Annotated in this window: 59 protein-coding genes and 1 riboswitch (2 of these 60 only partly in view); of the genes, 30 read left to right on the top strand and 29 right to left on the bottom strand. The window is 66.1% G+C overall.

What is annotated here, in order from left to right:
* The 5 genes from ruvB to pdxT form a co-directional block, all read right to left on the bottom strand.
* Positions 1–212 carry the start of a Holliday junction branch migration DNA helicase RuvB gene (gene ruvB / locus AC6JAC_RS10450; protein WP_028269086.1) on the bottom strand. Its footprint begins 877 nt before the window's first position, so only the first 212 of its 1,089 coding nucleotides appear in the window; its start codon is at positions 210–212; its stop codon lies beyond the left edge, outside the window.
* Positions 205–849, bottom strand: coding sequence for a Holliday junction branch migration protein RuvA (gene ruvA, locus AC6JAC_RS10445; RefSeq protein ID WP_028269085.1), 645 nt, complete (start codon positions 847–849; stop codon positions 205–207). The genes ruvB and ruvA overlap by 8 nt, the downstream gene beginning before the upstream one ends.
* Positions 850–944: 95 nt before the next feature.
* Positions 945–1,523: a crossover junction endodeoxyribonuclease RuvC gene (gene ruvC / locus AC6JAC_RS10440; RefSeq protein ID WP_028269084.1), complete on the bottom strand. Its 579-nt coding sequence runs from the start codon at positions 1,521–1,523 to the stop codon at positions 945–947.
* Between the two features lie 34 nt (positions 1,524–1,557).
* Positions 1,558–2,313, bottom strand: a complete 756-nt coding sequence (locus AC6JAC_RS10435; protein ID WP_028269083.1) for a YebC/PmpR family DNA-binding transcriptional regulator — start codon at positions 2,311–2,313, stop codon at positions 1,558–1,560.
* A 3-nt stretch (positions 2,314–2,316) separates the two neighbouring features.
* Positions 2,317–3,027, bottom strand: a complete 711-nt coding sequence (gene pdxT, locus AC6JAC_RS10430; RefSeq protein ID WP_028269082.1) for a pyridoxal 5'-phosphate synthase glutaminase subunit PdxT — start codon at positions 3,025–3,027, stop codon at positions 2,317–2,319.
* Between the two features lie 90 nt (positions 3,028–3,117).
* Here pdxT and AC6JAC_RS10425 point away from each other — a divergent pair, with 90 nt between their 5' ends.
* The 6 genes from AC6JAC_RS10425 (at position 3,118) to AC6JAC_RS10400 (ending at position 8,247) form a co-directional block, all read left to right on the top strand.
* Entirely contained in the window at positions 3,118–4,407 is a 1,290-nt protein-coding gene (locus AC6JAC_RS10425) for a Mur ligase family protein (RefSeq protein ID WP_028269081.1), read from the top strand.
* A complete protein-coding gene (locus AC6JAC_RS10420; RefSeq protein ID WP_028269080.1) occupies positions 4,404–5,144 on the top strand; it encodes a type 1 glutamine amidotransferase in 741 nt (246 codons plus the stop codon). The genes AC6JAC_RS10425 and AC6JAC_RS10420 overlap by 4 nt, the downstream gene beginning before the upstream one ends.
* Positions 5,145–5,231: 87 nt before the next feature.
* Positions 5,232–5,741, top strand: coding sequence for an NUDIX domain-containing protein (locus AC6JAC_RS10415; protein ID WP_497964592.1), 510 nt, complete (start codon positions 5,232–5,234; stop codon positions 5,739–5,741).
* Positions 5,742–5,863: 122 nt separating this feature from the next.
* Positions 5,864–6,847: a S1C family serine protease gene (locus AC6JAC_RS10410; RefSeq protein WP_028269078.1), complete on the top strand. Its 984-nt coding sequence runs from the start codon at positions 5,864–5,866 to the stop codon at positions 6,845–6,847.
* Between the two features lie 501 nt (positions 6,848–7,348).
* Positions 7,349–7,657 (top strand): hypothetical protein, encoded by a 309-nt coding sequence (locus AC6JAC_RS10405; protein ID WP_156037033.1) that lies wholly within the window; start codon positions 7,349–7,351, stop codon positions 7,655–7,657.
* Positions 7,658–7,812: 155 nt separating this feature from the next.
* Positions 7,813–8,247, top strand: coding sequence for a protein-tyrosine phosphatase family protein (locus AC6JAC_RS10400; protein ID WP_028269076.1), 435 nt, complete (start codon positions 7,813–7,815; stop codon positions 8,245–8,247).
* Positions 8,248–8,275: 28 nt separating this feature from the next.
* Here the strand turns inward: AC6JAC_RS10400 and AC6JAC_RS10395 are convergent, their stop codons facing one another.
* Positions 8,276–9,562 carry a CapA family protein gene (locus AC6JAC_RS10395; RefSeq protein WP_497964589.1) on the bottom strand — a complete coding sequence of 429 codons (1,287 nt, stop codon included), beginning with the start codon at positions 9,560–9,562 and terminating at the stop codon, positions 8,276–8,278.
* An 82-nt stretch (positions 9,563–9,644) separates the two neighbouring features.
* Between AC6JAC_RS10395 and AC6JAC_RS10390 the strand changes: the two genes are divergently transcribed.
* Complete coding sequence (locus AC6JAC_RS10390; RefSeq protein WP_497964587.1) at positions 9,645–11,657, top strand: M3 family metallopeptidase; 2,013 nt, start codon at positions 9,645–9,647, stop codon at positions 11,655–11,657.
* 134 nt (positions 11,658–11,791) lie between these two features.
* On the opposite strand, the gene pdxS is transcribed toward AC6JAC_RS10390, so the two are convergent.
* From pdxS to AC6JAC_RS10355, 7 genes are all read right to left on the bottom strand, one after another.
* A complete protein-coding gene (pdxS, locus tag AC6JAC_RS10385) occupies positions 11,792–12,718 on the bottom strand; it encodes a pyridoxal 5'-phosphate synthase lyase subunit PdxS (RefSeq protein ID WP_011692158.1) in 927 nt (308 codons plus the stop codon).
* A gap of 165 nt (positions 12,719–12,883) precedes the next feature.
* On the bottom strand, positions 12,884–13,507 hold the full coding sequence (gene pgsA, locus AC6JAC_RS10380; RefSeq protein WP_028269073.1) for a phosphatidylinositol phosphate synthase: 624 nt from the start codon (positions 13,505–13,507) through the stop codon (positions 12,884–12,886).
* Positions 13,500–14,090, bottom strand: a complete 591-nt coding sequence (locus AC6JAC_RS10375) for an HIT family protein (RefSeq protein WP_028269072.1) — start codon at positions 14,088–14,090, stop codon at positions 13,500–13,502. Before AC6JAC_RS10375 ends, pgsA begins: the two co-directional genes overlap by 8 nt.
* A 16-nt stretch (positions 14,091–14,106) precedes the next feature.
* Positions 14,107–16,116 (bottom strand): threonine--tRNA ligase, encoded by a 2,010-nt coding sequence (gene thrS, locus AC6JAC_RS10370; RefSeq protein ID WP_028269071.1) that lies wholly within the window; start codon positions 16,114–16,116, stop codon positions 14,107–14,109.
* 143 nt (positions 16,117–16,259) lie between these two features.
* The gene (locus tag AC6JAC_RS10365; RefSeq protein WP_497964584.1) at positions 16,260–19,760 is read right to left on the bottom strand and encodes a DNA polymerase III subunit alpha; all 3,501 of its coding nucleotides are present in this window, start codon (positions 19,758–19,760) and stop codon (positions 16,260–16,262) included.
* Positions 19,757–20,083, bottom strand: a complete 327-nt coding sequence (locus AC6JAC_RS10360; RefSeq protein WP_028269069.1) for a DUF6504 family protein — start codon at positions 20,081–20,083, stop codon at positions 19,757–19,759. The genes AC6JAC_RS10365 and AC6JAC_RS10360 overlap by 4 nt, the downstream gene beginning before the upstream one ends.
* 194 nt (positions 20,084–20,277) lie before the next feature.
* Positions 20,278–21,066 (bottom strand): GNAT family N-acetyltransferase, encoded by a 789-nt coding sequence (locus AC6JAC_RS10355; RefSeq protein WP_497964582.1) that lies wholly within the window; start codon positions 21,064–21,066, stop codon positions 20,278–20,280.
* 173 nt (positions 21,067–21,239) lie between these two features.
* On the opposite strand from AC6JAC_RS10355, the gene AC6JAC_RS10350 reads away from it, so the two are divergent.
* Positions 21,240–21,626 carry a hypothetical protein gene (locus AC6JAC_RS10350; RefSeq protein WP_347899185.1) on the top strand — a complete coding sequence of 129 codons (387 nt, stop codon included), beginning with the start codon at positions 21,240–21,242 and terminating at the stop codon, positions 21,624–21,626.
* Between the two features lie 40 nt (positions 21,627–21,666).
* Here AC6JAC_RS10350 and AC6JAC_RS10345 read toward each other — a convergent pair whose 3' ends face one another.
* The gene (locus AC6JAC_RS10345) at positions 21,667–21,993 is read right to left on the bottom strand and encodes a chorismate mutase (protein WP_028269067.1); all 327 of its coding nucleotides are present in this window, start codon (positions 21,991–21,993) and stop codon (positions 21,667–21,669) included.
* A 14-nt stretch (positions 21,994–22,007) separates the two neighbouring features.
* Between AC6JAC_RS10345 and AC6JAC_RS10340 the strand changes: the two genes are divergently transcribed.
* Positions 22,008–22,430 carry a VOC family protein gene (locus tag AC6JAC_RS10340; protein WP_028269066.1) on the top strand — a complete coding sequence of 141 codons (423 nt, stop codon included), beginning with the start codon at positions 22,008–22,010 and terminating at the stop codon, positions 22,428–22,430.
* Positions 22,431–22,439: 9 nt separating this feature from the next.
* Here the strand turns inward: AC6JAC_RS10340 and AC6JAC_RS10335 are convergent, their stop codons facing one another.
* A complete protein-coding gene (locus tag AC6JAC_RS10335; RefSeq protein ID WP_497964579.1) occupies positions 22,440–23,186 on the bottom strand; it encodes an SOS response-associated peptidase in 747 nt (248 codons plus the stop codon).
* A gap of 192 nt (positions 23,187–23,378) precedes the next feature.
* On the opposite strand from AC6JAC_RS10335, the gene AC6JAC_RS10330 reads away from it, so the two are divergent.
* Complete coding sequence (locus AC6JAC_RS10330) at positions 23,379–23,636, top strand: mycoredoxin (protein WP_011692168.1); 258 nt, start codon at positions 23,379–23,381, stop codon at positions 23,634–23,636.
* Here AC6JAC_RS10330 and AC6JAC_RS10325 read toward each other — a convergent pair.
* A complete protein-coding gene (locus AC6JAC_RS10325) occupies positions 23,633–24,385 on the bottom strand; it encodes a lipoate--protein ligase family protein (protein ID WP_028269064.1) in 753 nt (250 codons plus the stop codon). The genes AC6JAC_RS10330 and AC6JAC_RS10325 overlap by 4 nt on opposite strands.
* A 16-nt stretch (positions 24,386–24,401) precedes the next feature.
* Here AC6JAC_RS10325 and AC6JAC_RS10320 point away from each other — a divergent pair, with 16 nt between their 5' ends.
* Entirely contained in the window at positions 24,402–24,791 is a 390-nt protein-coding gene (locus AC6JAC_RS10320) for a DUF2177 family protein (RefSeq protein ID WP_028269063.1), read from the top strand.
* Positions 24,792–24,820: 29 nt separating this feature from the next.
* Here the strand turns inward: AC6JAC_RS10320 and AC6JAC_RS10315 are convergent, their stop codons facing one another.
* Positions 24,821–25,624 (bottom strand): thioesterase family protein, encoded by an 804-nt coding sequence (locus AC6JAC_RS10315; RefSeq protein ID WP_497964576.1) that lies wholly within the window; start codon positions 25,622–25,624, stop codon positions 24,821–24,823.
* A gap of 137 nt (positions 25,625–25,761) precedes the next feature.
* Here AC6JAC_RS10315 and AC6JAC_RS10310 point away from each other — a divergent pair, with 137 nt between their 5' ends.
* From AC6JAC_RS10310 to AC6JAC_RS10280, 7 genes are all read left to right on the top strand, one after another.
* Positions 25,762–26,748 carry a phosphodiester glycosidase family protein gene (locus tag AC6JAC_RS10310; RefSeq protein WP_497964574.1) on the top strand — a complete coding sequence of 329 codons (987 nt, stop codon included), beginning with the start codon at positions 25,762–25,764 and terminating at the stop codon, positions 26,746–26,748.
* 9 nt (positions 26,749–26,757) lie between these two features.
* Entirely contained in the window at positions 26,758–27,852 is a 1,095-nt protein-coding gene (locus tag AC6JAC_RS10305; RefSeq protein ID WP_497964572.1) for a GtrA family protein, read from the top strand.
* A 75-nt stretch (positions 27,853–27,927) separates the two neighbouring features.
* Entirely contained in the window at positions 27,928–28,626 is a 699-nt protein-coding gene (locus tag AC6JAC_RS10300; protein ID WP_497966799.1) for a DUF4956 domain-containing protein, read from the top strand.
* Entirely contained in the window at positions 28,623–29,411 is a 789-nt protein-coding gene (locus tag AC6JAC_RS10295) for a polyphosphate polymerase domain-containing protein (protein WP_497964570.1), read from the top strand. Before AC6JAC_RS10300 ends, AC6JAC_RS10295 begins: the two co-directional genes overlap by 4 nt.
* A gap of 74 nt (positions 29,412–29,485) precedes the next feature.
* Positions 29,486–31,066, top strand: coding sequence for a carbohydrate-binding domain-containing protein (locus AC6JAC_RS10290; protein WP_497964568.1), 1,581 nt, complete (start codon positions 29,486–29,488; stop codon positions 31,064–31,066).
* Between the two features lie 192 nt (positions 31,067–31,258).
* On the top strand, positions 31,259–31,957 hold the full coding sequence (locus AC6JAC_RS10285) for an endonuclease/exonuclease/phosphatase family protein (RefSeq protein ID WP_028269056.1): 699 nt from the start codon (positions 31,259–31,261) through the stop codon (positions 31,955–31,957).
* A 32-nt stretch (positions 31,958–31,989) separates the two neighbouring features.
* Positions 31,990–33,681 carry a SulP family inorganic anion transporter gene (locus tag AC6JAC_RS10280; RefSeq protein WP_454698730.1) on the top strand — a complete coding sequence of 564 codons (1,692 nt, stop codon included), beginning with the start codon at positions 31,990–31,992 and terminating at the stop codon, positions 33,679–33,681.
* Between the two features lie 41 nt (positions 33,682–33,722).
* On the opposite strand, the gene AC6JAC_RS10275 is transcribed toward AC6JAC_RS10280, so the two are convergent.
* Both AC6JAC_RS10275 and AC6JAC_RS10270 read right to left on the bottom strand, forming a co-directional pair.
* Positions 33,723–35,435: a DUF5671 domain-containing protein gene (locus AC6JAC_RS10275; RefSeq protein WP_497964566.1), complete on the bottom strand. Its 1,713-nt coding sequence runs from the start codon at positions 35,433–35,435 to the stop codon at positions 33,723–33,725.
* Positions 35,432–35,857: an LpqB family beta-propeller domain-containing protein gene (locus AC6JAC_RS10270; RefSeq protein WP_497964564.1), complete on the bottom strand. Its 426-nt coding sequence runs from the start codon at positions 35,855–35,857 to the stop codon at positions 35,432–35,434. Before AC6JAC_RS10270 ends, AC6JAC_RS10275 begins: the two co-directional genes overlap by 4 nt.
* A 152-nt stretch (positions 35,858–36,009) precedes the next feature.
* Here AC6JAC_RS10270 and AC6JAC_RS10265 point away from each other — a divergent pair, with 152 nt between their 5' ends.
* Together AC6JAC_RS10265 and AC6JAC_RS10260 are read left to right on the top strand one after the other, a co-directional pair.
* The gene (locus AC6JAC_RS10265; RefSeq protein WP_497964562.1) at positions 36,010–37,455 is read left to right on the top strand and encodes a DUF5129 domain-containing protein; all 1,446 of its coding nucleotides are present in this window, start codon (positions 36,010–36,012) and stop codon (positions 37,453–37,455) included.
* Between the two features lie 202 nt (positions 37,456–37,657).
* Positions 37,658–38,035, top strand: coding sequence for a cupin domain-containing protein (locus tag AC6JAC_RS10260; RefSeq protein ID WP_028269051.1), 378 nt, complete (start codon positions 37,658–37,660; stop codon positions 38,033–38,035).
* Positions 38,036–38,141: 106 nt separating this feature from the next.
* On the opposite strand, the gene AC6JAC_RS10255 is transcribed toward AC6JAC_RS10260, so the two are convergent.
* Entirely contained in the window at positions 38,142–38,336 is a 195-nt protein-coding gene (locus AC6JAC_RS10255) for a DUF1918 domain-containing protein (protein WP_043437319.1), read from the bottom strand.
* Positions 38,337–38,470: 134 nt separating this feature from the next.
* On the opposite strand from AC6JAC_RS10255, the gene AC6JAC_RS10250 reads away from it, so the two are divergent.
* Positions 38,471–39,076, top strand: coding sequence for a hypothetical protein (locus AC6JAC_RS10250; RefSeq protein WP_497964560.1), 606 nt, complete (start codon positions 38,471–38,473; stop codon positions 39,074–39,076).
* Positions 39,077–39,257: 181 nt separating this feature from the next.
* On the opposite strand, the gene AC6JAC_RS10245 is transcribed toward AC6JAC_RS10250, so the two are convergent.
* Positions 39,258–40,016 carry an NlpC/P60 family protein gene (locus AC6JAC_RS10245; RefSeq protein WP_497964558.1) on the bottom strand — a complete coding sequence of 253 codons (759 nt, stop codon included), beginning with the start codon at positions 40,014–40,016 and terminating at the stop codon, positions 39,258–39,260.
* Between the two features lie 3 nt (positions 40,017–40,019).
* Positions 40,020–40,212: riboswitch (cyclic di-AMP (ydaO/yuaA leader) on the bottom strand.
* A 265-nt stretch (positions 40,213–40,477) separates the two neighbouring features.
* Here AC6JAC_RS10245 and AC6JAC_RS10240 point away from each other — a divergent pair.
* Positions 40,478–41,998 (top strand): polysaccharide deacetylase family protein, encoded by a 1,521-nt coding sequence (locus AC6JAC_RS10240; protein WP_497964556.1) that lies wholly within the window; start codon positions 40,478–40,480, stop codon positions 41,996–41,998.
* Between the two features lie 25 nt (positions 41,999–42,023).
* Complete coding sequence (locus AC6JAC_RS10235) at positions 42,024–42,278, top strand: hypothetical protein (protein ID WP_156037032.1); 255 nt, start codon at positions 42,024–42,026, stop codon at positions 42,276–42,278.
* On the opposite strand, the gene AC6JAC_RS10230 is transcribed toward AC6JAC_RS10235, so the two are convergent.
* Positions 42,245–42,763 (bottom strand): DNA alkylation repair protein, encoded by a 519-nt coding sequence (locus tag AC6JAC_RS10230; RefSeq protein WP_454698736.1) that lies wholly within the window; start codon positions 42,761–42,763, stop codon positions 42,245–42,247. The genes AC6JAC_RS10235 and AC6JAC_RS10230 overlap by 34 nt on opposite strands.
* A 135-nt stretch (positions 42,764–42,898) precedes the next feature.
* Between AC6JAC_RS10230 and AC6JAC_RS10225 the strand changes: the two genes are divergently transcribed.
* Complete coding sequence (locus AC6JAC_RS10225) at positions 42,899–43,816, top strand: ribonuclease Z (RefSeq protein ID WP_497964554.1); 918 nt, start codon at positions 42,899–42,901, stop codon at positions 43,814–43,816.
* Here AC6JAC_RS10225 and AC6JAC_RS10220 read toward each other — a convergent pair.
* The 5 genes from AC6JAC_RS10220 to AC6JAC_RS10200 form a co-directional block, all read right to left on the bottom strand.
* Positions 43,810–44,661 carry a CPBP family glutamic-type intramembrane protease gene (locus AC6JAC_RS10220; RefSeq protein ID WP_497964552.1) on the bottom strand — a complete coding sequence of 284 codons (852 nt, stop codon included), beginning with the start codon at positions 44,659–44,661 and terminating at the stop codon, positions 43,810–43,812. The two genes, AC6JAC_RS10225 and AC6JAC_RS10220, sit on opposite strands and share 7 nt — an antisense overlap.
* Positions 44,654–45,640 carry a dienelactone hydrolase family protein gene (locus AC6JAC_RS10215; protein WP_497964550.1) on the bottom strand — a complete coding sequence of 329 codons (987 nt, stop codon included), beginning with the start codon at positions 45,638–45,640 and terminating at the stop codon, positions 44,654–44,656. Before AC6JAC_RS10215 ends, AC6JAC_RS10220 begins: the two co-directional genes overlap by 8 nt.
* 98 nt (positions 45,641–45,738) lie before the next feature.
* Complete coding sequence (locus tag AC6JAC_RS10210; protein WP_497964548.1) at positions 45,739–46,524, bottom strand: amino acid ABC transporter ATP-binding protein; 786 nt, start codon at positions 46,522–46,524, stop codon at positions 45,739–45,741.
* Positions 46,511–47,176 (bottom strand): amino acid ABC transporter permease, encoded by a 666-nt coding sequence (locus AC6JAC_RS10205; protein WP_497964546.1) that lies wholly within the window; start codon positions 47,174–47,176, stop codon positions 46,511–46,513. The genes AC6JAC_RS10210 and AC6JAC_RS10205 overlap by 14 nt, the downstream gene beginning before the upstream one ends.
* 36 nt (positions 47,177–47,212) lie before the next feature.
* Entirely contained in the window at positions 47,213–48,034 is an 822-nt protein-coding gene (locus AC6JAC_RS10200; RefSeq protein WP_497964544.1) for an amino acid ABC transporter substrate-binding protein, read from the bottom strand.
* 122 nt (positions 48,035–48,156) lie between these two features.
* On the opposite strand from AC6JAC_RS10200, the gene AC6JAC_RS10195 reads away from it, so the two are divergent.
* The gene (locus AC6JAC_RS10195; RefSeq protein ID WP_497964542.1) at positions 48,157–48,885 is read left to right on the top strand and encodes a maleylpyruvate isomerase family mycothiol-dependent enzyme; all 729 of its coding nucleotides are present in this window, start codon (positions 48,157–48,159) and stop codon (positions 48,883–48,885) included.
* 89 nt (positions 48,886–48,974) lie between these two features.
* Here AC6JAC_RS10195 and AC6JAC_RS10190 read toward each other — a convergent pair whose 3' ends face one another.
* On the bottom strand, positions 48,975–49,283 hold the full coding sequence (locus tag AC6JAC_RS10190) for a putative antibiotic biosynthesis monooxygenase (protein ID WP_231510974.1): 309 nt from the start codon (positions 49,281–49,283) through the stop codon (positions 48,975–48,977).
* Between the two features lie 85 nt (positions 49,284–49,368).
* Between AC6JAC_RS10190 and AC6JAC_RS10185 the strand changes: the two genes are divergently transcribed.
* The 5 genes from AC6JAC_RS10185 to AC6JAC_RS10165 all read left to right on the top strand — a co-directional run bounded on the left by AC6JAC_RS10185 (position 49,369) and on the right by AC6JAC_RS10165 (position 53,911).
* Positions 49,369–49,959, top strand: a complete 591-nt coding sequence (locus AC6JAC_RS10185; protein WP_497964540.1) for a TetR/AcrR family transcriptional regulator — start codon at positions 49,369–49,371, stop codon at positions 49,957–49,959.
* 109 nt (positions 49,960–50,068) lie between these two features.
* Positions 50,069–51,235, top strand: a complete 1,167-nt coding sequence (locus AC6JAC_RS10180; protein ID WP_497964538.1) for a cytochrome P450 — start codon at positions 50,069–50,071, stop codon at positions 51,233–51,235.
* A gap of 70 nt (positions 51,236–51,305) precedes the next feature.
* Positions 51,306–51,704, top strand: a complete 399-nt coding sequence (locus AC6JAC_RS10175; RefSeq protein WP_497964536.1) for a nuclear transport factor 2 family protein — start codon at positions 51,306–51,308, stop codon at positions 51,702–51,704.
* A gap of 4 nt (positions 51,705–51,708) precedes the next feature.
* A complete protein-coding gene (locus AC6JAC_RS10170) occupies positions 51,709–52,233 on the top strand; it encodes a DUF2087 domain-containing protein (protein ID WP_497964534.1) in 525 nt (174 codons plus the stop codon).
* A 73-nt stretch (positions 52,234–52,306) separates the two neighbouring features.
* Entirely contained in the window at positions 52,307–53,911 is a 1,605-nt protein-coding gene (locus AC6JAC_RS10165; RefSeq protein WP_081818765.1) for an HNH endonuclease signature motif containing protein, read from the top strand.
* Between the two features lie 23 nt (positions 53,912–53,934).
* Here the strand turns inward: AC6JAC_RS10165 and AC6JAC_RS10160 are convergent, their stop codons facing one another.
* Positions 53,935–54,577 carry the 3' portion of a VOC family protein gene (locus tag AC6JAC_RS10160; RefSeq protein ID WP_028269035.1) on the bottom strand. 185 nt of this gene lie beyond the right edge of the window, so only the last 643 of its 828 coding nucleotides appear in the window; its start codon lies off the right edge, out of view — the gene reads right to left on this strand; the stop codon is at positions 53,935–53,937.

The raw sequence follows: 54,577 nt of genomic DNA, 5'->3' as shown, positions 1-54,577 counted from the left end.
GACAACGTGGTCTTGCCCAGGCCGGGCGGGCCGGACAACAGGACGTGGTCGGCGCTGCGGCCGCGCATTCGCGATGCTTCCAGCACCAGGGACAGTTGCTTGCGGACACGGTGCTGGCCCACGAAGTCGTGCAGGTTCTTGGGCCGGAGGGCCGCCTCGATGACCCGCTCCTCCGGCTCCTCTCCCCCGCCAACCAGGGTGGGCTCAGCCACGACTGCCTACCCGGTTGCCCGCGCGCGCGCCGTCCTGGCCAAGCCAGCGCAGCGTGGCCCGCAGGATTTCGGCCACCTGGCCGCCGGCCTCGAGTTCCGGGGAATCCGACAGTGCTTTGTCGATGCTGGCAGTGGCATCCTTTTCGGACCAGCCGAGGCTCGTCATTGCTGCCACCACCTGCGGCTTCCACGGGGCGGGAGCGGCTGCTGCGGGTGCTGCCGCCGAACCGGTGCCGTGCGGCACGAGTTTTCCGGCGAGTTCCAGGACTATCCTGCCGGCGACCTTCGGTCCGATGCCGGGGACCTTGGTGAACGCTTTGCCGTCGCCGGTGTGCGCCGCGACGCGGATGGCTTCGGGATCGTGGACGGCAAGGACGGCCAGTGCCAGGCGGGGCCCGACGCCGCTCACGCTGAGCAGGATATCGAACACCTCGCGTTCGTCATCGCTGGAGAAGCCGAACAGCGTCAGTGAATCCTCACGAACGATCAGCGAGGTGTAGAGCTTGCCCTCTTCTCCGAGGCGCAGCCCGCTGAGGGTCTGGGGTGTGGCGTTCACGCTCATGCCGGCGCCGTTGAGGTCGATCACGGCGGACGACAACCCGACGTGCGCTACGGTTCCGCGGAGAAAACTGATCAAGGCCGGGCTCCTGGGTCTACTGCAAAAAAATGCAACCGGTTTTCAACCGGCTATCCGAACATATCTACGAATACCCTAGCAAGGAGCCCGGACATTCACCGTGCACGGCGCGCTTTGGCTTCCGCCTCTGCCCACGCCCGCTGGGCAGGGGTCAGCGACTGGCTGCCGGGGCCGGTCGTCGCGATGGCAGCCCCGCTGCCGGCCCGCCACGCGTGCGTGATGGCCAGTGCCAGCGCGTCGGCGGCGTCGGCCGGACGCGGCGGGGCGTCCAGGCGCAGGATCTTCGTGACCAGTTTGGTGACGGCATCCTTGTTGGATGTTCCGCTGCCCGTCACGGCAGCTTTAACTTCCGACGGCGTGTGCAGGGCCACGGGGATACCGCGGCGTGCGGCGGCGGCAATCACCACGCCGGATGCCTGGGCGACACCCATGACGGTACTGACGTTCAACTGGGAGAACACCCGCTCCACGGCGAGGACATGCGGTTCATAGCGGTCCAGCCAGTCGTCGATGGATGTGGCGATCACCAGCAGCCGCTGGTCCAGGCTCTCCTCCGGCGATGTTCCCACAACGCCGACAGCCACCATGGTGGCGCGGCGGTTCTTCTCGACGTCCACAACGCCGATGCCGCAACGGGTGAGGCCCGGGTCGACTCCCAACACGCGGAGAGTCAAGGCCGGGCCTCAGTTTCACAGCAGGGCTGCCGGATCACTCGGCTTCCAGTGCGGCCTGCACTTCGTCGCTCAGGTCGGCGTTGCTGTAGACGTTCTGGACGTCGTCGAGTTCCTCCAGTGCGTCCACCAGTTTCATGAATTTCTTGGCGGCGTCGAGGTCCAGCGGCACCTCCATGGAGGGAACGAACTCTGCTTCGTCGGTGTCGTAGTCGATACCGGCTTCCTTGAGCGCGTCGCGGACAGCCTGGAGGTCCTTCGGGTCCGAGTGGATTTCGAAGGTGTCTCCGTTGTCCTTGACTTCCTCTGCGCCGGCGTCGAGCACGGCCATCAGAACGTCGTCTTCGCTGAGCCCGTTCTTGGGCAGCGTGACGACGCCCTTGCGGGAAAAGAGGTAGCTGACGGAACCGGGATCGGCGATGGTGCCGCCGTTGCGTGAAATGGCCAGCCGGACCTCGGAGGCTGCACGGTTCTTGTTGTCCGTGAGGCATTCGATCAGCAGCGCCGAACCCTGCGGGCCGCGGCATTCGTACATGATCTCCGTGTAGTCCACGACCTCGCCGGTGAGGCCGGCGCCGCGCTTGATGGCGCGGTCGATATTGTCGGCGGGGACAGAGGTCTTTTTGGCCTTCGTGACCGCGAGTTCCAGCCCAGGGTTGCCGGACAGGTCCGGGCCGCCCATCCGCGCCGCTACTTCGATGTTCTTGATCAGCTTGGCGAACGACTTGGCCCGGCGGCTATCAAGGATGGCCTTCTTGTGCTTGGTCGTCGCCCATTTGGAGTGGCCTGACATGCTTTACGCTTCTCCTCTGATCATTCGAATAAACAGTTCATGCACGCGCTTCTCCCCTGTCACTTCCGGGTGGAAGGAGGTGGCCAGCAGGTGGCCGGAACGCACTGCAACAATTCTAGCCGTCCCCTGCAGGGCGGCCGCATGCGAAGCGTGGACCGGATCCGCGGGTTCCACCTGCGCCAGGACCTCCACGCCCGGGCCCACGCGCTCCACCCAGGGCCCGCGGATGAACACCGCGTGCACCGGGGCCACACCGCCGCCCGTGTCGCTGAACTCCAGCCCCTTGAATTCGAGGTCGGTCTCAAAGGATTCCCGCTGTCGGCCGAAAGCGTTGCGGCGGACCGTGATGTCCAGCCCGCCGAATGTCTGTTGCGGATTGCCCGCCAGGTCGGTGGCGGGGTCCGCGATTTCGTCGGCGAGCAGGATCATGCCGGCGCAGGAGCCGTAGACCGGCAGGCCGTCCGCGATGAGCTTGCGCAAGGGGTCGGCGAGTTCAAACGCCCGGGCAAGCTTGTCGATCGTGGTGGATTCGCCGCCGGGAATGATTAGTCCGTCGATGCCGTCAAGTTCGGAGGGCCGCCGGATTCCGACGCCGGTGGCGCCGGTTGCTTCTGCCGAACGCAGGTGCTCCCGGAAGTCGCCCTGGAGCGCCAGAACACCGATTCGAAGGCCTGCACCCGCGCGGGAATAGTCCGTGGAAGGGGGGTTGGTCATCCAATCAGCATAGTGCTCCGCATGGCCGGAGGCTTGCCGCGCGGGGCCGGCCGGCCCGGTTCCATGCCGTGACTGGGATATATTCAGAGCATGCTTTACTTCAGCGTTCCGCTCGGCAAGCTCGTCCGCCGGGTTTCCCGGCTCAGGGGCGGAGGCTCTGCCCTCCCCGGCCTCGTAGTGGAGAAAGTCGACCCCGGTTTCATGCAGCGGACGCTGTCCACGCTGCCCCTGGGTGTCGCCGTGGTCAGCGGGACGAACGGCAAAACCACCACCACCAAAATGGTGGTGGAGCTGCTGGAGAGCCAGGGGCTGAAGGTCTTCACGAACCGCACCGGCAGCAACTTCACCCGCGGAGTCGCCGCAGCCCTGCTGGGCGATGTCGACTGGCGGGGCCGGCTCGACGCGGACATCGCGGTACTGGAACTGGATGAGGCGCACGCTGTGCACTTCGTCAACAGGGTTCCGCCGCGCTACAGCCTGCTGCTCAACGTGCTCCGCGACCAGTTGGACCGCTTCGGCGAAATCGACAAAACCGCCCAGCTGCTGCAGCACATCGCGTCCAAGACCACCGGCACCGTGGTCCTGAACCGTGAGGATCCGCGCGTCGCCCGCATAGCGGACACCCTGGACGGTCCCGAAGTGCGCTACTTCGGCCTCGACGATTCCCTGCTCAGCACGTTCCCGAACGACGACGACCTCCGCGCCGGGCCCGGCAGCCCGGCGCCGGCGCTGCCGGCAAAGCCGCACGCCGACGTCGTACTGCGCCGGGTGGGCACCGATGACGCCGATTTTGAGTACGACGGCGCCACGGTCACCACCGGGATGAAGCTCCGCGGCGTCTACAACATTTTCAATGCCGCGGCCGCGCTTGTCCTGGCCCGTTGCATCGCCGGGAACGGCGCCGCGCCCACGGATCATGGCGGCTTGCTTAAGGCCCTGTCCGAGGTTGCGCCCGCCTTCGGCCGCGGCGAGAGCCTGGTGGTTGACGGCCTGCCGCTGGACCTGGTGCTGGTCAAGAACCCCAGCGGTTTCCGGCTGGGCCTGAAGTCCTTCCCGGCCGGCGGCTACGCCACGATGGTGGCGATCAATGACAACTACGCCGACGGCCGCGACATGTCCTGGCTTTGGGACGTGGAGTTCGATTCGCTGCGTGAAGGCGGCGTGGACCAGTTGTCCGGTTCCCGGGCCTACGACATGGCCCTCCGGCTGCAGTACGACGAGGTGGCAATCGGCGCAGTGAACCCGGAAATCGCACCGGCTCTTGCCGCATTCATCCAGGGTGCCAAGGACAAGCCCAAGCGTATTTTCTGCACTTACACGGCAATGCTGGCCATCCGCCGCGAGCTGTCCAAAATCACCACAGTGGAGGTGGTCTCATGAGCCCGGCGTCCGAAGAAAGCAAGGGAACCATCCGGGTCCTGCAGCTCTATCCCCGCGACATGAACATCTACGGTGACTGGGGCAACGCCCTGGTCCTCCAGCAGCGCCTCCGCTGGCACGGCTACACCCCGGAGCTGCTCGAATACAACGTCGGCGACGACTTTCCGGCCGATGTGGACCTGATCGTGGGCGGCGGCGGGCAGGACAGCGGTCAGCTGGTGATCCAGGACGATCTGCTCTCCCGTGAATCGACGCTCAAGGAACTGGCTGAAGGCGGAACGCCCATGCTGCTGATCTGCGGGCTCTACCAGCTCTTCGGACGGTTCTTCAAGACGCGTACGGGTTCGGTGATTCCGGGCATCGGCGTCTTGGATGTCGAGACGCACGGCACCGATGAACGCCTGATCGGCAATGTCACGGTGTCCTCTCCCGAGTTCGGGGACATCCTGGGTTACGAAAACCACAGCGGCCAGACGACCCTCGGCCCCGGCGTTCAGCCGCTGGGCACCACCTCCAAGGGCACCGGCAACAACAGCAGCGACGGGAAAGAAGGGGCGCGCTACCGGAATATCGTGGCGAGCTACCTCCACGGATCACTCCTGCCCAAGAATCCAGCCATTGCCGACTTCCTGATCCGCACCGCCGTGGAGCGCAAATACGGAAGCTTCACCGCCGGCACGCCGGACGACCGCTACGCCGTAATGGCGCGGGAACACGCCGCACGGCGGCCCCGCTAGAACCGTACGGTCCGGTTCCACACCTGCAACGACTCACCGGTGACGCTTTGTGACCGGCCGGAAAACGGACCGTGGGAAACTGGTCCCATGGACACTGCAGCCGCCAGCCTCCCGGAACACCTCCGCCACCCGTCCGGCCCGCGCGATCCCGGCGATGCCTGGGTCGAAGGCGCGGTGGGCAAATTCTGGGGCCGCTTCGGATCGGCCGGGCTCCTGGTCCAGGATCCCGCCAAAGGCATCCTGCTGCAGCACCGGGCCGCGTGGAGTCACCACGGCGGAACCTGGGGCCTGCCCGGCGGCGCGCTCCACCACGGCGAAGACGCCATCACCGGCGCCCTGCGCGAAGCCCACGAAGAAGCCGCCGTGCCCCCGGAGAACGTCCGCGTGCTGTTCACGTCCGTGTTCGACGTCGGCTACTGGTCCTACACCACGGTGGCGGTCCGCGTCATGGAATCCTTCGACCCCGCCATCAACGATGCCGAGAGCATCGAGCTCAGGTGGGTTCCGGCAGGTTCCGTTCAGGACCGGGAACTGCACCCGGCGTTCGCAACAGCCTGGCCGGACCTCTGGCGCCGGCTGCAGCAGGACCACCGCTGATTCCTCGGACGGATTCCCTGACGGATTTCCCTGCCGGATTTCTCTGAAGGCGTAGCCGTCGCCGGACTACCGCCGGGTGCCCAACCGTTGACATAGGTAAGCATCTTCTCAGGAGGCGCGCCATGGAGGCAGTCAGCAGCGGATTCAACGGAGCGAACGCTACCGAAGACCCCTTGGATTCCTATTCCGCCACGGTTATCCGCGTGGCCGAAACCGTCACCCCGCACGTTGCCGCCGTCGAAATGACCGGCAATGGCCGCAACGGCAGGTACCGCGCGGGCGCAGGCTCGGCAGTCCTGTTCACCTCGGACGGATACCTGGTGACCAACGCCCATGTGGTGGGCTCGGCCGGAAAAGGCCACGCGGTCTTTGCCGACGGCACCCGGACGGCCGTGGAAGTCGTAGGCGCCGATCCCCTGTCCGACCTCGCCATCGTCCACGGGAGGGCACCGATTGCCCAGCCGGCCGAATTCGGTGACGCTGAACTCCTCAAAGTCGGTCAACTGGTTATCGCTGTCGGCAACCCGTTGGGGCTTTCGGGCTCCGTGACGGCGGGAGTCGTCAGCGGCCTGGGACGTTCCATCCCTGTATGGTCCGGACGCAACCGCCGCGTGATCGAGGACGTCATCCAGACCGATGCCGCGCTCAATGCCGGCAGCTCCGGCGGGGCCCTGGCAGACGCCCGCGGCCGGATCGTGGGAATCAACACGGCCGTCGCCGGTGCGGGACTGGGGCTGGCGGTTCCGATCAATGCCACCTCGCGCCGAATCATCGCCTCGCTCCTCTCGGACGGACGGGTCCGGCGCGCCTACCTCGGACTGGTGAACACCCCCGTCCAGCTTCCGGTGAGCTCCGTGGTCCGGACCGGTCACCGTGACGGGCTCCTGGTGGTGGAAGTCCTTCCGGGATCACCCGCCGAACGGGCGGGCCTCCGCGCCGGAGACGTGCTGCTGAGCGTCGGCCGGAAGTCCGTCTCGAACGCAGAGAGCCTCCAGAAGCTCCTGTTCGCCGAGGCGATCGGAGCGCCGCTGGACATTTCGGCGCTCCGGGACGGAACCGAACTGCATGTGGTGGCCGTCCCGGAAGAAATGACCGACAAAGGCTAGGCCGCAGTACATGTGCGCAAAAAATAACCCATTGCGCCTATTCTGATTCCGGCCATCGCGCTATCGTTGTTGGTGAACAAGCCCTCCCATCACACAGACGTGGCGGAAGAGCGCTGTTCGAGCACTACAGGCCGGCGGCCGGATCACCGTTACCGGAGCCGGGATTGTGGATATTGGGGTAGGCACGGGGGGTGCCCTCATATCGTTCTCCGTGCGCTTATCACACGCACCGTGGGGCACGGAGGTTCCCAAATGCGGCTGGGGCTCTGCGCCGCCGCTTGAATCAGTCACTGCAAAAATGGGGCAATGCGCCGATTCACGGAACGTATCGTCGCGTAAATTTGGGGCCATCAACCGCAGACAAGCGTCCGACCGGAATCTTATCCGGCGCCGCCTTTAGCGTGGCGCGCCAGAACCCACACTGATCCATGATGGGTTATTCCGCCCTGCCCGCCGCCTGCGGCCTACACCTGGGAATGAATCACAAGATAGGAAGATCTCATGAAGAGGTCAATGGGATTGCTCGCATCCACCCTGCTGGCTGCAGGACTCGGTGTTGGGGGTACGGCAATGGCTGCCGGACCAGCAGCAGCGGATACGGGCCTGAAGACCGTCACGATTTCGGCTGAGAACTACCAGGGTTACACGGACCACTACAACCGTGACCGGGATCGCGACCGCGATCGGGACCGCGACCACCGCAAGTGCTACAAGCATGGTCACTGGCACTACTACCACCATCACTGGTACTGGCACAGCGACTGTGACCGTGACCGCCGCCACGATCGGGATCATTACGATTACAACTAGGCGGCCAGCCGCCTAGCCCACCGGTCCGCAGGAACAGGTGCGAGGCGGCAGGGAGGGGCATCGCCCGCGGCGATGTCCCTCCCTTTTCGCCGCTTTAAGACGGGCTCGGGCAACACGCCCTTCCCGTTCCGGCAATCCGATGCCAGAGTCAAACCATGAGCACATGGGATCCGGGTGATCGCGGCGTCGTCAGTTTCCCCTCCGGCCGGCGAATCCGCGGCCGGGCACTGCGCCGGCCGCTTCCGCCGGGTCCCGACCCCGACTTCGGGGTCTACCTGCTGGGCAGGCGTCCGGCCCGGACCGTGTGGGACCAACGGTGGGTGCGCTGGCCGGACTTCTGGTTGCCCCTCAATGAAGACGACGCCATGGAGGCCCTGCGGGAAGCATGGGTGCGGGCAGAATCGGAACGCGTCGAAATTGCCTGCCAGGGCGGGCACGGCAGGACCGGCACGGCCCTTGCCTGCATCGCCATCCTGGACGGCGTCGCACCGGGACACGCCGTCTCCTATGTCCGGGAGCACTACGGGCCGGCGGTGGAGACGCCCTGGCAGCACTGGTACGTCAGGCATGTTGCCCGCCGGATCACCTGAGACGGTACAGGTCCTGTTGCGGCTGCCTTCACGGTTTGGCGGAAAGGATCAGCTCATGGGCACCCGCAGCCGCTGCACCCATCGATTCCACCACGGTCCCGGTGCGCAGGCGCGTCGCCGCATCGGCCTCCGCCCCGGCGCACGGTCCCTGCGGCGCGTCGGCCGCCACGGAACACCAGCGGTACGGGTCGCGGACGATCACTGACGGCACCCAGGCCAGGTCCGAGGCTGACCATTTTCCGGCCTCGTCCTGGCTGAACTGCGCCCGAACCAGCAGTCCCTCATTGTTCACCACATACCAGGGGGACAGCTCCGTGACGCCGTTACCCAGCCCGTACACAATCCAGGTCCCCTTGTAGTTCTCGATGGGCAGCACGGAATGGGTGTGGTGGCCGTAGACCATGGTGAACTGACCGCTGTCCACCAGGGCGTGGGCCGTCTCCTGCTGCTGGGCATTCGGAGCACTGGCATACTCGTCCCCGGCGTGCATCACTCCGAGCACAATGTCCGCGCCCAGCGCCCTTGCCTTTTTCGCCTTGGCAATCATCGCGGGCGCGTCCAGCATGTCCACCTGCCAGGCGTGCTCGGGGTATTGCCCGTTCAGGCCATAGGCGGCCTCAATCACGGCGATTTTCGCGGCGTCGGTCTGCAGAAGCAGGATCCCTTGCGATTCCGCCTCGGTCCGGTAGGAACCGGTGTGCTTCAAGCCGGCAGCGTCCAGCGCGTCCAGTGTACGGACCAGGCCGTCGGTTCCTCGGTCGATGGTGTGGTTGCTGGCGGTGGTGCAGGCCTGGTAGCCAACGTCGTTGGCCGCCGCGGCGATCTGCGGCGGCACGTTGAACGACGGATAGGCCGAGAAGGGGCCGTCGGCGTCCGCGACCGGAGTTTCCTGATGGCAGATGGCGAGGTCGCTTTCGCCGATGTACGCCCGCTGGCCCTCGAGCAGCGGGGTGAAGTCCAGGCCCGGCTTTCCGAGGGCGGCGGCGTCGGCGCGGGCCTGGTCCCACAGCTGGGCATGCACCAGCATGTCTCCGGTCACCAGGACTGACGTGCACCGGACGGCAGCGCAGGCGGGGCCTTTGCCCGGCGTGGTTTCAGGTGTGGGTTCGGGAGAGGGAGCGGCCACCGCCGGGGCAGTTGACGACGGCGGTGCCACGGCCGCCGTCGTGCGTGCTGCGCCGGCCGGGCGCTGGCCGGTGCCCTGTTCGGCAATGACGCCGCACGACGTCAGGCCGGACAGCAGGACGGCCACGGCGAACGCCGCGGCTACCCGTCCACGGTGGATTTTCAGCGGCATCCTTGCGAGTTCCCCCATGTCCGCCATCCTACGGCGGCCAATCCCGGCAGCCCGTCAAATCACCATTGAGAACCGTCCGGTTACATGAAAGTGTTGCTTCATGACCAACCCCCTCCTTACTCCCAGTCCTTTGCCGTTCGGGCTCCCCCCGTTTGCCGAGATCGACGAGGCCGACTATTCCGAAGCGGTCCGGTCCGGCCTGGCGGAACACCTCGCCGAAATTCAGGCCATTGTGGACAACACCGAACCCGCCGCCTTCGAAAATACCGTCCTGGCAATGGAACGCTCCGGGCAGCTCCTCCAGCGCGCTGCCGCATCGTTTTTCACCCTGGTCTCGGCGGACGCCTCGGACGGCATCCGGGCACTCGAAACCGAGCTGTCCCCGGAGTTTTCCGCCCACCAGGATGCCGTCTACATGAACCGGCGGCTCTTTGACCGGTTCGCCGCCGTGGACACCACCGGCCTCGACGATGAATCAGCCAGGCTCGTGGAGGAGTACCTCAAGGAGTTCCGCCAGTCCGGGATCCAGCTCGAGGATGCCGGCCAGGACCGGCTGAGGGCGGTGAACGCAGAGCTGTCCCGGTTGGGCACCGAATTCGGGCAGCGCGTCAAGGAAGCCATGAAGACCTCGGCCCTGCTGCTCGACGATGCCGTTGAGCTGTCCGGGCTGCCGGCGGATGACATTGCCAGCGCCGCCGAAGCCGCCCGGGCAGCCGGACACGACGGCAAGTACCTGCTCACCCTGATCCAGCCCAGCAACCAGCCCGCCATGGCATCCCTGGAAAACCGCGAGGTCCGCCGCCGGCTCTACGAGGCGTCCATCAGCCGCGGCAGCAGCGGGGGCAGCCTGGATGTGAGGGACCTGGTGAAGTCCATGGTGGCGCTCCGGGCGGAGAAGGCCCGGCTTTTGGGATTCGCCAACTACGCCGAACTCACCGTTGACCGGCAGACTGCCCCTGATTTTGAGGCCGTGCAGTCGATGATGAACCGGTTGGCACCTGCGGCGGTCCGGAATGCCGACGCCGAGGCGGCCGCCCTTGCAGAGGTTGCAGGCCATCCGCTCGAGGCGTGGGACTGGGCGTACTATTCCGCGAAGGTGCGGCGGGAGCGGTACAGCGTCGACGAGCAGGCGCTGCGGCCCTACTTCGAACTGGACCGCGTCCTTCGCGACGGTGTCTTCTACGCCGCGACTTCCCTGTACGGTGTCACCTTCCACGAGCGGCCCGACCTCAAGGGCTACCACCCCGATGTCCGGGTCTGGGAGGTCCGCAACGAGGACGGCTCCGAACTGGGCCTGTTCCTGGGCGACTACTATTCCCGCGAGTCCAAACGCGGCGGCGCCTGGATGAACTCGCTAGTGGATCAGTCCGCGCTGCTGGGTACCAAGCCGGTGGTGATCAACAACCTGAACATTTCCAAGCCTCCGGCGGGCGAGCCGACGCTGCTGACCCTGGACGAGCTCCGGACCGCGTTCCACGAATTCGGCCATGCCCTGCACGGACTGTTTTCCAACGTGACCTTCCCCCGGTTCTCCGGGACCGCCGTTCCGCGCGATTTTGTGGAGTACCCGTCCCAGGTCAACGAAATGTGGATCATGTGGCCTGAGGTGCTGGCCAATTATGCCCGCCACCATGTGACCGGCGAGCCCCTTGCCCAGGACATCGTGGACAAGCTCAACGAATCGCAGCTGTGGGGCGAAGGCTTCGGCACCACGGAGTACCTGGGCGCGGCGCTGCTGGACCTCGCCTGGCATGTCCTGGACGAATCCGGGGTCCCGGCGGACGTCCTGGCGTTCGAAGCCAAGGCCCTCGCCGCGGCCGGGGTGGCACACAGCCTGATTCCGCCGCGGTACCGGACCGGCTATTTCCAGCACATCTTCGCCGGCGACGGTTACGCCGCAGGGTACTACTCCTACATCTGGAGCGAAGTACTGGATGCGGACACCGTTGAATGGTTCAAGGAAAACGGCGGACTCAGCCGTGCCAACGGCGACTTCTTCCGGGCTGAACTGCTCTCCCGCGGCAACAGCCGCGAACCGCTGGACTCGTTCCGTGCCTTCCGCGGCCGGGACGCGAGGCTGGAGCCGCTGCTGAAGCGCCGCGGTTTGGACTGACCTTTCATCGATTGCTCCGTGGACGCCGTTTTAGGCGCCGATAAGGGCAGTTAGGGAGCAACCGACGGGGAAACAACGACGCCGGGCGGTCACCAACAAGGTGACCGCCCGGCGTCGTACTGCTTGTGAAGCTGTTACCAGCCGCGCTCGGCGAGGCGGTGCGGCTGCGGGATCTCGTCCACGTTGATGCCCACCATGGCTTCGCCCAGGCCGCGGGAGGCCTTGGCGATGACGTCCGGGTCATCGAAGAAGGTGGTGGCCTTCACGACGGCGGCGGCGCGCTGGGCCGGGTTGCCGGACTTGAAAATGCCGGAGCCGACGAACACGCCGTCAGCGCCGAGCTGCATCATCATCGCGGCGTCGGCCGGGGTGGCGATGCCGCCCGCGGTGAACAGCACCACCGGGAGCTTGCCGGCGGCAGCGACTTCCTTGACCAGTTCGTACGGGGCCTGCAGTTCCTTGGCCGCGACGTAAAGCTCGTCCTCGGGAAGGGCGGCGAGCTTGGCGATCTCGGAACGGATCTGGCGCATGTGGCCGGTGGCGTTGGAGACGTCGCCGGTGCCGGCCTCGCCCTTGGAGCGGATCATGGCCGCGCCCTCGTTGATGCGGCGCAGGGCCTCACCGAGGTTGGTGGCGCCACAGACGAAGGGAACCTTGAAGTTCCACTTGTCGATGTGGTTGACGTAGTCGGCCGGGGTCAGGACCTCGGACTCGTCGATGTAGTCCACGCCGAGGGACTGCAGGACCTGGGCTTCGACGAAGTGGCCGATCCGGGCCTTGGCCATGACCGGCACGGACACGGCTTCGATGATCTTGTCGATCATGTCCGGATCGGACATGCGGGACACGCCGCCCTGGGCCCGGATATCGGCCGGAACGCGTTCCAGCGCCATCACGGCCACGGCACCGGCGTCTTCGGCGATGCGGGCCTGTTCGACGTTGACGACGTCCATGATGACGCCGCCCTTGAGCATCTCGGCCATGCCGCGCTTGACGCGGTTGCTGCCCGTGACGCTGTTGGCGGACGAGCCGGCTTCGCTGCTTACATCAGGTGTAGACACAAAAACCCCTATGGGTAGCTAGATGTTACGTAGATCCGGTCTCTCGGTCCCGGCGCAGGCGGCAGCACAGACGGGAAAGCCACGCCGCGCGCACACCGGATTACCGGATCCAATGACCAGGTACTGCTAATACTAGTCCCACGCTGCGACGCTGCTGAATTCGGGTTACCCCGGCAGTCCCGTCTCCTCCAGCGACTGCCGGTGCACGGTGGCGATCCGCTGGACCACGGTCACCAGGCTGGCCGCGGCCAGGAGGGTCAGGGTCACCAGCAGGACCACGCTGGGGAGCCCGAGCCCGGTGAATCCGGTGACCACCAGAACAGACACCAGCCGTTCGGCGCGCTCGGCAATGCCGACGTTTGCGTGGAAGCCGAGAGCCTCGGCCTTGGCCCGCGCATAGGAGACCACCATGCCAAGCACCAGGCACACGACGGCGGCGATGGCGATCGCGTGGTCCGCGCCTCCCGTGAAGAACCAGATGCCAAGACCGGCAAACAGGGCGCCGTCGGCAACCCGGTCCAGGGTGGAATCCAGGAAGTTGCCCCAGCGCCCGCCCCGCTCCTGCATCCGGGCCATGATGCCGTCAAGGACGTCGGAGAAAATGAAGGCCGTAATAAACAGCGTTCCCCACCACAGCTGACCCAGCGGGTAGAACACCAGGGCGCCCACCACCACGCCTGCCGTCCCCACGATGGTGATGGCATCGGGCGAAACACCGATCTTCAGGAGCCACCGGGCAAGCGGGGAGAACAGTGCGGTGAAAAACCCGCGGGCATGCCGGTTAAGCATGCTCGTCCTCCGGCCAGGCCTCGGCGACCTGCTGGCGGACCTCGCCGAGCGTCTGCGTGATTGCCTTTGTCTGGGCGATGATGGGGAAAAAGTTGCCGTCCCCGCCCCAGCGCGGAACGACGTGCTGGTGCAGGTGGCCGGCGATTCCGGCCCCTCCCACCACGCCCTGGTTCATGCCGAGGTTGAACCCTCCGGGGTTGGACACCTTGCGCAGGACCCGCATCGAGGCCTGGGTCAGCGCCGCGAATTCCGCGGTTTCCTCCACGGTCAGGTCCGTGTAGTCCGGAACGTGCCGGTAAGGGCAGATCAGCAGGTGGCCCGGGTTGTACGGGAAAAGGTTCAGGACCACGTAGGCGGTGCGCCCGCGGTAGACAATCAGGGAGTCTTCGTCACTGCGGGCAGGGGCCACACAGAACGGGCAGTCATCCTTGTTCTTGAACTGGTGCTGCCCGCCCTTGATGTAGGCCATGCGGTGCGGGGTCCACAGGCGCTGGAAAGCGTCCGGAACGCCGGCCAGACCGAATTCATCGGTCACGTCGCCGTCGCCCGGATATCCTCCGCCAGCGCCTGTGTTCTCCTGCACGTCGCCTGCCATTCCGCTAGCTGGTCCGGTTGCGGACGGCGTCGACAATCCTCTGGACAGCTTCGGCCACCGGCACGCCGTTGTCCTGGCTGCCGTCGCGGAACCGGAACGAGACTGCTCCGGCCTCGGCGTCCTCGCCACCGGCAATGAGGACGAACGGAATCTTGTCCTTGCTGGCGGTGCGGATCTTCTTCGGGAACCGGTCGGAGGAGATGTCCACCTCCGCACGGATACCGGCGGCCTTAAGCTGGCCCACGACGTCGAACATGTAGTCGTTGAAGGCCTCCGCCACGGGGACGCCCACCACCTGCACCGGTGCGAGCCATGCCGGGAAAGCGCCGGCATAGTGCTCAGTCAGTACACCCATGAACCGTTCCACGGAACCGAACAGGGCGCGGTGGATCATCACCGGGCGCTGGCGGGTGCCGTCGGCGGCCTGGAACTCGAGTTCGAAGCGCTCAGGCAGGTTGAAGTCCAGCTGGATGGTGGACATCTGCCAGGTGCGGCCGAGGGCGTCCTTCGCCTGGACGGAGATCTTCGGGCCGTAGAACGCGGCTCCGCCCGGGTCCGGGACGAGCTCCAGGCCCGAGGCTTCGGCCACTTCGGCGAGGGTGCGGGTTGCTTCCTCCCAGGTGGCGTCGTCGCCCACGAACTTGTCTTCGTTCTTGGTGGAAAGCTCCAGGTAGAAGTCGTCCAGGCCGTAGTCCTTGAGCAGGCCCAGGACGAAGTTCAGCGTGGTGGTGAGCTCATCCTTCATCTGCTCGCGGGTGCAGTAGATGTGGGCGTCGTCCTGTGTCATGCCGCGCACTCGGGTCAGGCCGTGCACCACGCCCGACTTTTCGTAGCGGTATACCGAACCGAATTCGAACAGCCGCAGGGGCAGTTCGCGGTAGGAGCGTCCGCGGGAACGGAAGATCAGGTTGTGCATGGGGCAGTTCATCGGCTTCAGGTAGTAGTCCTGGCCGGGCTTGCGCACGGTGCCGTCCTCATTGAGTTCCGCGTCGATGTGCATCGCCGGGAACATGCCCTCCTTGTACCAGTCCAGGTGGCCCGAGACCTCGTACAGGTGCCCCTTGGTGATGTGCGGGGTGTAGACGAACTCGTACCCTGCATCGACGTGCCGCTGGCGGGAGTAATCCTCCATGGCCTTGCGGATGATGCCGCCCTTGGGGTGGAACACCGGCAGGCCGGATCCCAGCTCGTCCGGGAAGGAGAAGAGGTCCAGCTCGGCACCGAGCTTGCGGTGGTCGCGGCGCTCGGCCTCGGCGATGCGCTCCTGGTAGGCCTTGAGTGCGTCCTTGGTGGGCCAGGCGGTGCCGTAGATGCGCTGCAGCTGCTGGTTGTTCTGGTTGCCCAGCCAGTAGGCGGCGGAGGACCGGGTCAGGGCGAAGGCGTTGGAGATGAGCTTGGTGTTGGGCAGGTGGGGGCCGCGGCACAGGTCGCACCAGACGCTGTCCCCGCTCTTGCGGTCCACGTTGTCGTAGATGGTGATGTCGCCGGCGCCCACCTCGACGTTGACGCCTTCGCCGGCGTCTGCGGCGTCGTTCTTCTTGCCCAGCAGTTCCAGCTTGTAGGGCTCGTCCTTCATGGCTTCGCGGGCTTCGTCCTCGGACACCACGCGGCGGACGAACTTCTGGTTCTGGTTGATGATTTTGAGCATCATCTTTTCCAGGGTCTTCAGGTCTTCCGGGGTGAACGGCTCGGCGACGTCGAAGTCGAAGTAGAAGCCGTCGGTGATGTAGGGACCGATGCCGAGCTTGGCGTCGGGACGCAGCTGCTGCACGGCCTGGGCCATGACGTGGGCGGTCGAGTGCCGGAGGACGTTGAGGCCGTCCGGGGAATCGATGGTGACCCCTTCGATGTCCGCGCCCTCGGGGAGCGGCTGGTCGAGGTCTTTCAGTTCGCCGTTTACTCGGGCGACAACGACGTCGCGGCGCTCAAAAAAGAGTTCCGCGCCGGTGGTCCCGGTAGTCACCTTGGTCTCTTCGCCGTCGACGATGAGGGTGATCTGCTGGGCATCTGACACGGGTGTCTCCTATTCAAAGTTAAGGCTTCGTAGCTTGTGGCGTACGGGGACCACAGCCAGCCTCGTCCATGCTATCGGTTGGGAGAGAGGCCGACCAAAGCGGCGGCCGGGACGCGCGTCCCCCGCCCTTCCGGAGTTGGGGTTCAGCTGCCAAGCCCCGTGATGGCCAGGTTGCGGCTGATTCCGTCCAGCGGCCCCCGTACTTGGAGGGCAGGTTCCCAGGTGCCGGTGGATTGCTGCTCCGGGTACGGGAGGGTCTCGGTGCGGCTGAGGTCCCAGGCCATGGTGGCGCTGATGCTGATCCCGCGGGGGCCGGTCCTGCGGGTGTTGCCACGGATCAGGAGCAGGCGGGTGCCGAACAGCAACGGTCCTGCCAGTTCCTGTGCCTCATGGAAGAACACGGAGTCCACGCAGCCTGTTCCGTCGTCGATGCTGATGAACACCACCCGGCGCCCGCCGCGCATCGGCGGTGTCTGTGTGGCAATCCGGACCCCGGCCACCAACACTTCGGTGCCGTTCCGGAGTCCCAGGAGCTTATCCGCGGTGGTCACGCCCAGCCGGTCGAGCAGGGGCCGGTGGCTGGCCATCAGGTGTTCGCTGACATCCACCGCCATCAGGTCAAGTTCGGCCCGCACGTTTTCGATCATGCTTGGAGCAGGAAGTTCGGCCTTCAGGTTCTTGAGTTCAACGTCGCCAAGAGGCAGGGACAGCTGGCCCTCGATGACCTCAATGCCCTTCTTGCCCGGGCGGTTCTGGAGGGTCTGGAGGTGCTGGACGAGGTCCGCCCGGTTGGCGGCTCCGCCGGATTCCCGGTGCAGCGCATCGAAAGCCCCCAGCTGGGCAAGCCGCTTGATGCTGGGCTTGCTCAGCCTGGAGCGAGCCCTCAGGTCTGCCAGTGAGTCGTAGGGCTGGCCGGCAACGATCCTTTTCAGTTCAGCCCCGGAGAGCCCGTAGATGCCGTTCAGGCTGAGCCGGATGCCAAGCCTCCCGCGGTCAGGCCCTGATCCGACCCGCTCCACCCGGTACTCGGCCTGGCTCCTGTTGATGTCCAGGGGCAGGATGGGGATCCCCAGCCGCCGGGCTTCAGCCACCAGGAGCCGCTTGGGATACATGCCGGGATCGTGTTCCCACAGCCCGGCGAGGAAAGCTTCGGGGTGGTGGGCCTTCAGCCAGGCCGACTGATAGGTGGGCACGGCGAAGGCTGCCCCGTGTGCCTTGCAGAAGCCAAAGCTGCCAAAGGCCTTGAGGGTTCCCCAGACTTTGTCCACGACCTCGGGGGTGTAACCCCGCGCCCGGGCTTCCCTGCGGAAGAATTCCTCGACTTTGGGTTCCAGGAGTTCGTTCCCCAGGGCCCGGCGGAATTCATCAGCCCGGGCAAGCCCGCATTTGGTCATGACGTCGAATGTCTTCAGGATCTGCTCATGGAAGACCGTCACGCCGTGGGTTTCCTGGAGCACCGGTTTGAGGTCCGGGTGCGGATAGACCTCCGGCGCGAATCCGTGGCGGTGTTCAAGGAAGGGACGGACCATGTCCGATTTCATGGGCCCGGGGCGGAACAGCGATATGTCGATGATGAGGTCGTTGAATTCACGCGGCGCCATTTTGCCGATCAGTTCCCGCTGACCGGGAGATTCGATCTGGAAACAGCCCAGGGTATGCGTACTTCGGATCAGCTCGTAGGTTGGTTCGTCATCGAGCGGTACGGCATTGAGGTCAATGTGCCCGTCGGCTGAGATGAAGTCCGGTCCCGTGCCGTCCGCTCCGGGAGGATGGGCACCTGCAGCCACCACCTCAGCCTTCGAAGGGTGCAGCCGGACCACCTCACGGACGGCAAAAGCCATGGCGCTCTGCATTCGGACGCCGAGGACATCCAGCTTGAGCATCCCCATCGGATCCATGTCGTGTTTATCGAACTGGCTCATGGGCAGGCCGAGACCGCTGGGCTGAACGGGGGTCCGGTCCAGCAGCATGGCGTCGCCAAGGATTACGCCGCAGGGATGCATGGAAATGTGCCGTGGCAGGCGGTCCAGCCTCTCGGTCAGGTCTACGAGCAGGTCCAGTTGCTGGTTTTCCGCGAACTCGCGCTGCTCCACCCTTCCTGCGAATTCCTTCAGTTCGGGTTTTTCCACCAGGGCTTCACGGAAGTTCCTTGCCGAGAACCGCCACAGCTGCTTGGCGATCTCGCCGATGTCGCCGTCGTCCATGCCCAGTGCGTGGCCGGCGTCCCGGACTGCACCGCGAGCGCGGTAGCCGTTCTGCATGCTCATGAGGGTGACACGCTCGGCCCCGAAGCGGTCGAAGATCCTTCGGTAGACGTTGTGCCGCTCGGCGCTTTCCACATCAATGTCGATGTCCGGAAGAGTTGCCCGGTCATTGGAGAGGAACCGTTCGAAAATGAGGTCGTGCTGCAGGGGGTTCACCTGGCTGACGTCGATCAGGTAGTTCACCAGGCTGGAGGCGCCGGAACCCCGGGCGGCCGCCCTGACTCCCATGTCCAGGATCATTCGGGAAACCTCGGCCACCGTGAGGAAGTAGGAGGCGAAGCCAAGGTTGGCGATGATCCTCAGTTCATGCTCCAGCCTCGCCCGCATTTCCGCCTCGGGCCGCCCTGAGATCCCCGGGAACCGACGGCTGATGCCGGCCTCGCAGCGCAGGGTCAGTTCGGCCAGCGGATCGCCGGCAATGCCGATGACCGAAGCTTCGGGAACCACCGGCTGTTTCCATCCCATGTCCGTGACCGGGTCCATCCGGCAGCGGTCCGCGAGCGCCTCGGTTTGGCCGAGCAGCCTGGTGAGGTCGGTGGCGCCGTAGCCGGCGGCATGGATGATTTCCTTGCCGAGCTCGAGCATTTGGGCTGATGTCTTCAGCCACCCGCGGCCGTTGGGCTGAAGCAACGGCTCCTCGGTCAGTTCGGTCAGGGATTTCAGGGTTCGGGCAGAGTCCAGCACATCCGCTGTGGCGGCCCCGTCCTCCGCGCAGTACCGCACGGCGTTGGTCAGGACGGCAGGAATTCCGTGCTCGGCAGCGAGTTTGAGCATGCGCACGGCGTGGGCGGTGCTCAGGGGCTCCCCGGGAGCGCTGAGGTGGGACACGACTTCGGCTGCCACGGTTCCCTTGGGCATGCTCTCCAGCCACTGCTTGAACAACGTGCGGGGCCGAAGGTACCGGCGGCCGCTCATCGCCCTGCCAACGTCCGAGTCCGGGCCCACCAGCACAGTCAGCACCGGTTCCAGCGTTTCCGGATGCAGAGCCCTGGAAGCGATTTCGGCGCGGGTGACCGCGACGGGCACCACTCCCCCGGCTTTGCCGGAGGTACGGGCATGGGCGTCTGAAATCAGGCGGCAGAGGGCCCGGTAGCCGGCACCCTTGTTGTGTCCGTGGGCAAGCACGACGACGCGGCCCGCGAGCTGGGTCCGGAGGTCGCCGTCGTCGTCATAGACCGCAAGGTCAACCCCGACGACGGGATCCAGTCCCGCCGCCATGCAGGCCTTGAGGTGTTTGACGGTGCCGTACAGGCCGTTCCTGTCGGTGCAGGCAAGCGCGGTGGCGCCGTCGGCGGCGGCAGCCTGGGCAAGCTCATCCGGCCAGGAGACCCCGTAATGTGCGCTGAAGGCGGTGGAAACATGAAGATGGGTGAAGCTCATGCTGATCGAGGCCTCAGGGCATCGTGGATTTTCAGCAACCGCCACCGGCCGCTGCCGATGTCCCTGGTCAGGTCGAGGGTGAGGGCTTCTTCCGGCTCCGCGTTCGCAGCAGAAGGCCGGACCTGGACGCGCCAGATCTCGTGATCCACAAGTCCCGGTCCGGTACCCAGCGGTGCGCGGGTTTCTTCGGCCCACCACCGCCTGCGTTCAAACCAGCGCACGGGCTCTGCGCAGACAGTGTAATGACGGCCGGCCCAGGTGAGCGCCGAAGGCTGGCCGGCGGGCGTGCAGACGACGTCGACACCCTCGCTGAACAAGCCCATCGGCGCCTCCCGGAAGTGCACTCCCCCCGGCCGCCACGCAGGAGCGGACCGGTGCAGGGAAGTTCTGAAATGATTCGTTCGAAACAATTCTTTCGAATATATCTTCGAATAATCAATTCTACGCCGGAGCCGGGACAAAACCTACACAAGCCTTCCCGGGGCCGGAACCAGGAGCTTTACGGGACGTTTTGGCGTCAGCGCCGCCAACAGTACGGCGTGGTTGTTGATACCCGGAGAAACCCGTAGCGCTCCAGGATCGGCCGCGAGTAGCTGGTCGAGTCGCTGTGGATGAACTTCTTTCCCAGCTTCACAGCGGACTGGGCCCGGGCCGCGGTGACGGCCCGGTAAATCCCCTGGCTGCGCCACTCTTCGCGCGTTGCACCGCCCCAGATTCCTGCGAAGTCGGTACCAGGCACGGGCTCCAGGCGGCCCGCACTCACGATCAATCCCTGATGTTCGGCAACCCAGAGCTCCATCCCGTCGCCGCACGCCACGCGGCGCAGGAGCGCTTCGGCGTTTTCGTCCGACACCTGACCGCCGAAAACTTCGTCCTGCATGGCGCTCATGGCGCGGACATCCGCTTCCGCGGCCACCTTGCGCAGGGTCACTCCGGGCGGGAGTGGTACCGCTGAGATCAAGGAGGCCACCCGGCCGATCATGATCGACTCCTCCTCTTCGGGTTCAAATCCGCTTCGCAACAGCGCGTCATGGAGTCCGGGCGCATGATCATGGCCGCGGGTTTTCCACTCCACCCGCACCACGGAGGGATCCCTGCGGAAGTGCGCGAGCGCTTCCAATACCCACCGGGCAATCGCCCGGGAACCGGCTCCATCGAGATTTCGGTACGTCACGAAACCCCGGCCGCCCGCGAAGGTGCACATCAGCAAGGGCCCCAGCCGCTCGACGGCGAGCGCCCCCTGGGTCTCCGCGTCCGTCCGGAGTTGCCGATCGTATGCCGCTAGAAATTGGTCTGCAGAAGTCATGGGCCCCCACGGTACCGTTGCCGGGCCTGGACGTGAAGGCCGCCGGCCGGTCGGGGCACCCCGATGCTGCAAACAATCGAATATATCTTCTAATGAATCGCGACTGCGCCGGAGCCCTGACAAAACCTGAATCAGGGGTGGACGGACGCGGGCGAGGGGGGCAGGATTGAGCCATGAGCTCCCATGACGCACTCCTGAAGCACGTAGCCATCGCCGCCAAGGATTCCACCTTGGTGGCGACTTTTGATATAGACGGCAATATCCCCGGGGCGGGCGCCTATGTCGTTGGCCTCGTCGCGTCCACACCGGATCATTCCCATCAACGAAGAATGGGAATCGAGTTCATGAACGGCGAAGCTGTGTCCTTCTACTGCTTCAGCCACGACGGCACTGAGGAGAATTTCGATCTCAGCGGCGTTTCGCATTCCGGCAACACCATTACCGGCAACTTTCCCATGACCACGGTCCTGGGGCTGGAAAAGGGCCACCTGATGACAGCCTTCAGCGACGCCGACGGCAGGGAATACCAGGCGAACGTTCCCGTGGAGGAAGCGCTCTGAGGGTGGGATCCGCCTGAGGCGCTAGCTGCGCTTTGAGCCGCTAGCTGCTGGCGTTGTGCACTTTCATCTCAAGCTCGGTGAAAGCCGTGATCATCGCGCGGTAAGTCTTCTCCACAATGTCCGGGTCGATGTCTTTTTTCTCGGCGGCGGCACGGACATGTTGGATGACCTTTTCCACCCGGCCCGGAGCCCTGACCTCCGCGTCGTCACCCTTCAACGTCCCGGAAATCCGGATCAGACGTTCGCGGCGGGCAATCAGGGTGACAATCTGCTCGTCAACTTCATCGACGGCCACGCGGACAGCCGCGAGCTGTTCCCTGTCGGCCTGGGCGTCTTTGTCGTGTCCGTGATTTGTGGGCATGTGCATGACAGTATCTAAGAATGCAGCCTCGAGTCGACTTCATTTCATTGGGCGTCCGCAGTGTCGAGGCCTCCCGAGCCTTCTACGTGGACGGCCTGGGCTGGCCGGTCCACCGGGAAGTCCCAGGCGAGGTGGTCTTTATCCAGGCCAACCACGGCCTGATTCTTTCGCTGTGGGACGCAGGCCAGATGCAGGCGGAGGCGTCAGTGGGCAGCCCCGCCGGCGTCCCGTGCATCACGCTGAGCCACAACGTGGGGAGCGCGGCGGACGTCGACCGGGTGATGGCGGAAGCGGAATCGGCCGGGGCAACGGTAGTTGGCTCCCCGAAGACCCAGCCGTGGGGCGGCTATACAGGGTACTTCGCCGATCCCGACGGTTTCCGCTGGGAAATCGCCTTCAATCCCACGTGGACCGTCGACGCCGGCGGCAACGTCACGGTCTAGAGTCACCGGCTAGAACAGGCTGCCCACCGGCTGGATAAGTTCGGGCGAGTCATTTCTGACATTCCCGACGGCGGTGCCCACGGCATCGATGGTCCAGCCTTCGGCGACGTCGTGCGCACCCGCACGAACCAGGTCCACCAGGCCGGCGGCGTCATCCGCCTGCGGATCCAGCCATGCCTGCATCGTCCCGCGGTTCATGGGCAGCGGCACCCTGTCATGCAGGGCGGTGAGTTCGGCGAGCATTCCCCCGGCATAGCCTTCGGGCGGCGAGTCCGTCGTCATGATGGAGGTGGACAACATCCACCGCTGCGGATCACCCTCGGGCTTGGACGGGTCCTTCCACCATTCGTAGAGTCCTGCGAACACCAGGGGCCGGCCGTCCGTCGGATGCACATAGTAGGGCTGCTTGCCGCGCCCTTCACCCTTCCATTCGTAATAGCCGTCCGCCGGGACCGCGCAGCGCCGGGACCGGGTCGCCTTGCGGAAGGCTGGCTTCTCCAGGACGCTTTCGCTTCGCGCATTGATCATCTTCGAGCCGATGGAAGGGTCCTTGGCCCAGGACGGAACGAGGCCCCAGCGGGCCACATGCAGCTGCCGGACCGGACTGCCGTCCACCAGCCGCTCCAGCACGATGGGCACATCGGCGGTCGGAGCAACATTCCACGACGGCGGAACCACCAGCTCCTCGTCCAGTTCGGCGTCAAATTCTGCCAGCAGGTCCCCGACGGCCCGGGCCATCACGTAGCGTCCACACATGGCACCAGCATGCCACCCGCCCCGGAGCGGTGTCACCCGGCGTAACCCGGCGGGGCGGGAGCCCGCGGGGACGGCGCCGGAACAGGGGTGCGGTGCCCCGGCGCCCGGGGAATACCGGCCGCCGGGTTACCGTTGAGTGAAAAGACATCTGCTTTGATAACGACGAGCACTAACGATACTGAGGAGAACTCCGTGGATTTCACTCCCGAATCCGGCACCATCACCATGTTTTCGACCACCTGGTGCGGTTACTGCAACCGTCTGAAGAAGCAGCTGGACGCCCAGGGCATCGGCTACACCGAAATCAACATCGAAGAAGTCGAAGGCACCGCCGACCTGGTGGAGCAGCTCAACGGAGGCAACCGCACGGTACCCACCGTCCTCTTCCCGGACGGTACCGCTGCCACCAACCCGTCGGCAGCAGAAGTCAAGAGCCGGCTCGCCGCCTAGCCCGCTCGCAGGCTGGCGAAATCCGCGTAGTCCAGCTGCGCATACCCGGCATAGGTGTTGATGACCGCAGTTTCGATGGCGGCCACGTCCAGCCCGGGGACGAGGTCGTCAACGGCACCGGCAGTGGCCGGGTCCCAGTCAAGCCCAAGGGCTGCGTAGCTGGCTTCGAGGACCTTGCGGATCGGCGCGGAATTCTCCACCACGATCACCGAGCTGAACAGCCATCCGCCCGACACCACCCGTTGGGCGGTGCCGATCAGTTTTACCCGGTGCAGCGGATCCGCCGGGTCCAGGCCATGGACGCTGAACTCCCCGGGGCAGTACTCCCCCGGGATTTCGCCGACGGCGGCCTGGACTCCGGCGCTCCGGAGCGCATCCGCCAGCATCCCGCCGAAGAAGGCGAAACGCCCTTTGGCGCCGGCGATGGCATCGGCATGGGGCTCCACGTGGTCCACGATCAGCGTTCCCTCGTGATACGCAGCAGCCCGGCCGCCAGCCTTGCGGACCAGCGGCTCAAATCCGAGCTCACGGCACGCCTGCGCTGCCGCCTCAAAGCCGGGCAGGTGGGCATCGCGCTGGCCAAAGGCGACTGTCGGAGCCGGGCGGTACAGCCTGAGCGTCGGGCCGATCCGCCCCGTCTTCGCCATGCCCAGCAACTCAATACCGAACTCCAGGTCACGCGCCGCGCCCAGCGACTGCTCCTGCCGGACAATGGTCAGCGTGGCGGGTGCGCCGGCCGTATGCTGCATCTTGCTAAGCTCCCTTATGGTCATTCTGCAATTCCTGGTCGTAGCCGCCGCCTTCGCCGTCATTGACGCCATCTGGCTCAAGACGATGAACCCCTTTTACCGCGGACAGATTGGTGAACTGCTGGCCGACCGGCCCAATCTAGGGTACGCGGTGGTCTTCTACGTGATCTACATTGCCGGCATTGTGTTCTTCGCCCTACGCCCCGCGCTCGACGGCGGCAGCTGGCTCAGTGCGGTGGGCTACGGCGCCGCCCTGGGCGCCTTCGCCTATGCCACGTACGACCTCACCAACGCCGCGACCCTGAAGACCTGGCCGCTGCAGCTGATCATCGTGGATATCCTCTGGGGCGCAGCCCTGACCGCCCTGGCCACCCTGGCCGGCTGGCTGGTGTTCCACAAGAACTAGCGGCCGCACCAGCCGGGATCCGCGGCGAACTACGTCTTGCGGAGCGTCAGGATCTGCTCTGCCCGTCCGAAGGGCCCGGCCAGGTCGTGGAGCACCGTGGACGTCAGCCCGATGCCGTCAGCTCCGAAGGAAACAGCGTTGTCCAGGCCCAGCCAGTCGCCGGCGGGTTTCCGGTACATGTGGATCTGCAGGTCCAGGTTGGGGAACGCGTAGCTGTCCTTCCCCGGCGGTACCCGCGCCGCTATTCCGTTGGCGGTGTCCACCAGGCCCATGAGCCGCGCCAGGTCGCCGCTGTCGGCCTTGTCCGTCAGCGGGTGCGCGGTGCGTATCCAGACTGTCCCGGAGCCAGGGCGGTGTCCGTCGGCAACGCGCATTTCCAGGGACCGGATGTAGCCCCCCGGCCAGACGGTCGCGGCATCATACGGCGAGCACTTTTCCGGTCCGGGAATGCAGGGATCTTCGACGGCGGCGACTGCCGAAGTATCGGACGTGATCATCCGCCACGCGGTGAGGCGGATGGCCACTCGCCCCTCGGCCACAAGTTCGGCCTGCAGCAGTTCGATGGTGCGGCCCGGGCGGAGGGTGGTGGTGACGACTTCAAATTCGCCGCCAGGGATCAGCCCCAGGATCTCGTAGCTCAGCCGCGCCATCCTGACGTCGTCCCGCGGCGCATGCCGCTCCAGGCAGTCCGCCATGATCCCGGATGCGGGCGCCATGTGCTGCTCATGCTCGTTCCAGGCACCCTGGGCGTGGATCGTGGAACGGAACCGTCCGCCGCCCAATGACTCGTAGTAGAACTCCCCTTCGGTGAGTTCCGGAAGTGCAGCAGTCAACGTCGACCCTTTCGCATGGCTGGTGATGATCCCAGAACACACTATCGCTAGACGGCTCACAGCTTGCCCTCATCCTCACAGCTTGCTCATAACCAGGCCTCATGGCCGGCATAAGTCCGAAGCCTAGAAATAATGGCATGACTCCTCTCACGAACGAAAAACGCAAAGGCGGCCGCGTCCGGCGCGCCGTCGTCGCCGGGGCCGTCGCCCTCACCCTGTCCGCCGGCGGAGCCACCGTCTGGGCGCTGGACCGCTTTGTGGTCCAGCATGTGGAGATCTCGGACGTCTCCGCCTACCAGGCCAGCCAAAGCAGTACCGCGGCCGGCAGCACCACCGGGTCCACCGCCGAACCGGGCGGCGCCACTGCCGCGGTCGCCACCGACACCTCCTATGTTTCCGACAGTTCCAACATCAACATCTCCACGGTGACCACCGGCAGCGGCGACAGCACCGTCACCTACTACGTTGCCGACGTCGTACTCGATGACGCCACCACGCTCCGGTCGGCGTTCGCCAACGACAGCTTCGGCGAAAACATCACCGAGACCACGTCCCAGATCGCCGATGCCAACAACGCGGTGTTCGCCATCAACGGCGACTACTACGGCTTCCGCGACACCGGCATCGTGATTCGCAACGGCGTGGTGTTCCGCGACGAGGGCGCCCGGCAAGGACTGGCCTTCTACCGCGACGGCACCGTCAAGGTGTACGACGAAACCGCCACCACCGCCGAGCAACTGCTGGCCGACGGGGTCTGGAACACCCTCTCCTTCGGTCCGTCCCTGTTGAACGACGGCGAAGTCGCCGAAGGAATCGAGGACGTGGAGGTGGACACCAACTTCGGCAACCACTCCATCCAGGGCGAACAGCCGCGCACCGCCGTCGGCATCATCAACGAAAACCATCTCGTCTTCGTGGTGGTGGACGGCCGGAGCCCCGGCTACAGCGCCGGCGTGACGATGACCGGGCTGGCTGAAATCATGCAGGGCCTCGGCGCCACTACCGCGTACAACATCGACGGCGGCGGGTCCTCCACGATGTACTTCAACGGGGAGCTGGTCAACAACCCCCTGGGCGAGAACAAGGAACGCGGCACCTCCGACATCCTGTACATCGCGCAGTAGGCGGCAGACATGATCATCCTGATCCCGGCCTACGAGCCGGACCGCCAGCTGCCCGACCTCATCCGCTCCATCCGCGACGCGGAACCATGGGCAACGGTGGTGGTGGTTGATGACGGCAGCGGCCCCGCCTACCGGGACGTGTTCGACGGCGTCAAGGCACTCGGGTGCCACGTCGTCGGCTACGCCACCAACCGCGGCAAGGGCTTCGCCCTCAAGACCGGCTTCGGTTTCATCGCCGACCACCTCCCGGGCCGCAACGTGGTCTGCGCCGACAGCGACGGACAGCACACCATCGTGGACATCCTCAGGGTGGCGGCAGCTGTGAAACCCGGCTCACCTGCCATGGTCCTGGGCACCCGAAGCTTCACCGGCAACGTCCCGGCCCGCAGCAGGTTCGGCAACAACGCCACCCGGCTGCTGTTCACGCTCGCGACCGGCCAGCGGATTTCCGACACCCAGACGGGCCTCCGTGGCTATCCCGCCTCCATGCTGGCCTGGCTCCGGTCCGTCCACGGCGAGCGCTACGAGTACGAGCTGAACCTGCTGCTGGAAGCCAAACAGGCGGGGTACGCCATCAGCACCGTGGACATCGCGACCGTGTACCTTGACCACAACTCGGGTTCGCACTTCAGGCCGCTGGCGGACTCCGCCCGGATCTATGCCCCGCTGCTGAAGTTCCTGGCGTCATCCTTCACGGCGTTCCTGGTGGACACCCTGATGTTCCTGGTCCTCACGGCCGCCACCGACTCCCTGCTGCTGGCAGTGGTGGGCGCCCGGGCCGTAAGTTCGGCCGTCAACTTCGCCGTCAACCGGCAGCTGGTATTCCGGCGCGGGCGCGAGAAGCCCGCCGCCCGGACCGGCGTCCGCTACTTCACCCTGGTGGCAGTGCTGCTGGCCGCCAATTACGGCTTGATCGCCGCCCTGGAAGCGCTGTACCTGCCCATGCCCGCCGCCAAGATCCTTGCCGAAATCGCCTTGCTGGCCACCAGCTACGCGGTGCAGCAGCGGTACCTCTTTTCCGGGAGGAAAGCAGGGAAGGCCAAAGGCAAAGGCTCGGCGGAAACAGCAGGTGAACTCCCGGCAAACACTCATATTCCGGCCTAGGTTCCATCACAGCACCCGCACAGTTTGGCCGTGGATCGTGAAAACCAGTCCACCCATCAGATTCCGGAGAATCCCATGACACCCCTCATCCTCATCGCCGCCGACCTGGCCGCCATCAGCATCCTGACCTTCGCCCTGTACCTCCGCCGGCACCGGCGCCGCGACCTGGTGGTGTCCTACCTCGGCATGAATGTCGGCGTCATGGCCGTGGCGGCCGCACTCTCCGGCTCGGCCGCCGGCGTGGGCCTGGGCCTCGGCCTCTTCGGAGTCCTGTCCATCATCCGGCTGCGCTCCACCGAACTGGCGCAGCACGAGGTGGCCTACTACTTCTCGGCCCTTGCCCTGGGCCTGATCGCCGGCCTCGGCATCGACCCCGTGTGGCTGCCGCTGGCGCTGATGGCCATGATCCTGCTGGTGATGTTCGTGGGAGACCATTCCCGAGTCCTGCCCGCGTACCGCCACCAGACAGTGATCCTTGACCGCGCCATCGCCGTGGACGAGGACCTCTACGCCCGGCTCGAAGAAGTGGTCCACGGAAAAGTCCACTCAGCCACCGTGCAGGAACTGGACCTCGTCAACGACAAGACGGTGGTTGACGTGCGCTACGCCTACATCCCGGCAACGTTCCCCGCCGCCACGCCTGCAGGGAAAGTTGCGCCGGGCTACCTGGCAGCGCACCCCTCCGCGGACCCCGCGCCGTCGGAGCCCGCGCCGTCGGACCCCGCGTCCGCTCCGGCTTCCGCTCCCGTCCATGCGTCGGCAGGTGCGGCATGAGCGGCGCGGCGCAGGCCGGCGTCCTGGACTCCCTCCGCCTGCTGCCGTCTGTCGGGCTGGACGAGCTGAACGCGGAAGCCGCGCTGCAGACACGGATGGACCGGAAGTACGTGGTCCCCGAGTCACAGGCTCAGGAACTCCTGGCCACGTTCGACGCCGATGTCCGCGTCCTGGAAATGGACGGCTGCCGCTCCTTCGCCTACGACTCCGTGTATTTCGACTCGGCCGGGCTGGACAGCTATCTCCTGGCCGCCCACGGCCGCCGACGCCGGTACAAGGTCCGCACCAGGACCTATGTGGACAGCGCCGTCAGCTTCCTGGAAGTCAAAACCGAAGGCGCCCGCGAGGCCACCGTCAAGGAACGCATCCCCTACGAACCCACCGACCGCGCCCGGCTGACAGAGGAGGGCCTGGACTACGTCCGGGAAACCCTCGCCGCCGCAGTGGGCTGCGTTCCGGACAGTTCCCTGGGACCGGTGCTGGAAACGCGCTACCACCGCATCACCCTATACCTGCCCGAATCCGGCAGCCGGGCAACCATCGACACGGATGTCACCTGGCAGCGGCCCGGCGGGCAGGCCTGGGTCCTGGACGGCGCAGTCATCCTGGAGACCAAGTCCGGATCGACGGCCGGCCCGCTGGACCGGCACCTCTGGGCCCAGGGCGTCCGGCCCTCAAGGATCTCCAAATTCGCCACCGGAATGGCGGCCCTCTGCCCGGAGCTGCCGGCCAACCGCTGGAACCGCACGCTCCGCCGGACGCTGGCCCTCCGCCCCGCCGCCTGAACCCTCTCCCTGGCAGGCTCCCCCACCCATCTCCCTCCGCTTCACCCACATACTTCACCGAAGGAACACACACCATGAAAAGCCTCCGCACCTACCTCTCCGTCACTGCCCTGGCCCTTGCCGTGGGCCTGGCCGGCTGCTCCGCGGCCGGCACCGCCTCCACCGGAACCTCGATCACCGGCGGCACGTCCACCTCAGCAGCGTCGGGGTCGTCCGGAACGGCCGAGGCCGTCTCCCTGGACACCCTCTCGGCGGACACCCACTACGACGCCGACGACCTCACCTGGGACGCCGCGTCCGAAGTAGCCGTGACCCTGGCGGACGGCGCCAGCACTGTTACATCAGATTCCTCGGGCGCCGTAAAGGTCGACGGCGATACCGTCACCATCAGCGCTGCCGGGACCTACCGCCTGAGCGGTTCCCTGACGGACGGCAAGGTGGTGGTTGCCGCCGGTGAAGAGGACGTAGTGCGCATCATCCTGGACGGTGCGGACGTGACCAGCTCCACCGGATCCCCGTTGGTGGTGCAGAGCGCCAACGAAGCAATCGTCTTCCTGGCAGAGGGAACCTCCAATACCCTGGCCGACGCCGCCAGCTACACGGACCAGGGCGACGACGCACCCAACGCCGCGCTCTACTCCATGGCCGACCTCACCATCGCCGGCACCGGATCGCTGACCGTGGACGGCAACTACAACGACGGCATTTCGGCCAAGGACGGCCTGGTGCTGGCCGCCGGCAATGTGACCGTGGACGCCAAGGACGACGGGATCGTGGGCAAGGACTATGCAGTCCTCCTCGACGGCGCCTACCAGGTCACGGCGGGCGACGACGGCTTCAAGTCGGACAACCAGGAAGACGAAGGCCGCGGCTGGGTGCTCATCAACGGCGGAACCCTCACCGTCAGCGCCGGCGACGACGGCATCAAGGCCTTCAACACTCTTACCGTCGCAGCCGGCTCCGCCACGGTGAAAGAATCCGAAGAAGGCCTGGAAGCCAGGCACATCGTCATCTCCGGCGGTACCGCCAGCGTCACGTCCAACGACGACGGCGTCAACGCTTCCGGGGGCAGCACGGGCACCACCTCGCAGGGCGGAATGGGCGGCGGCATGGGCGGCGGCGGTGAGATGGCCGCAGGAGACTACACAGTGGAAATCAGCGGCGGATCGCTCACAATCAATTCACAGGGTGACGGCCTGGATTCCAACGGCAGCGCCACCATCACCGGCGGCACGGTTGTGGTCAACGGCCCCACCAACGACGGCAACGGCGCGCTGGACGTCAACGGCGAACTCGTGGTCAATGGCGGCACGGTGGCGGCCGCGGGAAGCTCCGGCATGGCTGTTACTCCGGGGACGGCTTCAGCGCAGTCCGGCGTCCAGCTGACCTTCGGTTCAGCCCTCCCGGCCGGCACCACCATCCAGCTGGCAGACTCCGGCGGCGCAGTGGTGGCGACCTTCGTAACGTCCAAGCAGGCGGCTTCGCTGGTCTACTCCTCCGCAGCCATCAAGGCCGGCGAGGAATACACCGTGTACACCGGCGGGACCGCCAAGGTCACTGCCGGCCTCGGGGAAGGAACGCTTGACGGCGCCCAGGAGCAAGGCACTGTCACCGCCGGCGAATACACCGCCGCACGCGGTCCCGGCGGCCGCTAAGACACGCCGCAGGCAGCGGACCCAGGCAGGGGACCCACAAGCAGGGGACGACGGCGAGGCCGCGTCCCCTGCCGTGATGCCTGGCTGCTTTCGCGGGACCCTTCCGTGGCGTCCTTCTGTGCTGGGTACCCTGTATCGGACTAGACTCAGGAGTCGGTTCTCCTTACTACGCTCGGAAGAGGTATTCCCCTGATACGAGTCATCAGCTACAACCTACGCAAGCACGCGGCGGTCGGTGAACTGCAGGATCTGGCCAGCGACTTCGGGATAGATGCCTTGTGCCTGCAGGAGTGCGACACCACGGACTTACCGGACACACTGGGGCCGCTTCACCTGGCCGACTCAACCAAGGGCAACAGGCTGGGGCTCGCCATCTACTACCGGATGGACCGCTTCACAGCTTTTGAAACCAACACTTTCGCGTTGAAGAAATCACTGCATGACCGTGTTCTGGCCCCGGCCCATGAACGCCTGATCGGCACCCGCGTGGTGGACAACGAAACAGACCATGAGCTGGTGATCGCTTCCTTCCACGCGGCGCCCCTGACGGCCTCCAATTCACTGCGCCGCAAGCAGATCAAGGCGGCCCACGCTGAACTCCTCGGGATGGGCAGCGGGCTGATGACGCTTATGGTGGGTGACTTCAACTACCCGTTCTTCACCAAGAACCTCAACGAACACATGAAGAACTCCGGGTACGAGCTTTCCCTCAGCGACCGGCGGACGTACACGAGGTACAAGGTCTTCAAGGGGCATTTCGACTTTGCCACCTCCCTCGGCCTGGACATCGACAGCGTGGAAACGCTGCCGCGCGGCGCCTCGGACCACCTGCCCATCCTGGTCTCCGCCGAGTACGGCCAGGACTACGGCCCCATCCAGGGCACTCCGTAGCCTGACGCCGACCACCAGCCCGGGAGGCCCCAATGCAGCGCGGTTGGATCCTGAAAGCCGTTCCGGGCATCCAGCTGGCCCGCACGTACCAGCTGTCCTGGCTTCGGTCCGATCTTGCCGCGGGAGCAGCCCTTAGCGCCGCGCTGATACCCGCCGGCATGGCCTATGCCGAAGCGGCCGGGCTGCCCGCGGTCACAGGACTGTACGCGTCGGTGGTGCCAATGCTGTTTTACGCGGTTTTCGGTCCGGCCCGGGTGATCATCGTGGGACCTGATTCATCGCTGGCACCCATGATCGCCGCCGCCCTGCTTCCGCTGGCCGGAAGGGATCCGGCCCATGCCGTGGCGCTCGCAGGTGTCCTGGCCATCCTGATCGGAATCTTCCTGATCGCCGGCCGGATCTTCAGGCTGGGCTTCGTCACCGGGCTGCTGTCCAAGCCGATCCGGGTGGGCTACCTCAACGGCATAGCCCTCGCCATTATGGTCAGCCAACTGCCCAGGCTGCTCGGGATCACGGTCTCCGGAGACTCCCTGCCCGCGAAGGCAACTGAGACCGTCGAAGCCGTCCTGCAAGGAGCCGCCAATCCCGTGGCCCTGCTGTTCGGGGTTGCCACTGTGGCCATCATCGTCGCCGGCCGCTTCCTTCCCGGGAAGATTCCCGGCGTACTACTGGCTGTGGCAGCCTCCATTGGAACGGCCGCCGCCCTGGACCTCAAGGACGCCATGCCCATGGTCGGAGCCCTTCCGCCCGGGCTGCCGGCACCGGCGCTATCCGGCATCACCATGAACGATGTTGTCGGGCTAATCGGACCGGCAGCCGGCATCGCCCTGATCGCCTTTGCCGATACATCCACCTTGTCCAAAAGCCTCGCGGGCCGACGCGGCATCCACACGAGCGGCAACCAGGAAATGGGGGCGCTGGGAATCGCCAACGTGGCCAGCGGAATGCTTGGCGGCTTTCCGGTCTGCGGCAGCTCTTCCCGGACGCCGATCGCGCTCGACGCCGGCGCCCGCACGCCTTTCAGCGGCATCGTGGCCGCGGTTATTGTCGTCATCTTTATGGTGGCGGCGCCCGGGATCACAGCATTCCTCCCCACCACCACGCTGGCCGCCGTCGTCATCGTTGCAGCGGCCTCGCTGGTGGATGTCAAGACCATGCTCCGGCTGGTCCGCATGAGCCGGATGGAAACGGCCCTCCTTATCGCCACGTTCCTCGGGGTCGCGTTCGTCGGCGTACTGCAGGGCATCGTTATCGCAATTGCGCTGTCACTCATCGCGTTCGTTAGGCGGGCGTGGGATCCGTACCGCACCGAACTGGCCAGCCTGGAGGACGTCCCGGGCTACCACGACCTCAGCCGGCACCCGGAGGGCCAGCGCGTTCCGGGCCTGGTCATCGCCCGCTTTGACGCCCCGCTCTTCTTCGCCAACGGAGCAGTATTTGCGGAGCACATCCGCAACCTTGTGGCGAACGCCCCTGGACCGGTCAAATGGGTCATCGTGGCGTCGGAGGCCATCACGGACCTGGACACCACCGCCTTGGACGACCTCGTGGAACTCGACGACGAACTGGCGGGCCAGGGCATCAGCCTGGTCTTCGCCGAGCTGAAGGGGCCCGTCAAGGACCGGCTGCTCAAGTTCGGGGTCAGCAGCAGGTTCGGCCCGGACCACTTCTTCCCCACGGTCAACAACGCGGTGCGGACCTACAAGCGGACGTTCGGAATCTAGGCCCGGCTCAATCCAAGCCCGCAGGCCCGTTCAGGCCCGGCTCAGTCCGAGCCCAGCGGGATCACTTCGATCCGGGACCCCGGGCCCGTGATCACCAGGACACGGTCCGCCGCGACACCTTCCAAGGCCCGGGCGAGCTGCCCGGACAACCCGCCCGCAGCCTCCTCAGCTGTGTCGGAGGACGCAGCGCCGGAAGGCGCAGTACCGGACGCCACCGCATCGGAGGATCCGGCGTCGGCCCTTTTCCAGACAGTGACGCTCGCACCGGTGACCTCCGCTGCCACCTTTGCCAATGGCTCCGGATCACCCGCGGCCACCAGGATCAGTTTCCGGACCGTACGCTTCCGGGGCGTGGCAGCCGCAGTGAGGGAACGGTCGTGACGCCAGACCGCGAAGTGGTATCCGGCAGCGAGTCCCGTCGCCACCAGCAGGCCGAGCGGTGCACGGGTGCGGTCCACCAGGCTGCCGCCGCTGACGTCGTCGAGCAGGAATTCGAAGACCCGGTACCCGATCACCAGGAGGGTGATAACGGCGACGATCGCGCTCAGGCCGAACACGGCGATGAGGTACACCCGCCGGCCGCGGCGTCCAAGTTCGGTCGGCTCGGGTGCAACCCCGGGTTTCCAGGTGAGCCACCACAGTGGCCCGCCAACCGCCAGCGCGCTGATTCCGCCCAGCAGCAGGGTACGAATGCCGTCGCCGGCCAAGGGTGTTGCCGCGATGCTGAGGGCGGAGTTGACCACAATCCCGATTCCGGTGGCGGCCGCCGCCAGTCCCACCCCCGACGTCACAAGCTTGGCCGCCTGCAGCGTGGTGCCGGACCGCCCGGCGGAGACGGTCCGGTGGTACGCCCAGACGAGGGAACCCACAGCGCCTGCAGCAATTGCGGCGCCGAGCGGTTCCAGGATTTCACTTACGGGGTCTGTGCGGTCGAAGGCAAGCCGGAGCAGGACAAACAGGACAGTGCCGACGCCGCCCACCGTCAGGAGGACGGCACCGAGGATTCCGATAACCACCAGGGCGACGTCGGCGAAATCCGTCGTCAGCCGGCGTCCGCCGTCGTGGATCCAGTGCCACCACCAGATGGCGACGCCGCCGACACCCCAGGCGAGCGCCTGAAGCACCAGCTTCCACCACGGATCCCCGAGGGACGCGGACGCGGTCAAGCCCTGGATTGCGGTGTCCAGGAGATTCGCGAGCGCCGTGACCGATCCGCCCACACCGATGATGAGCCCGAAAGCCGCCCCCACAACCGTGGGAACGTCCGGAATCAGCGAGGGACTCTTCCGCGGGTGGCGCCACATCCAGCGGTGCCATGCCAGGACTCCGGCCCAGACCAGTCCGTTGGACAGCGACAGCTGCCAGCCCAGCCGTTCCCCTCCGATAACTGCTGCAAGGGCGCTGAGTACCCCCGTGGCCGCCGTGATGAGCGAGACCGCGTACATGCCGGTCAGGTACAGCCCCCAGCCTGCGGACGAGCGCTCAACGGCGTCGTCGAGCCGCCGCCACACGAACCACCAGAGCGCGGCCGCCATGGGGCCGCCGATCAGGGTGAACGCGAGCGAACGTGCCAGGCCTGCCACGTCACCTGCGACGAGCACCGTGCCTGCGCCCAGCAGCCTGCCCAAGAGGCCGCTCAGGCCGACGGCGGTCACCACAACCAGGGCGAAAAGAAGCGTGTAAACGATGAGGCGCCGGACCGTCGGCTGGGCGGATCCGGCTGCGGGCGCAGGCACCGTCTGGGCAGCGGTCACGGCTTCACTCCACGGTTCGTGCAGACCCGCAGCTGCCAGGGAGCGGAGTCGATCAGCCACTTGCCGTCCGTTTTGACGAGATCGAACACGTCCTCGGTTTCGTATTCGGAGTTCCCGAAGGGTCCGCTTCCGTTGGACACCACCATCAGTACCCTCACGTCCGCGGACGTCGCCCGTTCCGTGGTGGACACCAGTGTGACGCGCAGGTTTTCCGTGGACGACCGCTCAAAGTCGACGCACTGGGTCCGGGCAGTTTCCGTAAGGTAGGCTCTGGCCGCCGCCTCATCGCCGTCGATGACAGCCGCCGAGTAGCGCTGCACCACGCCCTGCGGCGTGGACTCGTCCAGCAGGGCCGGTTCACCCCGCGAGAAGACCACGGCGAGCGCAGCCACGGCCAGGACACCAATTATTGCCAGGATCACCACGAGGATCCTGTGAGGTCTTCCCGCCGCCGCGTTCATGTGGTCAGTATGGCGCACTGCCCATCCCCTAGCTACGGTACTTTCGGCCCTATCACCGGTGATGGGCATCAACAAGGCTGGAGACAAATGTTTCTCCACGGGAAAAGGGAATCATGCGCAGGGTCCTGGCTGCCGTACTGCTTGTCCTGCTCGGCCTGCTCTGCGGTTCAGGCGCCGCCCTGGCGGAGCCGCCGGTGGAGGTTCTGGTGGAGGACCGCGCCGGCGTGCTGGACCGCGGCCGGCTGCTCCCGGCGGTGGAAGCCATCGATTTCTACGAACCTACCCGGGTTGCCGTCTTCACCTACCGCGGTGCGGCGTCGGACAACCTCAACGAGGAAGTCCTTCGCTTCGCCCGCGCCGAACATCCGGAATGGATCAGCCCGGACGGCCAGAAATGGGCGGACGGCCTCTTCATCTTCGCTTTGGACCCTGTAGGCCGGCATGTGGGTACCTACATGGGCGAGGACCGCAAGGTTTCCCTGGAACAACGGGAGGACATCCAGAATGCTTCCAAGGATTTCCTCCGCGATGCCCAGTGGACCGACGGAACCATCGCCGGCATCAGGCGCGGAGCGGAACTGATCAACCAGCCCTGGTACCGGTCCACGGCGTTCCTTGTGACGGCATGGGGGGCCGTGGCGGCGGCCGTTCTTGGTGCCGCTACGTGGCTGATCGTGCGGTGGCGGACCAGGGTGGACAGCCGCCGGGAACTCGCCCGCGGGGACGCCAGCTACGCCAACGTGAGTATGGATTTGCAGGTCACCGAGCTGAACGCCGGCACCATCCCGGAGTCCTCACGCTACGGCAGCACCGTCCTGGAGAAGCACCGCACTTTCCTTGCCAAGTACAACGCGGCCACCCAGCTGTCCAACCAGGCACACGCACTGACTCCGCGCGCCTTGGGACGCCGGCCGAACCTGAAGCTGGTGCGGAATTATGCCGATGCGACTGCGGAACTGGATGCGCTCGATGACGTCATAGCGGACACCAACGCCCTGCTGAACCGGGGGTCGGCGTGGGCGCCGGCGTGGGACCGGCAGCTGGCGCCGTTCCGCAGCGACCTGGCCGGCATTGAACAGATGCTCAGCAGGCGCCATGCCGGGGGCGACTCGGCGACGGCATCGGCGCTCCGGTCTTTCCGCGACCAGAGCCACCGTGACATCGAGCGCTGGTCGGCCGAACTCGCCGAGGGCAGCATCAGCCCCGAAACTGCCTTGGACCGGCTGCGCGATGCCCGGACCCACCTGACCGAACTGCTGAAGGACCACGCGGACACAGTCATCGCGGGCTTCGCGAAGAACGAGCGGGAAGCCAACCTGATGCGCGAGGGAATGGACAACGCCCAGGCCGGCACCAGGGCCAAGCATGGCCGCGCTTACGAGCCCAGCATCCTGGGTACCGTCTATCCGTCGTACTACTTTTTCTCGGTTCCGGCTTTCAATACCGGATTCAGCACCGGCGTGGGCAGCGTCAGCACCGCCCGGGGCGGCGGCAGCACCACCGGCTATGGCGCAAGCGGCGGCAGTTTCTCGGGGTCCGGGAGTTCGTCCAGTTTCTAGGCCCGGGAATGTCGGCGGGGGGCCGCCGGTGTTCCGTCTCGGGGTCTCGACAAGAATCCGGGATCGGAGGAAGCTGGGCATCGTAAGACGATCGCTACATCGGTTCGCCGCATGGGTTCAGGCCCGGCAAACCGACTCCGCTGGCCGGTCGCCGTTGTGGCCCGGACAGCCCCATCCGCAACTCTGATTGATGGAGAGAGCCATGACCACGAATGTTGTCGCTCAACTCGCAGTGAAGTCGCACAATTCTCCGGACGAACAGCGCCGCCCCGACAAGACGGAAGTGGATCTTGTCTCCGTCGACGCCTACACCATCGGAAGGTTCAAATTTGAACCCGGCTGGCGCTGGTCCGAGTGCATCAAACCCGTTGTTAAGACCGAATCATGCCAGCTGAGCCATGTTGGTTTTTGCGTTTCCGGCAAACTCACCGTCCAGACCGCTGACGGCAACCAGATCAACATCGCCGCACATGACTCCTACAGCATCCCGCCGGGGCATGACGCGTGGGTCGAAGGGGACGAACCCTTTACCGGTGTGGAGTTCGTCAGCGCCGCGGTCTTCGCCAAGTCACCCGAGTAACCGGCCGCGAGTAGCCGGCCGCGCCGGAGCAGCCGGGCGCTAAACAGCCCGGTTGGCTGCGGCGCAACTACCGCATCGGCGCAACTACCGCAGCACTAGTGCGGGTTCACTGCTGCGGGTGGATCTTGTCAATCACGAAGTCCCCGCCGGGGATGACAGTGGTCTGATGGCCGTCGTCGAACCGCACCACGTACGGCGGCGCTCCATCCGCACCGTGAACCTCAACGATCTGGCCGTGCCGCTCCGACGATCCGACCGTCTTGCCCCGGATCGTGATCCGGTCTCCCTGGGTTGCCTTCATGGCAATCACCTCCAAGAACCAGAGTACGAGCCTCGGGGCGGGGATAACAGGGCCGTTGCGCACTGGAAGTTCGAGGGTGCACGGCTGGGGAAACGACTGAACTGGCCATATCTCGGGACCGAGGGGGACCTGCAATGGCGGAGGAGAAACCCACCAACTGGTGGGCTACGCTGCCCGGCTTGCTGACCGCCGCAGCAGCTGTGATCACCGCTCTGACGGGGCTGCTGCTCGGGCTGGGACAACTGGGGGTGTTCGACGCCGGCCGGCCGGCGGCTTCGACGGCGAGCGCCTCCGGTACGGCTTCCCCGGGCGCTTCTGCCGGCACCGTACAGCCAGGGGCTGGTGCGTCATCGTCCGGGTCCGGCTCCGGCAACGGAAACGGCGCGGAGTGGAAGGTAACCCTGCCGACCGAGCGCACGTACCGGGCCGCCGACGTCGAATATGAAATTCTCAGCGCGAGTGCGCGCCCCGATGTGTCCGGCAAAATCGCACTGACCCTCACGCTCAGGTGCACCAACCACGGCCGGTATGACCTCAACTTCTGGGACTCAACGTTCAGGCTGAACGTCAGTGGCGTCAGTTACTCCCCCGACCCCGGCCTGAACGAGCTGGTGGCGGGCGATTCGAGCAAGTCGGGTGACGTCCGATTCACCGTTCCGGCGGACACCCGCGACGCGCTGCTGCGCATTAAATTTGCGGAAGGCGAGAGCTCGGCCCGGCTCGCCGTCTCGCCGCCCTGAGGAAACTGAGGAACTAAGGAAACTGAGGAAACCGAGGAAACCGCGAGCCCGGCCGGAGTGTGAATACGCGGAAGGCCGGCGACCTGCTGCCCCCAAGGCAGCTGATCGCCGGCCGTTGCGCCCGCACTGTGTGCGGGTTACGCCCCCGCTGGTGCGCCCGCTTGATGAAGCGGCGGGGAGTCTAGGCTCCGGGGCGGACGAAGGTCACGCCGCCGGTGGCCGTCAGCCAGGAGAGAGGGTGCGTGACGGTGGCGTTTACGCCGTTCATTCCGCCGCTGATCACCTGGCCGTCGCCGATGTAGATGCCGACGTGGCCGGACTGCACCACCATGTCACCGGGCTGGGGCTCCCCCACCACGGAACCGTAGTTCATGAACTGCATGGGCCCGAGGTCGCCCACCGGAATACCGGCTGAGCCAAGGGCCTTTTCCACCATGGCGGTGCAGTCCTGGGTGATGCCCAGCTGCGCGTAGGCGGCAGAAACCATGGCCGCATTGACACCGCCGGCAGCAGGCGCAGGGGCGGGAGCGGGCACCGCGGCCTGGACCTGCACGGAAACAGCGGGAGCAGCAGGCGCCGGAGCTGCCGCGGGGGCGGGGGCGGACGCCACTGCGGGGGCAGGCTCTTCGACCGGCACCTCCACAGGGGCGGGCGTGGTGCTGACGTCCGGGCGTTCATAGCTGATCCTGACGTGGGAATCAGCGCTGAGCGGTGCACCCACCTGGGCATTGTTGTCAGGGGCGGACGCCGGAGCTGAGTCACGTTCCGCAGGGGCCTCAGCGGCCTGTGCAGCCATGCCGCTGGACAGGACCAGGCCCGAGGCAGCGGCTATGACCGCAACCTGCCGGCCCACCCTGCTCCGACCCCCGGCCGAAGTGGCCCCGGAGCGCCCCGCGGGCGCGGTTGAGCGATGATGAGCGGGCAGTTTACGTGAAAGCATGAATTAACCTCTCCCGATGCCTGCGAGGTTAGCTGTCGGATTCGGATGGGAGACACCCGGCCGCAGCGGCCGTCCGCAGTGCGGATGGCGTGCGGCTTCACCCCGAAGACCTGCCCAAACTATGCAGGTCAAAAGTGGTTTCCCCGTCCCTGCCGGATGGTTTTGATCGGATCCCGGACCGCGGCAGGGTTAGGCAATCCGCCCGGGAGTGCCGGTATCTGAGACAACGGGCACCGTTCCACCGTACGTGGGTCACCGCCGGAATGTCACATCAAGGTAACGGGTCCGCCGGGCGCTCCCCTGGCACCGCTGCGGCCCGACGCAGGCGGCCCCCCGCAGGTAGCGGTACTCCACATATACTTGGATCCGCGGTTTGTCAAATTCGAGTGTTTTCCATTGACGCCGCGAGGCGTAGTCTACGTGCATGTTCTTGCGGGGGGACTCACATGCCTGGAGGAATCATGCGTTGGTCAAATCGCCCTGTCCACAACCAGCCACGCCATGTGGCGGAACTCCCGGCGCCTACCGCCGGGCATAGGAACAACCGGCGCTGGGTCGCCATCCTCGGAGCGCTGCTGCTGGCCGTCAGCACGGTAGCGGGCGTCGCCGGCACATCGAAAGCCGCGGGACCAACCATCGTCAGCCTCACGTTCGACGACGGCCTCGCCAGCCAGTTGGCCGCCGCGCAGGAGCTGAAAGCCCACGGCCTGGTGGGAACCTTCTTCATCACCACGTCCTTTGTGGGCCAGTCCGGGTTCCTCACCCAGGCGAACCTGCAGACGCTGGCCGCCGACGGCAATGAGATCGGCGGACACAGCGTGACCCATCCGGACATGACAACGCTCAGCGCAGCGGCTGCAAGCGCGGAGGCCTGCAACAGCAAGTCGACCCTCGAAGGCTGGGGCTTCACCGTCCGCAACTTCGCCTACCCCTTTGCGGCGGAGAATGCGACGGCACGGTCAGCGGTCAGCGGCTGCGGATATTCCACGTCCCGGGGCCTCGGCGACATCCGCTCTCCCGCCAGCTGTGCCGGCTGCCCCGTCGCCGAAACGCTGCCGCCGCCGGAACCCATGGTCACCAAGGCACCGGACCAGGTGGCCGCGACGTGGAGCCTGGCGGACCTGCAGGCCACCGTCACCAACGCCGAGACGACCGGCGGCTGGCTGCAGCTGACCTTCCACGAGATTGCCAACGGAACGGACCCGTCCCTGTCGATCAGCCCTGCACTGTTCAAGGAATTCGTCACGTGGCTGGCCGCGCGGACAGCAAACGGTACGACGTCGGTCCGCACAGTCGCGCAGGCATTGGGCCAGTCCCCGGTGTCGTCACCATCGCCCTCACCATCGCCCTCACCTTCGCCGTCTCCGTCTCCGTCCCCCTCGCCGTCGCCGTCGCCGTCGGGCTCGTTCACGGACGTTCCGGCGAACGCACAGTTCTTCACGGAGATCAGCTGGCTCGCCTCGCAGGGGATTTCCACCGGCTGGATTGAAGCGAACGGAACCAGCACCTACCGTCCGGCGCTCGCCGTCAACCGCGATGCCATGGCCGCCTTTATGTACCGTCTCGCCGGAAGTCCGGCGTTCACACCGCCCGGCACCTCGCCGTTCATCGACGTCACGCCACAAACGCAGTTCTACAAGGAAATCTCCTGGCTATCGTCGAGGGGCATTTCCACCGGCTGGGATGAAGGCAACGGCGCCAGGTCGTATCGGCCGCTACAGACAGTGAACCGGGACGCCATGGCTGCCTTCATGTATCGCTTTGCCAGCAGCCCCGCCTACAACGCACCGGCCAGTTCCCCGTTTAGCGACCTGGTCCCGCAGACGCAGTTCTACAAGGAGATCACCTGGCTCGCGTCAATGAACATCTCCACCGGCTGGGATGAAAGTAACGGCACCAAGACGTTCCGTCCCGTCCAGCCCGTGAGCAGGGATGCCATGGCGGCCTTTATGTACCGCTACAACACCGCCTTCCCAAGGTAGGACACGGCATGGAGCGGAATTCCAGGTGAAACACTATTGCGTGGCGATCTGCCAGCTGAGCGATCAGCCACCGGAGGACTTCGACGTCAATACCGAGCTCCTGATCCTTGAGGGCAAGGAACTCCATGTGGCGACGTGGGACGCGGAGCCGCGGGACGGCGGCTTCGACGTCCTGGTCCTCAACGACCGCGTGAGCGCCCTCGGGTTCATGGTGGTCACCGACTGGGAGTTCCTGGAAGGCAGGGCCTACGCGGTGGTGGAGCGACGGGCCGGCGGCTGAGGGGCATCCGCCCGCGACAGCACGGCCGCCCGCCTCAGCCACGGATCCGGATCCCCCGCCCAGCGGTCCAGCACAACATCCGCCCTCGCCCTCGCCTGCCCTTCCAGCCCTGCGATCAAGGGACGGACGACGTCGTGTGCGAGGGGGTCCGCCAGCTCGCCCAGTTGCGCCTCCCGCACAAAGCCCTCGATCCGGGTCAGGTCGGAGTTGTCCAGGAGGGCAACCCGGGACTGCAGCAGGACAACCGCCGCCAGCCGGCGTTCGAAGACGGGCACCGACCACAGCTCGGTGCTGAGCGCGGTAATGTCATCGTGCGCCAGGTCGCGGTGGCGGCGCAGCATGTCGCGGACGGTCCCCCGCACGGCACCCACCGAGGCGCCGTAGTACTGAAGACCGTCGCCGAACCGGGCCTGTGCTTCTTCTGCCCGAAGCCAGGAGCTCTCACGCTGCAGCGAGGCATCCACGAAGTCACAGGCATCAGTCACCCCACCATTCTGCCGTTCCCGCCGGTGGAAGACCGAACTCCGGAAGGCGTTTCGTCGCGGGCTACCGCGGGCAACCGATGCGGCCGCTAGGGACAAGGTAGTCCTCCGGTCCTGCGGCGTGAGATGCTCGGTCCCATGCGTGAACTGGTCGTTCTCGGCACCGCCTCGCAGGTTCCCACGCGGAGCCGCAACCACAACGGGTACCTGCTCCGCTGGGACGGCGAGGGCCTGCTCTTCGATCCCGGCGAAGGCACCCAGCGGCAGATGATCCACGCCGGCGTCTCAGCCAGCCAGGTGACGCGGATCTGCCTGACCCACGTCCACGGCGACCACTGCTTCGGGCTTCCCGGCGTCCTGTCGCGCATGGTGCTCGATGGTGTGCAGCACCCGGTGGACCTGCATTTTCCGGCTTCCGGCAGCGAGGTGGTCCGTGCCCTCGTGTCCCTCGCCTCACCCGGCCTCGACCTGCGGCTGCACCCGCACTCCGGACCGGGGCCGATCGCGCCCGGGCTCGAGGTGCAGCCACTGCGGCATCGCATTGAGACGTTCGGATACCGGCTGGTCGAGCCGGCCAGCCGCACGCTGCTGCCCGACCGGCTTGCGGCAGCAGGGATCTCGGGACCGGACATCGCGCGGCTGCAGCGGGAGGGGAATCTGGACGGGGTGCGGCTGGAAGACCTGAGCATTCCGCGTCCCGGCCAGAGCTTCGCGTTCGTGATGGATACCGCGGAATGCGACGGCGCCCGGGAACTCGCCGAAGGCGTGGACCTCCTCGTGGCGGAATCAACGTTCAGCAACGACGACGCCGGGCTGGCTGCCCGGTATCTTCACCTCACGGCCGGGCAGGCCGGCGATCTGGCGTCCGCTGCCGGGGCCGGACTACTGGTCCTGACGCATTTCTCATCCCGCTACGGGGACGTCGGTGTGCTGGCGGAACAGGCCGGTGCCCGCGCGGGCCGGGCCGCCGTCGTCGCCGCGCAGGACCTGGACAGGATCCCCTTGCCAAGGCGGGAGCGGGCCCCCTGGATTGCGGGCGGGGAACACCGTCAGTAGACGAAGATGTCGATCCAGGCCCGGTTGTGGGCATGCAGCAGGACCAGGAACAGCACGAAGTCGAACAGCAGGTGCACGGACACGATGTAGGACAGTGACTTGGTCCGGGTGAAGATGAACGCCTGGAGAAGGGCGAAGGGAAAGATGAACACCGGCGCCCAGGCGTGGAAGCCCAGTTCCCAGAGGAAGGACGTGAACAGGACAGCCTGCAGTACGTTGGCCTGGGCCAGCGGCAGGTGCCGGCGCAGGAGGATAAACACGGTGCAGATAAAGAACAGTTCATCCCAGATCCCCAGCACGTTGGTGCCCAGGAAAAGCCGGAAGATCCCCTCCGGGTCGGACACCGCGGGCCAGTTGCTGTAGACACCGGTGTTGACCATATACGCGGGAAGCACCGCGTACCCCATCAGGACGACGGCGGCCAGGTACCATTTCTCCGCCCGGGTCCAGGGGTGACCGGTCAGCACCGGAAACTTCACCGCATGGTCCTTGTAGACAAAACGCGAAACTGTGTAGGGAACGCCCACAGCGAGGATCATCGCCGTGCCCATGACCAGCATGTGTTCGGTGCTGATGTCCGTGGTGATCGGAACCAGGCTGATGGCCACGAGCCCGGCGGCGATCAGGGCCAGGTCGCGCAGGAGCGCCCGGTCGATCAGTCCGGCCATAACGAGGGCCAGCGCCAACAGCCCGTACCCAGGAACTTTCTGTTCCAGGACGAACAGGACAAAACCGGAGAGAGACACAAGCGTCGCGGGGAGCAGTTTCGTCGAAAGAGAGCCGCGGATGCCGGCCCGGCGGCCGGCTCCTGCTCCGGTTCCGGCGGCGGGCGAACGGTTAGACATACTTGCTGAACCAGGCCAGTGTGTCGTTCCAGGCGGCGGTGGCCTGGGTCTCGTTGTAGCGCTCGCCGGTGTCGTTGTGGAACGCATGGTCGACGCCGGGATAAACCTTTAGCTCGTGCCGGACATCAGTGGCGGAAAGGGCATCGCGGAGGGCCGGCATCGCTCCGGTGATGCGGTCATCGAGTTCGGCGTAGACGCCCAGGACGGCCGGCTTGATGGCGGGGACCTTGTCCAGGTCCGGGGCGGGACCGTAAAACGCCGAGGTGGCCTTCAACCCGGACAGTTCCGTCGCCGCCTGCCAAGTGATGCCGCCGCCGAAGCAGTAGCCCGTCATGGCAATCCGCCCGGAATCGACGAAGTCCTGTGAGTTCAGGTACTCGAAGGCAGCCGAAAAATCCGCGACGTGGCGCTTCGCTCCGGCCTGGGTCAGTGCACCCGGGACAGCGTCCCGGTCCAGGCTGGCCGTTCCTCCCTCCCTGCTGAGCAGGTCCAGGGCCAGGGCGGCGTAGCCGGCTTTGGCGAAGCGTCGTGCCACGTCCTGGATGTGCGGGGTCAGCCCACGGTTCTCATGGCAGATGAGCACGGCGGCTCCGGGTTTGCCGCCTTCCGGCCGGGCAAGGTAGCCGCTGATGTCGGTGCCGGCGGAAGGGAACCGCACGGTTGCGGCCACGACGCCGGCCGCCCCCTCCGGTACGGACAGCGGGCTTTTGGCTCCGGGCACCGCGCCTGAGGAAGCGGTGCCGGTGGCCGTGCCGGTGCCGTTTGACGCTACGGACGGGGTGGGCATCGGGTCGGTGCTGCGCGGAAGCTCCTGCGGGGTGCAGCCCACCAGGGCCATGGCGGCCGCAGCAGCGGCCATGCTCCCGGTGATGAACGCCACCCGGCGGGTAAACGTGTGCTGGCTCATGGCACCGGCACGGTAGTCGTCGAAGAATTCCTCGATCAGGTATTTCTCAAATTTTCCGAGCTGCTGGGTCATGGAGCGCCTCCTGCCGTTTGCCAATTATCCTCCCCCGCGGTCCATCACGGGGCAAGGGCTGCCGGGCTTGGCGCAGCGCAGCGGCTCAGGGCGTGGCCCTAGAACGGGTTGAGCAGCCGGTCCACGAACTGCCGGGTGCGTTCCTCCCGCGGGTCGCGCAGCACAGTGTCCGGGTGGCCTCGTTCCACCACGACGCCCCCGTCCATGAAGATGACTTCGTCGGCCACCTGCCGGGCGAATGCCAGCTCGTGGGTAACCACCACCATGGTCCAGCCCTCGTCCGCCAGCTCCTTGATGACAGTCAGTACATCGCCCACCAGCTCAGGGTCCAGGGCCGACGTCGGCTCGTCAAACAGAAGGAGCTGCGGCCGCAGCGCCAGCGCACGGACAATGCCCACTCGCTGCTGCTGCCCCCCGGAAAGTTCGAAAGGGTAGCTCTTCTCCTTCGCTGACAGCCCCACGCGGGCAAGCAGCTCCCTCGCCTCGGCGATGGCTTCGGCATTGGGGCGTTTCTGCACCTGGACCGGGCCCTCGATGATGTTTTCGAGGACGGTCTTGTGCGGAAAGAGGTTGTAGTGCTGGAACACCATGGCGCTCCGGTCCCTCAAGGCGGCCAGCTGCTTCTTGGTCACCGGCGCTGAAAAGTCGACGGCGAGCTGGCCGGCAAAGTCCACGACGCCGTCGTCGGGTATTTCGAGCCCGTTGAGGCACCGCAGGACCGTCGTCTTACCGGACCCGGACGGCCCGATCAGGGCCACGACTTCGCCGCGTCGGACGTTCACGTCCACGGATTTCAGCACTTCATGGCTGCCGAATGCCTTGCGCAATCCCCGTACGGAAAGCAGCGCGGCATCGTCCGGGAGAGCGGATTCAGTGGGCGACATAGCGGTCCAATCTCTTTTCCAAGGCGGACTGGCCTCCGGCCAGGACCAGGCAGATGATCCAATAGATAACCGCTGCCTCCAGATACAGCAGCATGAATTCCTGGCTGAAGGCCGCCACCTGCTGCGCCTGGCGGAAGAGCTCGGTGACCAGGATCAGGGACGCCAGCGACGTGTCCTTGACCAGGCTGATGAACGTGTTGGACAAGGGCGGTACCGAGACCCGGGCGGCCTGCGGGAGGATGATGCGCACCAGCGACTGGCGGCGGGACATGCCGATGGTATGGCCCGCCTCCCACTGCCCCTTGGGAACGGACAGGATGGCCGCGCGGATGACCTCGGCCGCGTACCCGCCCACGTTCAGGGAGAACGCGATGATGGCGCTGGGCCACGGGCTGATGGTGATCCCGATCGACGGAAGCCCGTAGAAAATGACGAAAAGCTGGACCAGCAGGGGTGTGCCGCGGATGACCGAGATGTACATCCGCGCAACGGTGGAGAACACGGGGTTCCGGCTCAGCCGCATCAGCGCGATCAGCAGTGCCAGCAGCAGCCCGAGGACGAAGGACGCCAGTGCCAGCGGAATCGTGCCCGTTACCGCGCCGGTCAGGATGGGCCCCAGCGAGCTCCAGACGAGATCCCAGTTGATAGTCATGCGCTGACGCTGCGCTCGCCGCCGTCCGCCACCCCGCTACTTCGAGACGTCCGCGTCAAAGTATTTCTGCGAAATCCTGGTCAGCGTGCCGTCGGTCTGCAGTTCGCCGAGGGCCTTGTTCACGGCCTCGGCCAGGCTGCTTGACCCCTTGCGGAAGGCGAGGGCGCTGAGCGATTTGTCCGTGGTCTCGGCGGCGATCTTGATGCCGCTGTCCTTCGCGGTCTTTTGGTAGTCCAGATACGTCAGTTTGTCGTTGATGGTGGCGTCAACACGGCCCTGCTTGAGCAGTGTGATCGCCTGCGCCCAGCCTTCCACGGCCTCGACATTGGCGCCGCTTTCCTGAGCCAGTTTGTACCAGTTGCTGGTCAGTGACTGCGCGGTGGTCTTGCCCTTGAGGCTGTCAAAGGAACTGACGCTGCTGTCGTCGGCCTTAGTGACAATGACGCCGGTGCTCACCGTGTACGGTTCGGAGAATTCGTACTTCGCCTTGCGTTCGTCGGTGATGGAGACCTGGTTGGCCACCACGTCGAATCTCTTGGCCTCCAGCCCGGCGAAGATGGCGTCGAACTGGGTTTCCTGGAAGGAGGGTTTGACGCCGAGCTTTTCAGCGACGGCGGTGATGATCTCGACGTCGTACCCGGTCAGCTCGCCGCTGCCGTCGGCGTGGAACGAGAAGGGCTTGTACGTGCCCTCGGTGCCGATCTTGAGCTCACCTGCGCTCTTGACGTCGCTCAGGGAGGTGTCTGCGCCGCCCGCCGGGGCTGAGCCGGACGGTGTGGTGGACCCGGAACCGCAGCCGGCAAGGGCAAGGGCTGCAGCTGCCATGAGGCCGATAGCGGAAAGACGTGTGCGCTTCATGATGAACCTTCGTCCTGTAGCCGGAAGGGCTCGCCAGCTGCACCGCAGGCCGGCAGTCCACCTCCGACGATAGCAACATCTGCCTTGGGGAGAACAGATGCCCCGCGGGTTAGGCTCATCCCATGTCGCCCGATCGCTACCTCGCCGAGCTGGCCCGCCTCCTGGAAGGCCTCACCGCGCTCGCCCGCCAGCCCGACGACGTGCTGTCCCGTTCCGTACCGGCATGCCCCGGGTGGACGTTGGAACAGCTGTTCGGGCACCTTGGCTCCATCGAACGCTGGGCGGCAGCGGTGGTCCGCAGCGGGCAGTACGTCGAGGAACCGGCGCCTCCGGCCACGGGTGCGGCCGCATGGTTCATCGAGGGCGCCGAGCCGTTCCTCGCGACGATGGCGTCCCTGGATCCCGGGGCACCGTGCTGGAACTTTGGACCGCCGCCGCGCACCGCGGGCTTCTGGCTCCGGCGCCAGGCACACGAGCACGCCGTCCACCTCATCGACGCCTGCCAGGCGTCCGGACGGGCGGCACCGGCTTTGGGCAAGGACTTCCTGCTCGACGGCGTCGACGAGGTCCTCGCGATGTTCACCCCGCGCCAGGTGAGGCTGGGGCGAATGCAGCCACCGGAGCAGGCAGTTTCGTTCCGCGTGCCCGGCGCGGGAGGCCGGGCAGCGGGTACCGGCGCGGGCGCGGGCGCTTGGACCGTGGGCAGCGGCACCGCGGCGGCATCCGTCACCGCGGCATTACCGGACATGTACCTCGGGCTCTGGGGCCGCTCCAGCCTCCAGGAGAAGGCCGTCATCGACGGCGACGCAGCCCTCGCACTGCGCGTTCTGCGGGAGCCGCTCACACCGTAAGGCGGACTGGCACGCAAGGCAACCAGCCGCCGTCGTGCGCTTGTTCAGGCTTGTGACTGGACGACTTCAGCGCGGCGGAACCTTCAACGCTATCGGCTTTCAGCGCGGCGGAGCCTGCGCTGGCGTGCCGCACCGCTGATCCGGCCCTGAACCATCAGCAGCCGGGGAACGGCAAAGTAGACGGCCGTGGGGACCACCACCAGGGTCAGGACGAAGGCTCGAAGGACCGATGGCCATTCCGGAGCAACGACTCCCAACACGTACATTCCCAGGGCCGCCATGGGAAAGATCGCCACCCAGGTGATGAATGCCCTCGTGTGGATGGACGCCAGGCCCGGGGGTCGATGATGGTGCACGTCCGTCTCATCTGCCGCCAGGGCCCTGCCATCGTGTTCCACTCATTCTCCAAACGTTTAGTTGGACTTGATGCTAGCGAGCCGTTTGCCGCAAAAGCAAACGGACAGTTGGAGATAGAATGACGCGATGGCCTGGGACACGGATGCGACACGGGAGAAGCTGCTCGATGCCGCCATCTCCGAGTTTTCGGAGCGCGGCTTCGCGGGGGCACGAATCCACCAGATCTCCCTGGCGTCGGGGTGCAACCGCGAACGGATCTACTTTTACTACGGCGGCAAGGCACAGCTCTTCGAAGCTGCACTTGGGCGTCAGCTCGTGACGGCATTGGAGGACCTCCCCGTAGTGGGCTCGGGTCCCGGGGCCGTTGCCGACTTCGCTGGCAGGTACTTCGACTTCTCGACCAGCTTTCCCGGCCTGGCCCGGCTGACGTTCTGGGAAGGACTGGAGCGCGGCCATCCCGTTGACGCAGCACGTCGGGCGCTGCTGGCAGCGGACAAGGCTGCTGAGATCCGTCATGCGCTCCCGGCGATCACTGAGGCTGCGGCCGAAGACCTGCTGTTGACCATCGTGACGCTGTGCCACGCCTGGGTGGCCATCCCGAACGTGCGTGCCGTGATTACCCCGACAGGGGACGGGACGCGCCGGCGAGCGTCGATCGTGCGGACGGTTGAACTGCTCTCCCGGGACGCCGAGAGCCCGGGACCGCTTCCCTACTGACGTGCCGGGCCTTCTTGGATAAGCTCAGGTTCTCACGGGCCGTTGGCCCAACCGCCCCGACGCTTCGGCCAGGGCCGAATGACTGCCGGGCTGAGCAGAGAGGCCAGTCATGGACTTTGCAGCGGACTATTCGCGATCGCTTGACCCGTTCCCCCAGTACCGGGCGATGCGGGAGAGTTCACCCGTCTTCCAGGACGAGCAATCCGGGAGCTGGCATGTCTTCCGATATGACGACGTCCAGCGTGTGCTGTCCGAACATGCAACCTTCTCCTCAAGAATGGGCGGGGACGATCCGTCGGAGACAGGCCAGCTGTTTGCGGCGAGCCTGATCACCACGGATCCGCCCCGGCACCGGCAGTTGCGCTCGCTGGTGACCCAAGCCTTCACCCCGAAGGCCGTGGATGCGCTGGCTCCCCGCATCTCAGCCCTCACGGATGAGCTGCTGGACGGAATCGCTCCTGCGGGCACGGCCGACCTCATCGCGGGCCTGGCGTACCCGCTGCCGGTGATCGTCATAGCGGAACTCATGGGCATACCCCCTGGTGACCGCGACCGTTTCAAGCAGTGGTCCGATGTCATCGTTAGCCAAACGCGGTCCGGAGCGGAGGATGCTGACCACCACGCCACCAACGTTGAGATGACCGGGTACTTCCTGGACCTGATCGAACAGCGCCGGAGGCAGCCTGGAAACGACCTGATCAGTAACTTGCTCTCGGCCGAGATTGACGGGCAGAAGCTCAGCGTGCCCGAACTACTGGGCTTCTGCAGCCTGCTGCTGGTTGCCGGCAACGAAACGACCACCAACCTGATCGGCAACGCGGTCCTTTCCTTCACGGAAGTGCCGGGTACCTTCGAACGGCTCCTCGCCGAGCCGCAGCTGCTGCCGCAGGCCATCGAGGAAGTGCTGCGCTACCGTTCACCGGTCCAGTCCATGTACCGGGTCGCGGCCGCCGACACTGCTTTGGGCGACGTCCAGATTCCGGCCGGCGCCCCGCTGGTGGCATGGATCGGATCGGCGAACCGCGACGAGCGGCACTTCACGGAGCCCGACGAGTTCGACATCGATCGTGGCCCTTCCCGGCATCTCGCGTTCGGCCAGGGAATTCACTTCTGCCTTGGCGCCCCACTTGCCAGGCTTGAAGCCAGAATCGCGCTGGAGGCTACCCTGTCGCGGCTGCCAGGCCTAACGGTCGCCGCAGGGTCCCGGCTGGAACGGATGGACAGCACCATTGTCTACGGACTCAAGGAGCTTCCGGTGACGTGGGAGGCGGGCTGAACCCGCTGATCGCCATCAGCACCCGGCCGGAGGCATACTCATCAGCACCCGGCCGGAGGCATACTAAGGTATGAGCGACGCCGACGACTTCCTGGCCTGGGTTAAATCCTCGCTGCATGAGGCGGAACTGGCCCTCCATAACGGCGATTCGGCCCCGCGCCGGGCGCTGTGGTCCCGGCACGAGCCTGTGAGCATCCTGGGCGCGTGGCGGAATGCGTTTGGGCAGCGGGAGGTGGACGAGGCCTTCGCTGTGCTCGAGAGAGCCTTCTCCGACTGCACGTCCTACAGCTTCGAACTGCAGGCGTACGACGTGGCCGGTGTCATGGCCTATACCGCCGGCCTGGAGCATATTTCCACGTCCGTCGACGGTCAGCCGCGCAGTTACACCCTTCGCGCCACCCAGATCTATCGCCGCGAGGACGGCGAATGGAGGGTGGCGCATCGGCACGCCGACACCGTGAACGAGTGACGACGTGACCGGAGGAACGGGGTACGGCGGACCCCATTGGCGGCGAGTCATGGCGGCCCTCGCCAACAACGATGCGCGGACCGCTTACGCCCGGATTGTGTTGGGCGCCAAACTTCCAGATGCCGTCGCTGAGCTGAAGGATCATCGGCGTAACCGTGCCGTCGCCGCCCTTCTTGACTCCGGGCTTGTTGACCGGAATGCTGTCGGCGAACTGGTGGCTTCGGAGTCGGTTTTCCGTGACCTTCTCACGCAGCAACCCCGGCGGCAGCCGCAGGAGGGCGTGGCCCGGTTTATGCGTTTGGGCAGGATCGAGAGGTATCCGGCCAACAAGGCGGAGCGACGGGACCTCCTGGCCTGGATCGTCAGTGATGCCATCAAGGCCGGTGAGGACCTGACGGAAAAGCAGGTCAATGAACGGCTCCTCAGTTATACGGACGACGTCGTGTTGCTTCGTCGCTACATGGTGGACTTCGGCCTGCTGGAACGGACGCGCTCCGGGTCCTCATATTCCCGGCCCAAAGAGACCTAGTCCGCATGCGGCCGCCCTGACGGTTCCAGCGGCTGCATCGAAGAATGTCGGTGCCTGCTGAGATGCTGTGGGTATGGACAGCAGCACGGCATGGAGCGCGGAGAGCAGCGAGGCGATGGCGGCCGTCGCTGAGTCCACTGCCGTGCTGGCGTCGTATTTCGGTTCCGGCGCGGAACGCGCTGAGGGGCCCGACGGCGGCCTGCCGCCGGGCGCTGATCCGTTGCGGGAGCTGGCGGATGACTGCCTGGACGCCCTGGCCGAGCTGGCCCGGCAGGAAGCCCGGACCGCTGCTTTGAAAGTGCGGCTGACTGCCGAGTACCTGCGGGCGGCCAACGCCCTGGCACCACCGGCGGACTCCCCGCAGGAGAGCACCGCCCAGGAGATGGCCATCATTGCCGAGCTCGCCTGCGTCCTGACCGTCACCGAACGCACCGCCGGTGCCCTCATCTCCGACGCCCTGGCCCTGACCACGGCGCTGCCGCTGACGCTGGCCGCCCTGCACGCCGGGACGATCTCCTGGCAGCACGCCCGGATCGTCGTCGACGAAACCTCCGGCCTGGATCCCGCAGGTTCAGCTGCCCTGGAAGCGCATTTCCTGGACCCCGACGCACCGCTGCCGGCCCGCGGGTGCCCGGCCGGGGAACTGGTTCCTTCCCGGTTCCGGGCCAAGGCACGTACCTGGCGGGAACGCCACCACCCGGTCAGCATCGAAACCCGCCACAGTCGATGCGCCGTGGACCGGCGGGTCGAGTACCAGCCGGACCGGGACGGCATGGCCTGGCTCTCCGCCTACCTCCCGGCCGATACCGCCGCCGGGATCTGGGACCGCACCACTGCCGCCGCCCGCGCCCTCCAAGGCCCGGACGAACCCCGGACCCTCACCCAGCTCCGCGCCGACACCGCCGCCACCTGGCTCCTCGGCGGAACAGGCTCCGGCGGCACAGGTGTGGCCGCGGGTGTCCCGTCCCCGCGGGCGCAGGTCCTGATCACCGTCCCGGTCCTGGCCCTCCTCGGTGCCACGGACGAACCGGCCATGCTCGACGGGCACGGTCCGATCCCGCCCTCGATGGCCCGCCGCCTGATCGCCGACGGCGCCGATTCCTTCCACCGCGTCCTGATCGACCCGCGTGACGGCGCACCGCTGGAAATCGGACGGACCAGCTACCGCCTCACGCAGGCCCAACGCCGATGGCTCCGGCTCCGCGACGGCAAATGCCCCTTCCCCGGCTGCAGCAACCCTTCCCTGGACAACGACGCAGACCACCTCCTGGCCTGGGCCGACGGCGGCACCACCGGAATCTCCAACCTCGGCCAGCCCTGCCCCAAACACCACCACCTCAAACACAGCACCGCCTGGACACCAACCAGTGCCGGCAAGAACAGCCCGCCGGGATGGACCTCACCGGCCGGGCGGCACTACCCCAGCGAACACCAGGACTGGGAACCACCCCACCAGCCGGACGACATCGAGATCGGGGACCTACGCGCGGGCCTGGGACCACCCGCAGATCCAGGACCCCATCCCGAACCGGAGCTACCCCCGGACCCCTTCCCCGAATGGCACCTCTTCACGCCCGGGCACGAATACCTAGCCGCAGACGCGGACGTTGACCACCAGCCCTGGCCAGACGCCCTGGACGATTTCCTTCCGGAGGCGTTACTACTGCAGGGCGCCTAAACCGCAGCGCGCTGCAGGATCCGTCAGCCCGCAGGTGGCGTGAACTGGCTTGCAGTAAACACTGCTCCTTGAGGGTCTCGGATTAGTGCCTCGCGCGTCCACTTGGTTTCGTTCTGGCTCATGACGTGCCCGCCGAGTCGTTCGGCCTCAACCGCCGTCCGGTCCTGGTCGGCAACGGTGAATGAGACGTGCCAGTGGGGTGGTTCATCTGGGCCCTTGGTTGCGATCCAGGCGATGGCGTCCTCGAAGCCGGGCGGGGCGACCAGCCCGGACTGCCTCGCCCTGATGTCCGGATCGGCTGTCGCCTCAAGGTGGTCACCATAGCCTGGCTGGCGGACCATCATCGCGAAGCCCAAGTCGTCGACCTGCCAGCCGAACGCTTCCTCGTAGAACGCAACGGCCACGCCGCGGTTGGCCGTGTGGAGGTCGCTGAAATTCCAGGCCCCTGGCAGATTTACCACTTGTGCCCCTAAGCGTCGCTTAGCCTGCCAGATGCGAAACTCGACGCCCTCCGGATCGGTCAGCGCAGCACTGCGTCCGCCTTCTCCGGCATCTGCAGGTGCCGATAGCACCGTGGCACCGGCGGCGACCAGATGCTGCACAGCGGCGTCCGCGTCCTCGACCGCCACGTAGGTGTTCCACACCGCGGCATCCCTTTGAGTGCCG

This window comes from Arthrobacter sp. KUASC02 (assembly GCF_059739395.1).
This window is presented reverse-complemented; position numbering and strand designations above follow the sequence as displayed.

Excerpts from the sequence above, each read along its gene's own strand:
- AC6JAC_RS10435 (WP_028269083.1), bottom strand. The coding sequence starts at position 2,313 with ATGTCAGGCCACTCCAAATGGGCGACGACCAAGCACAAGAAGGCCATC.
- pdxT (WP_028269082.1), bottom strand. The coding sequence starts at position 3,027 with ATGACCAACCCCCCTTCCACGGACTATTCCCGCGCGGGTGCAGGCCTT.
- AC6JAC_RS10425 (WP_028269081.1), top strand. The coding sequence starts at position 3,118 with ATGCTTTACTTCAGCGTTCCGCTCGGCAAGCTCGTCCGCCGGGTTTCC.
- AC6JAC_RS10420 (WP_028269080.1), top strand. The coding sequence starts at position 4,404 with ATGAGCCCGGCGTCCGAAGAAAGCAAGGGAACCATCCGGGTCCTGCAG.
- AC6JAC_RS10415 (WP_497964592.1), top strand. The coding sequence starts at position 5,232 with ATGGACACTGCAGCCGCCAGCCTCCCGGAACACCTCCGCCACCCGTCC.
- AC6JAC_RS10410 (WP_028269078.1), top strand. The coding sequence starts at position 5,864 with ATGGAGGCAGTCAGCAGCGGATTCAACGGAGCGAACGCTACCGAAGAC.
- AC6JAC_RS10405 (WP_156037033.1), top strand. The coding sequence starts at position 7,349 with ATGAAGAGGTCAATGGGATTGCTCGCATCCACCCTGCTGGCTGCAGGA.
- AC6JAC_RS10400 (WP_028269076.1), top strand. The coding sequence starts at position 7,813 with ATGAGCACATGGGATCCGGGTGATCGCGGCGTCGTCAGTTTCCCCTCC.
- AC6JAC_RS10395 (WP_497964589.1), bottom strand. The coding sequence starts at position 9,562 with ATGGGGGAACTCGCAAGGATGCCGCTGAAAATCCACCGTGGACGGGTA.
- AC6JAC_RS10390 (WP_497964587.1), top strand. The coding sequence starts at position 9,645 with ATGACCAACCCCCTCCTTACTCCCAGTCCTTTGCCGTTCGGGCTCCCC.
- pgsA (WP_028269073.1), bottom strand. The coding sequence starts at position 13,507 with ATGCTTAACCGGCATGCCCGCGGGTTTTTCACCGCACTGTTCTCCCCG.
- AC6JAC_RS10365 (WP_497964584.1), bottom strand. The coding sequence starts at position 19,760 with ATGAGCTTCACCCATCTTCATGTTTCCACCGCCTTCAGCGCACATTAC.
- AC6JAC_RS10360 (WP_028269069.1), bottom strand. The coding sequence starts at position 20,083 with ATGGGCTTGTTCAGCGAGGGTGTCGACGTCGTCTGCACGCCCGCCGGC.
- AC6JAC_RS10355 (WP_497964582.1), bottom strand. The coding sequence starts at position 21,066 with ATGACTTCTGCAGACCAATTTCTAGCGGCATACGATCGGCAACTCCGG.
- AC6JAC_RS10350 (WP_347899185.1), top strand. The coding sequence starts at position 21,240 with ATGAGCTCCCATGACGCACTCCTGAAGCACGTAGCCATCGCCGCCAAG.
- AC6JAC_RS10345 (WP_028269067.1), bottom strand. The coding sequence starts at position 21,993 with ATGCACATGCCCACAAATCACGGACACGACAAAGACGCCCAGGCCGAC.
- AC6JAC_RS10340 (WP_028269066.1), top strand. The coding sequence starts at position 22,008 with ATGCAGCCTCGAGTCGACTTCATTTCATTGGGCGTCCGCAGTGTCGAG.
- AC6JAC_RS10335 (WP_497964579.1), bottom strand. The coding sequence starts at position 23,186 with ATGTGTGGACGCTACGTGATGGCCCGGGCCGTCGGGGACCTGCTGGCA.
- AC6JAC_RS10325 (WP_028269064.1), bottom strand. The coding sequence starts at position 24,385 with ATGCAGCATACGGCCGGCGCACCCGCCACGCTGACCATTGTCCGGCAG.
- AC6JAC_RS10320 (WP_028269063.1), top strand. The coding sequence starts at position 24,402 with ATGGTCATTCTGCAATTCCTGGTCGTAGCCGCCGCCTTCGCCGTCATT.
- AC6JAC_RS10310 (WP_497964574.1), top strand. The coding sequence starts at position 25,762 with ATGACTCCTCTCACGAACGAAAAACGCAAAGGCGGCCGCGTCCGGCGC.
- AC6JAC_RS10305 (WP_497964572.1), top strand. The coding sequence starts at position 26,758 with ATGATCATCCTGATCCCGGCCTACGAGCCGGACCGCCAGCTGCCCGAC.
- AC6JAC_RS10300 (WP_497966799.1), top strand. The coding sequence starts at position 27,928 with ATGACACCCCTCATCCTCATCGCCGCCGACCTGGCCGCCATCAGCATC.
- AC6JAC_RS10295 (WP_497964570.1), top strand. The coding sequence starts at position 28,623 with ATGAGCGGCGCGGCGCAGGCCGGCGTCCTGGACTCCCTCCGCCTGCTG.
- AC6JAC_RS10290 (WP_497964568.1), top strand. The coding sequence starts at position 29,486 with ATGAAAAGCCTCCGCACCTACCTCTCCGTCACTGCCCTGGCCCTTGCC.
- AC6JAC_RS10280 (WP_454698730.1), top strand. The coding sequence starts at position 31,990 with ATGCAGCGCGGTTGGATCCTGAAAGCCGTTCCGGGCATCCAGCTGGCC.
- AC6JAC_RS10265 (WP_497964562.1), top strand. The coding sequence starts at position 36,010 with ATGCGCAGGGTCCTGGCTGCCGTACTGCTTGTCCTGCTCGGCCTGCTC.
- AC6JAC_RS10260 (WP_028269051.1), top strand. The coding sequence starts at position 37,658 with ATGACCACGAATGTTGTCGCTCAACTCGCAGTGAAGTCGCACAATTCT.
- AC6JAC_RS10255 (WP_043437319.1), bottom strand. The coding sequence starts at position 38,336 with ATGAAGGCAACCCAGGGAGACCGGATCACGATCCGGGGCAAGACGGTC.
- AC6JAC_RS10250 (WP_497964560.1), top strand. The coding sequence starts at position 38,471 with ATGGCGGAGGAGAAACCCACCAACTGGTGGGCTACGCTGCCCGGCTTG.
- AC6JAC_RS10245 (WP_497964558.1), bottom strand. The coding sequence starts at position 40,016 with ATGCTTTCACGTAAACTGCCCGCTCATCATCGCTCAACCGCGCCCGCG.
- AC6JAC_RS10240 (WP_497964556.1), top strand. The coding sequence starts at position 40,478 with ATGCGTTGGTCAAATCGCCCTGTCCACAACCAGCCACGCCATGTGGCG.
- AC6JAC_RS10225 (WP_497964554.1), top strand. The coding sequence starts at position 42,899 with ATGCGTGAACTGGTCGTTCTCGGCACCGCCTCGCAGGTTCCCACGCGG.
- AC6JAC_RS10220 (WP_497964552.1), bottom strand. The coding sequence starts at position 44,661 with ATGTCTAACCGTTCGCCCGCCGCCGGAACCGGAGCAGGAGCCGGCCGC.
- AC6JAC_RS10215 (WP_497964550.1), bottom strand. The coding sequence starts at position 45,640 with ATGACCCAGCAGCTCGGAAAATTTGAGAAATACCTGATCGAGGAATTC.
- AC6JAC_RS10210 (WP_497964548.1), bottom strand. The coding sequence starts at position 46,524 with ATGTCGCCCACTGAATCCGCTCTCCCGGACGATGCCGCGCTGCTTTCC.
- AC6JAC_RS10205 (WP_497964546.1), bottom strand. The coding sequence starts at position 47,176 with ATGACTATCAACTGGGATCTCGTCTGGAGCTCGCTGGGGCCCATCCTG.
- AC6JAC_RS10200 (WP_497964544.1), bottom strand. The coding sequence starts at position 48,034 with ATGAAGCGCACACGTCTTTCCGCTATCGGCCTCATGGCAGCTGCAGCC.
- AC6JAC_RS10195 (WP_497964542.1), top strand. The coding sequence starts at position 48,157 with ATGTCGCCCGATCGCTACCTCGCCGAGCTGGCCCGCCTCCTGGAAGGC.
- AC6JAC_RS10185 (WP_497964540.1), top strand. The coding sequence starts at position 49,369 with ATGGCCTGGGACACGGATGCGACACGGGAGAAGCTGCTCGATGCCGCC.
- AC6JAC_RS10180 (WP_497964538.1), top strand. The coding sequence starts at position 50,069 with ATGGACTTTGCAGCGGACTATTCGCGATCGCTTGACCCGTTCCCCCAG.
- AC6JAC_RS10175 (WP_497964536.1), top strand. The coding sequence starts at position 51,306 with ATGAGCGACGCCGACGACTTCCTGGCCTGGGTTAAATCCTCGCTGCAT.
- AC6JAC_RS10165 (WP_081818765.1), top strand. The coding sequence starts at position 52,307 with ATGGACAGCAGCACGGCATGGAGCGCGGAGAGCAGCGAGGCGATGGCG.